The sequence below is a fragment of the Actinomadura violacea genome (assembly GCF_017573465.1).
In the GTDB taxonomy this organism is placed as follows: domain Bacteria; phylum Actinomycetota; class Actinomycetes; order Streptosporangiales; family Streptosporangiaceae; genus Spirillospora; species Spirillospora violacea.
In genome coordinates, this window is the sequence record NZ_JAGEPF010000021.1 from 168,362 (window position 1) to 223,360 (window position 54,999).

A 54,999-nucleotide genomic window follows, 5' to 3' on the forward strand; every position below is an offset into this window, starting at 1 on the left:
CGGTGGGCCGCCGCCGGGCACCCCGCCGTCAAGATCAAGGTGGGCCGGCCCTCGCTCGCCGAGGACGTCGCGCGGGTCGCCGCCGTCCGCGAGGTCGTCGGCCCGGACACCGCCCTGATGATCGACGCGAACCAGCGCTGGGACCTGCACCGCGCCCGGACCGCGCTGCGCGCGCTGGAGCGGTTCGACCCGTTCTGGATCGAGGAGCCGCTGCCCGCCGACGACGTCGCCGCCCACGTCGAGCTGCGGCGGAGCATCGGCACGCCGATCGCGGTGGGGGAGAACGTCGCTACCGCGCACGGATTCCGCGACCTGCTGACCGCCGGGGCCTGCGACGTCGTCCAGCCGAACGTCGTGCGGGTCGGCGGCATCACCCCGTTCCTGCGCATCGCCGACCTCGCCCGGGTCTTCGACGTGCCGGTGTACCCGCACCTGCTCACCGAGCTGTCCGGGCAGCTCGCGCTCGCGCTGCACCATCCCGCGATGGTGGAGCTGGTGGAGGACGCCTCGCTCACCGACCTCGGGCTCCTCGCCGATCCGCCCCCGGTGGAGATCGCCGGCGGCGAGCTGCGGGCGACCGGCGCCCCGACGAGGTGGACGCTGTGAGGCCGGTGCGGGTCGTCGTCGCCGGGGTCAACGGCTACGGGCGCCACCACCTGGCCAACGTCGGACGGCTCGCCGCGGCGGGCCGCGCCGAGCTGGCCGGGGTGTGCGACGTCCGGCCGCCGTCCGGGCTCGGCGTGCCGGTCTCCGCCGACCTGCCCGCGCTGGTCCGGGAGACCGGAGCGGAGATCGCAGTGATCGCGACCCCGATCCACACGCACGCGCCGCTGGCCGTCGCCGCGCTCGAAGCGGGCGCGCACGTGCTGCTGGAGAAGCCGCCCGCGCCGTCGGTCCCGGAGTTCGCCGCGATCTCCGCGGCGGTGGCCGCGACCGGGCTGGCCTGCCAGGTCGGCTTCCAGTCCCTCGGATCGGAGGCGATCCCGGCCGCCCGCGGCGTGCTCGGCGAGCCGGTCCGCGGCATCGGGGTCGCCGGGGCGTGGACCCGCCCGTTCGGCTACTACACCCGCTCGGCCTGGGCGGGCCGCCGCCGCCTGGACGGCGTCGACGTCATGGACGGCGCCCTCACCAACCCGTTCGCGCACGCGGTCGCGTCCGCGCTGGCCGTCGCCGGCGCGGACACGGCCGAGTCGATCGCCGGCATCGAGCTGGAGTTGTACCGCGCCAACGGCATCGAGTCCGACGACACCTCCAGCGCGCGGCTCACGCTCGCCGACGGGACGGTCATCGCGATCACCGTCTCGCTGTGCGCCGCCGGCCGGCGCACCGAGCCGTACCTGCACCTGCACGGCGCGACCCGCTCCGCGCGGCTCTTCTACACCCTCGACGAGATCGAGGCCGGCGGGGTCAGGACCGGCTACGACCGGACCGACCTGCTCGACAACCTCATCGCGCACGTCCGGGACGAGGCGGAGCTGCTGGTGCCGCTCGCCCGCACCGGCGGCTTCACCCGGCTGCTCGACGCGATCCGGCTCGCCCCCGAACCGCGGCCGGTCGAGGCGCGGTTCGTGCGGGCCGAACCGACCCGGCTGGTCCTGCCCGGGATCGAGGACCTGGCCGTGCGGGCGGCGGCCGAACTCGCGACGCTCTCCGAGCTGGGCTTCCCCGGCGGCCCCGGGCCGGTCTCGGCGCCGTGGCCGGAGACGGTGCTCCGGGCCGACGGGCGGGAGACGGCCGTCTACGCCGAGCGCGGCGACCTGCAGGCGTCCGACGCGCCGCGCCCGCACCTGCATCCCGTCCGGACGCTCGGCGGCACGGTCGTCACCGAGGTCCAGCCGGACGACCACGTCCACCACTTCGGGGCCGGAATCGCGATCTCCGACGTCGACGGGGCGAACTTCTGGGGCGGCTCCACCTATATCCGCGGTGAAGGCCCGAGGATGCTGCCGAACCACGGGCGCCAGCGGCGGCGCACGCTCCGGCCCATCGACGGCGGCTACGCCGAGGCCCTCGACTGGATCGGCCCGGACGGCACCGTCCTCGCAGGTGAGGAGCGCACCCTGACCGCGCGGACCGTGCCGGGGGGCTGGGCGCTGGACGTCGCGTTCACGCTGACGGGCCGGACCGGCCGGCCGCTCGTTCTGCAGAGTTCGGCGTGCAAGGGGCGGGCCGGCGCGGGCTACGGCGGGTTCTTCTGGCGCGCGCCCAAGGACTCGGCCGGCCTCGCCGTCTTCACCGGCGAGGCGTCGGGGGAGGAGGCCGTGCACGGCAGCGTCACCCCGTGGCTCGCGCTGACCTCGGACGTGTGGAGCCTGCTGTTCGTCCAGACCGCCGGGCTCGACCCGTGGTTCGTCCGCGTCGCCGAGTACCCGGGCGTCGGACCGGCCCTGGCCTGGGACGAGCCGCTGACCGTCCCCGGAAGCCTGCACCGCGCGGTCACCGTCGTCGTCGCCGACGGGCCGCTCACCCCCGAGCAGGCCCGCGACCTGGCCGAAGGGACCCCCGAATGAGGATCTTCCTCGCCGGCGACTCGACCGCCGCGGACTACCCGTCCGGCCAGGCGCCGCAGGCCGGATGGGGGCAGGCGCTCGCCCGGTTCCTGGACGTCCCGGTCGTCAACGCCGCCTATCCGGGCGCGAGCGCGCGCAGCTCGGTCGAACGGCTCGGCATGCACGATCGGATCATGTCCGAGATCGGCGCCGGCGACGTGCTGCTCATCTCCTTCGGTCACAACGACGGCAGGCACGACCAGGAGAAGTTCGGCGCTCCCTACGGCGCCTACACCGCCTACCTGCGCCGCTATGTGGGCGGTGCCCGGTCGCGCGAGGCGCGTCCGGTGCTGGTGACGCCCGTCGAGCGCCGCACCCGCGGCGGGTCGTCCACGCACGGCGAGTACCCGGCGGCGATGAAGGCGCTCGCCGCCGCGGATCGGATCCCGCTGATCGACCTTCAGGCGGCCAGTGTGCGCCGCTGGCGCGTCCTCGGACCGGACGCCACCAAGGAACTGTTCCTGTGGCTCGGCCCGCACCCCAACTACCCGCGCGGCAGCGCCGACGACACCCACTTCACCGCAGCGGGCGCGATCGAGGTCGCCCGGCTGCTGCTCGCCGAGGCCGGGCCGCTGCTGCCGCCCGCCGCCCGCATCCCGGGCGACCTGACCTGGAGGACGCCCATGCCCGTGACCAGCATCGATGCCCGCTCCGGCGAACACCGCGCCGAGTACGCGACGGCCACACCGCAGGAGGTCGGCGCCGTCTGCCGCCGCGCCGCCGACCTGCTGCCCGTCCTCGACGAGGCGGGGCCCCACGGCCGCGCCGCGCTGCTGGACGCGATGGCCGCCGCCCTCGACGCCCGCACGGACGAACTGGTCGCGGCAGCCGACGCCGAGACCGCCCTCGGCGGACCCCGGCTGACCGGCGAGGTGGCCCGCACCAGCGGGCAGCTCCGCCTGTTCGCCGAAGTGCTGCGCGAAGGGTCGTTTCTGGACGTCCGCATCGACGCCGCCGACCCGTCCGCCGTACCGCCCAGGCCGGACCTGCGGCGGATGAACGTGCCGCTCGGCGTCGTCGGCGTGTTCTCCGCGTCGAACTTCCCGTTCGCGTTCAGCGTCGGCGGCGGCGACACCGCCAGTGCCCTCGCGGCGGGCTGCACCGTGGTCGTCAAGGCGCACGAACTGCACCCGGAGACCTCGGTCCTGACGCTCGGCGCGCTCCGCGCGGGCGCCGCCGCGGCCGGATTCCCCGAGGACGTGGTCCAGCTCGTCCACGGACGCGACGCGGGCACCGCGCTCGTCCAGGACGGACGGGTGAAGGCGATCGGGTTCACCGGCTCGGTGCGGGGCGGCCGGTACCTGCACGACCTGGCGATGGCGCGTCCCGAGCCGATCCCGTTCTACGGCGAGCTGGGCAGCCTGAACCCGCTCGTCGTGACGCCCGGCGCGGCGAAGGCCCGGCCGGCGGAGATCGCCGAGGGCCTCGCCGCCTCCGCCACCCTCGGAGCGGGGCAGTTCTGCGTGAAGCCCGGCCTCGTCCTCGCGCCCGCCGGGTCCGGTCTCGCCGACGCGATGGCCGGCCATTTCAGCGGCCTCGCGCCCCAGACGCTCCTCGGCGACTCGATCCGCTCCGCCTTCACCGACGGCGCCGCCGAACGCGCGTCGATCCCGGGCCTGCGCACCGTCGCGACCGGACGCGCGGGCGGGGACCGCGAGGTCGCCGCCCGCCTCATGGCGGGCCCGGTCTCCCTGCTCGGCTCGTCCGAACTCCTGCTGGAGGAATGCTTCGGCCCCTTGACCGTCGTCCTGGAGTACACCGGCGAGGAGGAACTGGCCGAGGCCCTCGCCTCCGCCCCCGGCAGCCTCACGGTGACCCTGCACAGCGAACCCCACGAGGCCGGCCTCGCCGCGCGCCTTGCCGCGATCGCCCGCGACCGTGCGGGACGCCTCGTCTTCGACGCCTACCCCACGGGCGTCGCCGTCGGCTGGGCGCAGCAGCACGGCGGCCCCTACCCGGCCACCACCGCGCCCACCACGACCTCGGTCGGCACGGCCGCCATCGCCCGCTTCCTGCGCCCCGTCACCTACCAGAACTGCCCGCCGCCGCTCCTGCCGCCGGCCCTCCGCGACGACGGCCCGTGGCGGCTGCCCCGGCGGCTCGACGGCACCCTGGCACTCCCCGAAGCCCCGCCGCCCGCCGGCACCCGCTGAGCGTGACGGCCGACCGGCGCCATGCGGTGCTTCCGCATCAACGCTCGGTGCCGGCGCTCTGGCCGACGAGGCCGGCGGTGGTCTCGACGAGTTCGCGGGCGACGAGGCCGGCGTGGTCCGGTGTGATCTGGTGCTGTTCGACACGGCGTTCGAGGTCGGCCGCGACGGAGGTGACCAGCAGTTGCATCATGCGCAGGCGTTCGTGCCGCAGGGGTGAGGGCAGGTCGCCCATGTGCGCCTCGATGCGTCCCATGATCTGGGTGACGCCGCTGAGATGCTCTCGGCCGAACGGCTCGGCGGGGAGGTGTCCGGCCGCCACGTAGCGGCTGACGAAGCGGGCGTAGTGACTCCGCCCATGCCGTGCCTGCTCGATGAGGGGGTGGACGTACGCCCTGACGAGGCGGAGGAGTTCATCGCGGGGGTCTTCGGTTTCGATCTCGTCGAGCAGCTCCAGACGGCGGCGGTTCAGGGGAGCGAGACGGTGCTCGTAGAGCGCTTTGAGCAGCCCTTCCTTGTCGCCGAAGTGGTACTGCACGGCCGAGTTGTTGCGCTGGCCGGCCGCCGCGCCGATCTCACGGAGTGAGACGTCGGTGATGCCGCGCTCGGCGAACAGCCGCTCGGCGGCGATCAGGATTCTCATACGTGCATCGCTCTTGACGGTCACGCTCCCATGATAAGACACTGCGACTTAATTAAGTCACCTCGTCTTAAGGAGTGGGGATGGACGTGTCGCGTGTCCGGGAGACGATGGGGCCGCTGTTCGATGTGTGGTCCGAGCCCGCCGGCAGGGCGATCGAGGTGGCGCCCCGCGCGTGGTCGGTGTGCGCCGGCGTCGTCAACGTCGGGGTGATCGAGACGTCCGAGGGGCTCGTCCTGATCGACACCGGGATGCGCAACGAGGCCGACCGGCTTCGCGCCCTCGTCCGGGAGGTGACCTCCGCGCCGCTCGCCCTGGTCGTCTACACGCACGGGCACATCGACCACGCGTTCGGCCTCGGCCCCTGGCTGGCCGAGGGCGCGGCGCCGAGGATCGTCGCGCACCGCAACCTGGTCGAGCGTTTCCGCAGGTACGAACGCACCAGCGAACTGAATTCCGAGATCAATGCGCGGCAGTCGGGAGGACCCCGGACATGGTGGCCCGAGACCGCGGCCGACTTCCACCGGCCCGACACCGTGTACGACGACCGGCTGGCACTGCGGCTGGGCGGGGAGGAGATCCACCTGCGCCACGCCAAGGGCGAGACCGACGACTGCACCTGGGTGTGGCTTCCCGGGCGCGGCCTGCTGTGCCCGGGGGATCTGTGGGTGAGCGTGTGCCCGAACGCCGGCAACCCGCAGAAGGTGCAGCGCTACGCCGAGGACTGGGCGGACGCCGCCGAGGAGATGGCCGCGCTGGGCACCGCGGCCATGGTCCCCGGCCACGGCATGCCGGTCACGGGCGCCGACGCGATCCGCGAACGCTGGCTGGACCTCGCCGCACTGCTGAGGCACATCATCGACTACACGATCGACGCCCTCAACGCCGGCCGGACCCCGGAGGAGATCGTCCACGGGCTGCGGCTCCCGGCGGACCTGGCCGCCAAGCCTTACCTGCGGCCCTACCACGACCGGCCCGAGTTCATCGTCCGCAACCTGATCAGGCTGTACGGCGGCTGGTGGGACCGGCGGCCGGCCAACCTCCTGGCGGCGCCGGTCGCCGAGCAGGCCCGCGAGTTCGTGGCGCTGGCCGGCGGAGCCGGCCCCGTCGTCGACCGCGCCCGCGCCCTGGCCGGTGACGACCTCCCGCTGGCGTGCCATCTCGCCGAATGGGCGGCGCTGGCCGACCCCGGCGACGCCGGCGCCCACCGCTGCGTCGCCGACCTGTTCGCGATGCGCCTGGCGGCCGAGACCTCCTTCCAGGCTCGCGGGATCTATCGTGAGGCGGTCACGCGCGCCGAGCAGGCGCTGACGGCCGCGCGGCCTCGCCGGGGGGACGGCGGCGGTCCCGGCCGCGAGGACCTGCCGCGATGATCCGCCGGGAACGGAACGGGTACGCGGCGGACCGGCGGGGCGAGCCGCACTCGCGCGCCCGGCTGGTGGCGATCCTGGTGGTCCTCGTACTGATCACCGAGACAGCGCCGCTGGAACTGGCCCTCGTCTACCCGGCGATCCGGTCGATGTCGGCGACGTTCGGCCCCGACCACATCGACAAGGCCGTGACCCTGGTCAACCTCGCCGCCGTCGTGTCCATCCCGCTCATCGGCCGCCTCGCCGACGTGGTCGGCAAGAAACGCGTTCTGGTCGGCTGCTCGGTGGCGTTCGCCGCGGGCTCGCTGGTGTGCGCGACGGCGCCCTCCTTGCCCGTCCTACTGCTCGGCCGCATGCTGCAGGGCGTCGTGGGGGGCGTCCTGTCCGTCGCCTATTCACTCGTCCGGGACGTCTTCCCGGCCCGGTCCGTACCGCTCGCTCTGGGATTCGTCTCCACCGGAGTCGGAGTCAGCGGCATCGCCGCGCCGTTCCTGGGCGGTGCGCTGGTGGACGGTTTCGGCTTCCGAGGCGTGTTCTGGTTCCTGCTCGCGCTGGTGGTCCTGCTGCTCCCCGCCCTCATCGTGATCGTGCCCGAATCGCCGATGCGCCGCCCGCGCCGGTTGGACGCGGCGGGCGCGCTGCTGCTGGGCGCCGCCGCGGCCTGCCTGCTCGCCGGGATCGGGGTCGGCGCCCGCTCCGGGTGGCTGGCAGGCGGCACGCTCGGCTCGTTCGCCGCCGCCGGCGTCATGTTCGCCGCGTTCACCTGGCGGGAGCGCCGCACCGCGTCGCCCGCGGTGGACCTGTCCCTGCTCGCCTCGCCGGCGTTGCGCGCGACGCTGCTGTGCTCGGCCTGCGGCATGGCCGTGCTCGGCGCGATCGGCTACCTCGTCCCGCAGATGCTCCAGACCCCGCACGGCGCGGCGACCGCCTACGGTCAGGGCCTGACCGCACTGGCCGCCGCCGGCTGGGTCTTCCCGCAGGGGCTGGCCGCGATGGTCTTCGGCCCGGTCGGCGGGCTGCTCGCGCGCCGGCACGGGCCACGCCTGGTGCTGATCCCCGGCCTGGCGGCCTACGGGCTGGCCGCAACGGCCCTCAGCGCGCTCCCCGGGCACCGCTGGCAGTTCCTGCTGGTAGCCGCATGCGTCGGCATCGGGCAGGGGCTCTACTTCGCAGCGGTCTCCAACCTCGTCCTGGACGCCGTCCCAGCCGCGCACAGCGGCACCGGCACCGGTCTGCTGGCGGTCTGCGGTCAGCTCGGCGCCGCGCTCAGCGTCACCGTGCTGGGCGCCGTGCTCGCCGCGCACCGTCTGCCGGCCACCGTGCACCAGAGCGGCACCGTCCCTGGCATCGGGGGCGCCGCCGGCCGCAATGGCGCGGCCTCCTACACCGGTGACGGTGTCTCCATCGCCTTCCTGTTCGCCGCCGGCCTCTCGGTCGCGGGACTGGCCGTCGCGCTCACGATGAGCCATGGCCGCTCCGCCGCTCGCGGCGGTGCCGCGGCGCGCGGCACGATCGCGGGGCGGTAGAGGTCGGCCGGCTGGAGCTTCGTCAGCCAGACCCGCGCGAGGACGCCCGGATCGCGTGCCTGGCCTCGTCCAGCGGGGCGAGCAGGTACCGGGTGTGGTCGGACGTCCCGTGGCGGTGGTCGACCGGGCCCGGCCAGGCGGTCCTGGCGCGGCTGCGGATGTGCTCTTCGACGCCGTCGATGAGGTGCAGCATCTCGGCGAGGACGTCGTCGTCGGTGCGCCGGTACACGTCGCCGGAGGCGAGGTAGACGGGGGAGGTGTGGGCCATGATGGGCCGCTCCCAGACGTCCCGGTGGCGGGCGATGCCGTCGCCCGGGCCGTAGCACCGGGCGGCGACCCACGAGGATTCCTCGACACGCAGGTCGAAGTCGAGCGAGCCGGCCAGGACGGGCTCGTCCCAGCGCCGCGACTCGGCGACCGTGCCGTTGACCACGATCTCCAGGCGGTCGATGGGGAAGATCGAGCGGAACTCCGCCGCGCCGGGCAGGGTCCTGCCGCCGGTGCCGGTGAGCACCGCACCGGGCGGGGCCTCGCCGACCGACAGCCGCAGGTGCGGTCCGCTGGTGACGACGGTGTCGCCCGAGCGGACGGCCGCGCACCAGTCCCAGTAGTCCATCGCCGCCGGGTCCGGGACCCGGGCGTAGGTGCGGACGAGGCCGATCGGCACCTCGCTGCTCATCTTGTCGGTGCCGCCGACGAGGGTGAGGCGATATCCGGCGTTGAGATAGCGGTAGTACTGGGTGATGTTGTAGTCGTCGTAGGCGATCATTTCGACACCGTCGAGCCGTCCGGTGGCGATCAGGGCTGCGGCCTCGCCGTTGGGGACGGGGAAGTGCGCGAGCAGGACCGTCCCGCCCTGGGCGTGGCACTCGTCGGCCCAGTGGGCGAGGGTCGTCTCCAGGCCGCCGCCGAGGTCGGACTCCTCGGCGCCGCCGGTGCACCAGGGGCGGATCGGCTCGCGCAGGCCCAGCAGGTTGATGTGGCCCAGCATCGCCGTCCGGTTCTCCTGGCCGGTGTGGACGTGGGTCGCGCCGTCCGCGGAGGTGTGCGGGTGCCCGGTGAAGTCCTCGACGTTGGTGTGCAGGTGGCCCCACTGGCTCAGCAGGAGGTTGGTGACCCGCACGCCCTCGCCGCGCGCCTCGAGCTCGGCGCCGTGCGTCGAGACGAAGTGGACGTGGGTGTCCCCGGCGACGTAGCCGTCCGCCTCCGGGTCGTGGAAGCGTTCGAGGCGCAGTTCGAGCGTCCGCTGCCCCGGCCGGATCGTCAGTTCCTCGCGCAGCGGGACGTAGTCGAAGCCGTGCGCGGCCTCGACGACGACCCGCCCGTGCGGGAGCCACCCCTCGAACTCGCCGTCGACGTAGGCGTACGTCCGCTGGCCGAGGCGGACGTCGCCGCCGACGTCCAGGTTCCAGGTGTTGCCGTCGGAGTTGATGTGCGCGTGGTGCCCGTAGGGCGCGAGCGGGACGCCGTCGGGCGTGTGGAAGTGCAGGCGGCAGGTCAGCGGCTCGCCGGTCGCGGCGTCGACGACCGTCCCCTTGATCCAGGCGCGGCCCGGCTCGGTCAGCCGCCACTCGGTGCCGTCGCCGGTGGTGATCCGGCCCTGTTCGAGGAGGTCGCCCCAGGTGAAGCGGGCTTCGACGGTGCCGGCGACGTCGAGGGAGACGGTCGCGGACGGTGTCGCGGCGACCCGGACGTAGCCGGTGCGCTCGCTGGTCGCGCCTCCCCACGCCGGCGGGGTCGACAGGCTGGCGTCGTCGACCGTCCGGTAGGCGTAGGTGGCGGTGCCGCGGTCGACGGTCACCGCGACGTCGTCGTCCACCGATCCGCCGGCGAGCGAGAAGAGCAGCTCGCGGGAGACGGTCCGGCCGAACGGCTCCTCGTCGAGCCGGCTCAGCGTGATCGCGCCGATCAGGACGGCCGGGCCGGCGGATTCGATCTCGATGGCGGAAGCCCGGCGCCCCGGGTGCGGGTTGCGCCACGGCCACAGGTAGAAGCGGTAGGGCAGGACGTAAGGGGAGCGCGCCTGCGGGTCGTCGATGTCGACGTACCTGGCCCCGGCCGCGTCGTAGCGCCCGCAGGTGCGGTGCATGAGCCGGTGCTGCGCGTCGGGCAGCGCGAGGAAGGGCGTCTGCCCCCAGTCCAGCGGGAGGGGGCGGCCCTCCCACAGCCGCGGGGTGGGGCCGATCTCGAACCGCTGCCGCACCGGGACGCTCTCCGCGCCGCCGTCGGCGTACCGGAGGGTGTAGCGGGCGACGGTCTCGCCGACCGGGGCGCCTTCGAAGAGGCTCGGTTCCTCGATGGCGTGGGCGAAGAGGACCCAGTGGCAGTCCTCGTCCACGGGGATCACGGCCGGCGCGTCCTGCGCCACCCGGACGAGGGACGCCCCGTCGAGGTCGGTGCCGAAGCGGAAGGGCAGGCCGTAGAGGGTCCGCTCCCCGGCGAAGGAGGCGTCCACGTCGTCGAGCAGGGTCAGGGGGGCGTTCCAGGACGCCGCCAGGTCGAGGGCCCGGTAACCGCGCTGCCAGGTCATGCGGGCTCCACGGCGACCGTCTCGGCGGGCTCGTCGACGCCGGTCTCGGTGAGGACGGCGTAGCGTTCCGGGGCCCGCGAGCGCAGCGACAGCGCCGAGGCGATCCCGCCCGCGAACGCGAGCACGCCGAGGCCGAGCAGCACCGCGTTGGTCACCGTGCCCGCGCCGGTCAGCAGGGAGACGTTGGCGAGCGCGAGGACGAGGATCACGCAGAGGGCGAGGAAGCTGAGCCCGGGGGCGATCAGGGTGCGCCAGAGGCCCGCCTCGGGAGCGTTGCGCCGCAGGTAGGAGACCACGGCGAGGCAGCACAGAGCCCACAGGACGATGATCCCGAGGAAGCCGATCGCGCTGCCCCACAGCAGCAGCTGGAGGTAGGGGTCGAGGTCGAACGCCGCCCACAGCACCACGACGACGCCCGCCGCCACCGTCTGCGCCGCGCCGGCCGCGAGCGGGGCCTGCGTGCGCGGGTGCGTGCGTCCGAACGCCTTCGGCATGAGGCCCTCGCGGCCGAGCGCGAACAGGTACCGGTTCGCCGCGTTGTGCAAAGCCAGCAGCGCGGCGAAGGCGCTGGTGAGCAGCAGGACCTGCATGACGGCCGAGACGCCGTCCGGGGTGTACCGGTCGAACACCGCGATGACCAGCCCGGCGGTGTCCTCGCCGGCGGCCGCGGCGATGCCGTTCGCGCCGACGGCCTGCACGATCGTCCAGGTGATCAGCGCGTAGAAGACGGCGATGAAGCCGACCGCGATGTAGGTCGCGCGGCGCACGGTCCGGATCCCGCCGCGCGCCTCCTCGCTGAAGATCGCGGTGGACTCGAACCCCATGAACGCGCCGAACACCAGCGCGAACATCGCCGCGTTGGACGGCGTGAACACCGTCGCGGGGGAGAAGGACGTGAAGGACGTCTGGCCGGCGCCGCCCTTGGCGAGCACGCAGACCGCCATCACCACGAGCACCGCGATCTCGAGGACGAGCAGGATCCCGAGGATCCGGGCGCTGGTGTGGATGCCGCGGTAGCCGAGCCATGCCACCAGCACGACCGCGACCAGCGCGAAGACCCACCAGGGCAGCGACACGCCGGTGTACTTGTCGAAGGTGTCCGCGGCGTAGAGCCCGAGGGCCCCGTAGGTGCTGATCTGCAGGGTGTTGTAGGCGAGCAGGGCCAGCGTCGCCGCACCCGACCCGACCGGACGGCCCAGCCCGCGTGTGATCACGGCGTAGAACGCCCCGGCGTTGCGGACGTACCGGCTCATCGTCATGAACCCGACCGCGAACAGCGCCATCACGAGGCCCGCCACCAGGTAGGCGCCCGGGACGGCGGCGCCGCCCTTCAGGAAGTGCAAGGGCGCCACGGCGACGATCAGGGTCAGCGGCGCCAGCGCCGCCAGGACCGTGAAGACGAGGTCCTTCGTCCCCATCGCGTTCGCCGCAAGGCCGTTGCTGCCCGGGTGTTCGGTACCTGGGTGTGTCGACATGGTCATCCGCCTCCGGGAGTCCGCGGGAGCTCGCTGCGCCAACGCTAGGAAGCCCTCTCGCGCGACAGAAGTGGACGTTCAGCCCCATCCGGAGGTGCGGGTTGTGCGTATCGTCCCGGCCGGTTCAATGGATCTGGCTCCGCCATCGCAGCGCGAACCAGAGTTCCATGCGCACGTCCGGGTCGTTGAGGTCCAGGTCCAGCAGCCCGGTGATCCGGCGGATGCGGTGCCGCACGGTGTTGCGGTGCACGCCGAGGTCGGCGGCGGTGCGGTCCCAGTTGCCGTGGTGCGCCAGCCAGCTGCGCAGCGTGCCGGCCAGCAGGGCGGGGTCCGGGGACGGGGCCGCGTCGAGGCCCGCGAGGAGCCGATCGGCGTACCGGGACGCCTGCGGGGAGTCCAGCAGCGCCATGACTCCGTGGAGGCCGGCTCCCGCGACCACGGTCGCGCCGCCGACGCGGGCGGCGTCGAGCGCGGCGCCCGCCTCGCCCCAGGCGGGGTCGAGGTCCGCGGCGGGGTGGGGGCGGCTGATCCCCGCGGGCAGGCCCGCCTCGTCCAGCGCGTGCGGCAGCTCGTCCACCGCGTCCTCGGGGACGAGCGCGACGAACGAGGAGCCGTCCTGCGCGACGAAAGGGGTCCCGAGCAGCGCCGACAGCCGCTGGACGATCGTCTCCCGGGAGCCGGGCGGCGCGTCGAGGGGGCCGCGGACGATGCGCCACCGGACGTCCGCCGCCCGGTCGAGGGGTGCGGCGAGGTCGCGGGCGAGGGCGGGGAGCCGCAGCAGCCCGGCCACGACGGCGGTGCCGAGCGCCTCCGGCGAGCTCGCCTCCGAGGGGGCGGTGAAGAGCAGGGAGAGCGCCGACGCGGTGACGCCGACGAGGCCCCGGTCGGCGACGGTGAACGGGGCGCGCCGGGCGACGGCCATCGCGTAGCCGGTGGGGGCGGGGCCGAGGAGCCGCTGGACCTCGATGTTCTCCTCGGCGGTGGTGAGCGCCGCGCTCATCGGCGACCGGCTCCGGCAGGCCTGGTCGAGCGCCGCGCTCACCTCGGGGTCGTCGCGGACCGGCCCGGCGGTCCAGGTCCTGTCCCGGTTGCGGTCCACGACCCGGACCCAGCCGCCGAGCAGGTCGGCGGTCCGCTCCACCACGGCCCGCAGCGGGCCCGGGCCCGCCGCGGCCTTGATCAGTACCGCCTGGCCCTCCGAGAGGCGCTTCAGGCCGCGGGTCTCGGCGCGGACCAGTTCGGCGTGGTGGAGTTCGACCACGGAGGCGAACGGCACCCGGGCCGGGACCTCCAGGAGCACCATGCCGAACTCGTCGCACGCGGCGACGAGTTCGGGCGGCACGGCGTCGAAGACGGGCGTGACCCCGAACCCGAGGGCGACGACGCCGGTCTCGGCCAGCCGCCGCACGTAGTCGCGGCTGTCGGCGGGGCGGAAGCCGGTCCCGGCGAGCAGCAGCAGCTCCCCTCCCCGCAGGAACGGGGAGGGGTCGGGCAGCTCGCTCACGTGGACCCACCGGACCCACCGCTCGGACGGGTCGGCGGCGCCGAGCGGCCGCAGCCCGAGCCGGGTCAGGAAGAGCCGGAGAGGGAGCACGACGCCAAGGTAGCCGCAGTACGGCCATGACTACGCAAACGGATCATTCAGCGGGTGACGGCGACGAAAACCTTGCTCGTGGGCTCGATCGTCACCCAGTCGCCCGCGAAGCCCTGCGGGATGAAGAAGGCCTCGCCGGCGCCGAACTCGGCGCGGCCGCCGTCGAGGTCGGCGACGGCGACCCGGCCGCTGAGGATCACGCAGATCTCGTCGTAGGGCCACGGGGCGATCCGCACCGCGCCCGGTTCCCCGGTCCAGAACCCGCCCGTGTACTCCTTCGCGGGGCCGCCGTAGGCGAGGTATTCGGTCTCGCGCCACTGCGCGGAGAGCACCTCGTAGCTCTCGATGGGGGGGACGTTGGCCGTCCCGGTCTCCGGGGAGAGCCGGACGACGCCGGTGATGTCCATGATTCGCGTCGCCTCAGCCTTCCAGGTCGCGGGTGAGGAACCGGTCGAGCACGTTGCGGACGATGCGGTCGACGTAGGGGTCGCCGACGTGCAGCGCGTACGGCCATTCCGTCGAGCCGCCGTTGAAGACCTCGCCGCGCCCGCGCGTGAACGCCGCGATCATCCCGGCGCCGCGCATCTCGCCCTCGTTCACGTAGTCGGGCAGGTCGTCGCCGAGCTCGCGGTTGTAGGCGTAGACCTCCTCCTCGGGCCCGCCCATGGGCAGCAGGCCGCCGAACCGGTCCTCCTCGCCGCGGACCGCCGGGGTCAGCGCGAGGATCTCCAGCGTCTCGGGCGCACCGTCCTCGAACGTCGGGTACGGCAGGCCCCGGCGGAAGGTGTACTCGACCGAGTCCACCTCGAATGCGGCCAGGAAGGTCGGGGCCGCGCCGAGCTGGTCGCCGTAGTAGAGGTCGGTGCCCTCGAACGCCCAGTGGTGGGGCCGGTAGACGATGAACCCGCCCGACGACCGCGGGGTCGCGACCCCGTAGCGCGTGTAGACGCCGCCGAGCCCGTTGAGGCCGACGGTGGTCGCCCCGGGCCGTCCGACCGACTTGGCCTCCCACATCGTCGTGGCGGTCCGCGGCGAACGCTCGGTGTCGGGGTCGAGCGAGGGGAGGCGGTAGCAGTACTGCGTGGTCAGGTCGTCGCTGAGCCTGACCTGCCACTGGTAGTTCCCGCCGAACCGGGCCAGGCCCCCGCCGCCGTCGACGAACCGGTCGACGGCGTCGCGCATCTCCCAGCTCCAGTACTCGTCATGGCCCACCACGATCACGCAGCGGTAGCCGTCGAGCACCGTCTCGTCGACGTGCAGGTCGTGCTGGGTGAGGTAGTCCAGCTCGTAGCCGCGCTCCTCGGCCCACCGCACGAACAGCCGCTCGTAGGACGCCCAGAACGCGTCGCCGTGATGGCGGCTGTAGCCGTTCAGGCGGGCCCACTCGTAGGAGGCGTACCGGGGCGCGCCGTTCATCGGCAGCGTGAGGTGGTTCGCCTCGCGCGGCGCCCCCTCCGGCTTGCGGATCATGCCGCGCGCGATCGGGCGCTGCGTCGACGAGAGCGGGCAGCCCGCGTCGTCGCGCGGGTCGTCGCCCAGGCCGCGGTAGTGGTTGGCGCCGCCCCAGTCGTTGTAGGCCAGCATGGTCCCCGTCGTGAGGACGATCGCCGCCTTCGGGCGCCGTCCCGCCGGGGCCTTCACCACGAAGAAGTGCTCGCGCTCCCAGAGCTCGCCGTCGCTCAGCACCGCCCGGACGGTGACGATGTGGAAGCCGGGACGCCAATCGTCCGGGATCTCCAGCGTGAGGCCGGCCGGCCAGCCGCAGCCCTTCGCGTGGGCGTCGGCGGGCGCCTCGTGCCGCCCGGCGGTGACGCCGTCGCGCCGCCAGACCGTCTCCGGGCGGGCGCCGTCGCGGACGATCTCGACGGTGAACGACGGGACGCTCGCGCTCAGGTGGAACGCGACGGTCTCGCCGGGGAAGTAGGAGAACCGGTCGGTGTAGCACCAGACCTCCTCGGCGTCCGGGACGGCGTACGCCCGCTCCGACGGCCACGACCTCGGCGACCACGCGAAGGCCGGCTTCGTGGTGTGCACGTGTCTCACTCCTTCTTCAACGGGATTCGCCGGAACGGTCCAAGGCGAGCACGCTGAGCAGCTCGTACCCCACGTGAGCAGCGGCGATCCCGGTGATCTCGGCATGGTCGTAGGCCGGCGCGACCTCCACGATGTCGGCGCCGACGAGGTTCAGCCCGGCCAGCCCGCGCAGCGTGGCCAGCAGCTCCCGGCTGGTCAGCCCGCCCGCCTCCGGGGTGCCGGTGCCCGGCGCGTGGGCCGGGTCCAGCACGTCGATGTCGACCGACACGTACACCGGCCGGTCGCCCAGCCGGGCCCGCATCCGCTCCACCGCGTCGGCCGTCCCGCCGGTCTCGTAGTCGTCGGCGCGGACGATCTGGAACCCCAGCGCGTCATCGTCCACCAGGTCCTCCCGCGAGTACAGCGGACCGCGGATCCCGATGTGCATGCAGTGCTCGGGGTCCAGCAGGCCCTCCTCGCCGGCCCGGCGGAACGGCGTGCCGTGGGTGTAGGGGGCGCCGAAGTAGGTGTCCCAGGTGTCGAGGTGCGCGTCGAAGTGCAGCACCGCGATCGGGCCGTGGTCGCGGTGCAGCGACCGCAGCAGCGGCAGCGCGATGGTGTGGTCGCCGCCGATCGTCAGCAGCTTCGCCCCGTCCGCGCGCAGCTCGTCCGACCGGCGCTCGATGGTGGCGATCGCCTCCTCGATGTCGAACGGGTTCACCCCCATGTCGCCGGCGTCGGCGACCTGCTGGGCGTGGAACGGCTCGACGTCGAGCGGCGGATGGTAGGGCCTGAGCAGCTTCGACGACGCCCGGACGTGGCCCGGCCCGAATCGCGCCCCCGGGCGGTAGGAGACGCCGGTGTCGAACGGCACCCCCACGATCGCCACGTCGACGTGGTCGACCTGGTCGGCCCGCGGCAGCCGGGCGAAGGTGCCCGGATCGGCGTACCGGGGGATCTTCGTCGCGTCCACCGGGCCGGTCCTCGGTGCGTCGGTCATGGTCTCGCAGCCTCCAAGCGCGGGATCGGGGGGAAGGCTCACTCGGCGTCCTCGCCGAGCGCCGACAGGACGTGCTTGACCCGCGTGTACTCCTCGACGGAGTACAGCGAGAGGTCCTTGCCGTAGCCGGACTGCTTGACGCCGCCGTGCGGCATCTCGTGCACCGGCGGGAGATGGCAGTTCACGCCGACGTGGCCGGCGTCGACGGCGGCGGAGACGCGCAGCGCCCGGGCGTGGTCGCGCGTCCACACGCTGGAGGCCAGGCCGTACGGCGAGTCGTTGGCCTGCCTGATCGCGTCGGCCTCGCCGCGGAACGTCTGCACGGTGACCACGGGGCCGAAGATCTCGGTGCGGCTGAGCTCGTCCGCCGCGGTCACCCCGTCGACGACCGTCGGCAGGTAGAAGTAGCCGGGGCCGCCGGCCTCCCGGCCGCCGGCGAGCACCTTCGCGTGCGCCGGGGCCCGCGCGACCAGGCCCGCGACGTGGGCGAGCTGGGCCGGGTTGTTCAGCGGCGGGACGTCCAGGACGCGGTCCGCGGCGGGCTCGTCCCGCGACAGCCCGATCCGGCGGACCCGCTCGGCCAGCGCGGCGGCGAACGCGTCGTGCGCCTCCTCGGCGACGATCACCCGGGTGGCCGCGGTGCAGTCCTGCCCGGCGTTGAAGTAGCCGGCGAACGCGATCCCGTCGGCCGCGGCGTCCAGGTCGGCGTCGGCGAAGACCAGTACGGGCGCGTTGCCGCCGAGCTCCAGATGGGCGCGCTTGACCGTGTCCGCCGCCGACCGGGCGACGGCGCGGCCCGCCGCGGTGCTGCCGGTGATCGACACCATCGCCGGGACCGGGTGCGCGGCCAGCGCCGCACCCGTCTCCCGGTCGCCGCACACCACGTTGAACACCCCGGGCGGGAGGATGCCGGCGAAGAGCCCGGCCAGGAACACGGCGCTGGCGGGCGTGGTGTCGGACGGCTTGAGCACGATCGTGTTCCCCGCCGCCAGGGCGGGGCCGAACTTCCAGACCGCCATCATCGCCGGGTAGTTCCACGGCGCGATCGCCCCGACGACGCCGACCGGTTCCCGGCGGATGGACGAGGAGTGGCCGCGCACGTACTCCGCCGTCGCCTTCCCTTCGAGCATCCGGGCCGCGCCCGCGAAGAACCGGAGCTGGTCGACGATCGGGACGACCTCCTCCTGCATGGTCAGCGCGGGCGGCTTGCCCGTGTCCCGGCACTCGACCTCGACCAGCTCGTCCGCGTTGCGCTCGACGGCGTCCGCCATGCGCAGCAGGACGGCCATCCGCTCGCCGGGGGTCGTCCGCCGCCACCCGGCGAAGGCCGCCTCGGCCGCGCGGCAGGCCCGGTCGACGTCCGCGGCCCCCGACCTCGGCGCCGTCGCGTACACCTCGCCGTCCGACGGGTCGACGATCTCCATCGTGCGGCCGTCCGCCGCGGCGGCGAACTCGCCGCCGATGAAGTTCCGCAGTTCGACGCCGTCGCTCATCGCGTCTCCTCCCAGTCGGCGGCACTGTCGAAAGCGCCGGTCAGGGCGGCGCTCCGCGGTCATGCTAGGAACAGACCCCCGCCGTCCGCTCCGTGCAGACAGGCCCAACGGCGGGGCCCATCAGTGCAGTTCGGACAACGCCTCGCACCGCGATCGACCGGCGGCCGAGAAGCGCAACGCACGCCTGATCCGGGCCCTCTGCATCGCGTCCCCCACATGAAATGGGTGCTGGACCCGATATGGCCGGAGGTACCGATGGCCCCATGGTGGATTCAGGTACATCTCGGGATGTTCGGGTTGCCGAAGGGACTGACACCGCATGACGACGAGCGTGGACGACGGGGCCGCGGGCAGGCACGCGCTGGGTGACGCCGCGGCACGGGAGATGAAGCAGCGGCTGGAGGACGAGCGGCGCCGCCGCGCGTCGCAGCTCGGCGTGCTGGAGCAGTCGGTCGGGCAGGTCTCGGTGGAGCAGACCGAGGCGTCCGACTATGCCCGCATGGAGAACCTGCGGGAGAGCCTGACGGAGATCGGCAGCGCGCTGCAGCGGCTAGAGGACGGCACGTACGGCCGGTGCGAAGGGTGCGCCCAGCCGATCCCCGCCGGGCGGCTGGAGATCCTGCCCTACGTGCGGTTCTGCGTTAAGTGCCAGGGCAAGAAGAACCGCACCACTCGCTGAGGCGCCCGCTGAGGCGCCCGCGCCGGTCAGATGAGGCGCGCGGTGGTGCTGCCGGACGCCGTGGCCTGGATCTCGTCGAAGTGACCGGCCTCCTCGGCCACCCAGACGCGTCCGGCGAGGATCACCGGACGGACGTTCCGGACGCGTGCGGTCCGCCAGGACCGCCGCCGCCGGAACGCCAGCCTCGGCGGGACGTCCCCGGCGACCCCGTACGCCAGGGTGACCGTGCTGATCGCCGACGGTCCGAAGGGACGGGCGAGCCGGACGTGGTGCGAGCCGAGCAGCAGTTGCCTCGGCGCGGACCGCGCGAGCAGCAGATGGGCCATGGGGGAACCGCCGCCGGGGTCGACGACCAGGCGCGCCGGATCCCCGTCGCGCTGGTGGAGGCGGACCGTCCAGCCGGTGAGGGGCAGCGTCAACCTGCCCAGAAGGTCGCGGTTCGCCGGATCTTCGTTCGTGAGGTCATGGAACATCGTCACTCCAGGGTGCATATGCGGAAGCGGCCGGGCGCGATGCCGGCGCGCGGGTCGGGTCGTGCCGGCTCAGTGGACGCGCGGCGCGGCCGCCGCCCGTACCGCCGCGGGGGCCAGGCAGAGCCGGGCCAGGCCCCGGATGGTCGCCCGGGCCGGGTCGGGCGCGATCTGGACGGGCATGGCCAGCCGCGTCGTCAGCCACCCCGGCAGCGACGGCAGCAGCGCGCCGCCGCCGGTCAGCAGCAGCCCGCGCGCGCGGACCGGACCGCGCCGCCGGGCGGGCAGGTCCGCGAGCATCCGGCGCAGCTCGTCGGCCGACCGGTCCCGGACGGACTCCGGGATCCGCGGGCGCGCCCGGCCGGGCACGCGGTCCGGCAGGTACTGGACGGATCGCGCGTGCTCGACGCGCCCGTCCACGATCACGGCCATCTCGATGATCTCCGCGCCGATGTCCATCACCAGCTGCGCGAGCGGGTCGCCGATCGGCCGTCCCGCGCCCGCCACCGCGGCGAGCGGGGCGTCCGCGAGCCGCACCGGGCAGCCGGCCGCCGCGCGGACGGCGGCGACCGCCCGCTGCCGGTCCACGCCGCCGGCCGCGGCGGGGACCGCCAGCAGGACCTCCCGGGGCCGCGCCGCGCCGGTCGCCTCCAGCAGGGTCCGCCGGGCCAGGTGAGCGCATGCCCGGGAGTCCGCCACCATGCCGTGCCGGATCGGGCGCAGCCGAGGCGCGTCCCCTCCCGCCGCGAGGTGGTCGGCGTCCCCGCCGCGCGGGCGGGGCGGCCGGCGGCCGCCTGGGACCGGCAGGGACGCCGGCCGGTCGATGATCAGCTCCCGTGCGGGCACCCCGGCGCGGACGCGGCTGCTGCCCAGGTCCAGGGCGGCGCGCGGGCCGTGCGGCGAACCGGTGCCCGGGGCACCGGCGTCCCAGGGCGAACTGAGCGGCACGCTGATCACCTCGGTGGAGAGATCGGTACGACCGGCCCCGCCGGCCGGATCACCTTCCACCATCGGCGAGGCGCGCGGCACCCGCCATCGGGGGCGGCACCCATTTCCGTGCCGGGCGGCGTGTATCCCGGGCGCGGCCCGCCGTCCACGGCGCCCGGCCATGGGCGGCGCGGCCGATCGGCCCGCGCGCCCGGCCGGAGAGTGCGGCTACCGTGGGTAAGGCGCGCGGCGGAGGCACGCGGCAGGCGAGCGACCAGGTGGGCGGGGCGGGGGCAGTGCGGCTGTTCTGGCGGGTGTTCTGGCTGAACACCCTGGTGGGCGCGGTGGCCACCGTCCTGCTGATGGTCGGCCCCTGGACGGTGTCGGTGCCGATCCGGCTGACCGAGGCGCTCATCCTGGCGACCGGGCTCGCGGCGATGCTGGCTGCCAACGCCGTGCTGCTGTGGTGGGGCCTGGCCCCGCTGGGCCGGCTCGCCCCCCTGATGGCCACCGTCGACCTGCTGCGTCCCGGCCAGCGCCTGCCCGTCACCGGGAGCGGCGAGATCGCCGCGCTGATCGACACCTTCAACCAGATGCTGCGGCGCCTGGAGACCGAGCGCGGCACCAGCACGGCCCGCGCCCTGTCCGCCCAGGAGGACGAGCGCCGCCGCGTCGCCCGCGAGCTGCACGACGAGATCGGGCAGAGCCTGACCGCGCTGCTGCTCGACCTCAAGCGCGTCACCGACCAGGCCCCGCCGCAGGTGCGCGACGACCTGCGGAACGCTCAGGAGATGACCCGCGAGAGCCTCGACGAGGTGCGGCGCATAGCCCGCCGCCTGCGCCCGGACGTCCTCGAAGACCTGGGCTTGGCCAGCGCCCTCGCCGCGCTCGCCGCCCAGTTCGACACGCACACGACGCTGCGCGTGCGGCGGCAGGTGCAGCGCGGCCTGCCGCCGCTCGACCCGCAGGTCGAACTCGTCCTGTACCGGGTCGCGCAGGAGGCGCTGACCAACGCCGCCCGGCACTCGGGCGCCGCGAGCGTCGTCCTCGACCTGCGCGCCGACGGCGACGGCGGCGTCCTGCTGCGCGTCGAGGACGACGGCGGCGGGCTCGGCGGCGCCCCCGAGGGCGCCGGGATCCGCGGCATGCGCGAACGCGCCCTGCTGGCCGGCGGCACCCTCGACCTGCGCACCCGCCCGCGCGGCGGCACCCGCCTCGACCTGCGCGTCCCCACCGCCCAGGCGGAGGCGCCCGCCGGCGCGGAGCGGACCGCCGGCGCCGACCGGACCGCGGGGGAGCGGCCATGACACGCCCGACCCGGATCCTGCTCGCCGACGACCACGCGCTGGTCCGCCGCGGCGTCCGGCTCATCCTCGACGGCGAACCCGACCTGGAGGTCGTCGCCGAGGCCGGCGACGGCGCCGAGGCGATCGAGCTGCTGTCCGGCCCGGCCCCGGTCGCGGCGGACCTGGCGGTCCTCGACGTCGCGATGCCGCGGATGACCGGCCTGCAGGCCGCCCGCGAGCTCTCCCGCACCCGTCCCGAGCTGCGCATCCTCATCCTGACGATGCACGACAACGAGCAGTACCTGTTCGAGGCGCTGAAGGCGGGCGCGGCCGGCTACGTGCTCAAGTCGCTGGCGGACCGCGACCTGATCACCGCCTGCCGCGCCGCGATGCGCGGCGAGCCGTTCCTGTACCCGGGCGCCGTCACGACGCTGATCCGGACGTACCTCGACCAGGCCGGCGCCGGCCGGGACCCCGACACCGTCCTCACCCCGCGCGAAGAGGAGATCCTGAAGCTCGTCGCCGAGGGCCACTCGTCCAAGGAGATCGCCGCCACCCTCGTCATCAGCGTCAAGACCGTGGAACGGCACCGCGCCAACATCCTCGCGAAGCTCGGCCTGAAGGACCGCCTGGAACTCCTCCGCTACGCCATCCGCACCGGCCTGATCGAGCCCTGACCAGGGGGCGCTACTGGAGCGGGATGTCGATCCCGTGCTCGTCCTCGCGCCGGGGGCCGCGGATGCGCCTGTCCGCTTCGGCGATGGCGACGTCGTTGATGCTCGCCTCTCGGCGCCGCATGAGGCCGTGCTCGTCGAACTCCCAGAGTTCGTTGCCGTAGCTGCGCCACCACTGGCCTTCCGCGTCATGCCACTCGTACTGGAACCGGACGGCCATCCGGTTCTCGCGGAATCCCCAGAGGCTCTTGCGCAGCGCGTAGTCCAGTTCGCGCTCCCACTTGCGCGTCAGGAACGCGACGATCTCGTCGCGGCCGCTGATGAAGGTGTCCCGGTTCCGCCAGACCGAGTCCGGCGTGTAGGCCGACGCCACGTGCTGCGGATCGCGGGTGTTCCAGGCGTCCTCGGCCGCCTGGACCTTCCGCAGGGCCGTCTCCCGCGTGAACGGCGGGTAGGGCGGACGATCTTCTGCCATGACGGCCTCCTCAGGTTGAGAACGAGCGTTCTCTAGTGCTGATCCGCTACGCTAGAGAACCATCGTTCTCAATGTCAAGGAGGCGCGCGTGCCCGCTCCGATCACCGAGGAGCAGACCCGGTCGGACCGCGAGGCCCTGCTCGACGCGGCGGAGGGGCTCTTCTACGGGCGGGGGATCCAGGCCGTCGGGATGGACGACGTCCGCGCGGCCTCCGGCCTGCCGCTCAAGCGCATCTACCGGATCTTCGCCGCCAAGGAGGACCTCGTCGTCGCGATGCTCCGGCGGCGCGACGGGCGCTGGCGAGGAAGCCTGGCCGCCCACGTGGACCAGGTCCCCGATCCGCGCGACCGGGTCCTCGCGGTCTTCGACTGGCTCGCCGGGTGGTTCGCCGAGCCGGGCTTCCGCGGCTGCGCCTGGGTCAACGCCCACGGCGAGCTCGGCCCCTCGTCCCCGGCGGTGCTCGCCGAGGTCCGCGCGCACAAGCAGGCGTTCCACGACCAGATCGCCGCGTGGGTCCGGGCCGCCGGATCACCGGCCGTCGAGCCGGTCTTCCTGCTCGCCGAGGGAGCCATCGTGACCGCCGGCATCACCGGCGACCCCGCGCACGCCCACCACGCGCGCGCGGCCGCCGCGACGCTGCTCAGCGCCTCCGGCTGAACCCGCCGGTCGCCGCGGTAAGGGTGAACCGAGCGTCGTCCTGGCCTCCACGGCCGGAGCCGTGGCAGCCTTGGCAGCGGAGGGGGAGCCATGACGTCTGAGACGGACCCGCCGCCCGTGCGGCATCCCTTGTTCGCGCGGTTCTACGCGCGGATGAGCCCGCTGATGGAGCGCGGCATCAGCCGGTACCGGTCCAGGCTGCTGGACGGGTTGCACGGGCGGGTGCTGGAGGTCGGCGCGGGCGCCGGTGCCAACTTCGAGCACTATCCGGCCGAGGTCACCGAGGTCCTTGCGGTCGAACCCGAAGCGCATCTCCGGCACGTTGCCACCTCTGCAGCGAAGCAGGCGCCCGTGCCCGTCGAGGTCGTCGACGGCGTCGCCGGACGGCTCCCCGCGGATGACCGGTCCTGTGACGCCGCGGTGGCGTGCCTGGTGCTGTGCACCGTTCCGGACCCCGACGCGGCCCTCGCCGAACTCTTCCGGGTCCTGCGCCCAGGCGGCCAGCTGCGCTTTTTCGAGCACGTCCGCGCCGACACGGCCGCCCGCCGGCGGGTGCAGCGCGTCGCGGACGCCACCCTGTGGCCGCTCGTCAGCGGCGGCTGCCGCACCGGCCGCGACACGGCCGGGGCGATCGAGCGCGCCGGGTTCCTCATCGGCCGGATCGACAGGCTCGACCGCGCCGACACGGGGATGCCCCTCCCCGCCGCGCCCCAGATCCTCGGCAGCGCCACCCGCCCGGCCGGGCCCTGACCTTCAGCCGCCCGCGGGCCCCTCGCCGAGGAAGATCATCCGCACCGCCCGCTCCGCCGCGTGCCCGTCGTCCCACGGGCAGAACCGGGCGCGGAACGCGGCGCGGGCCTTGGCCGCCGTGTCGTTCCACGGCGCGCCGGTCCGGAACGCCTCGACCAGCTCGTCCTCGGTGCGGGCGACGACGCCGGGCGGTGCGGCGGTGATGTCGAAGTTGACGCCTCGGGTGAGCCGGTAGGTCTCCCAGTCGTTGGCGAGGACGACGATCGGACGGTCCTCCAGCACGGCATAGTCGAACATGATCGACGAGTAGTCGGTCAGCAGTGCGTCGGAGGCGATGCAGAGGTCCTCGACCGACGGATGACCGGAGACGTCCTTGACCCGCTCCCCGTCCCGGCCGCCGCCCGCCGGATAGTAGTAGTGGGGGCGGAGCAGCAGGACGTACTCGTCGCCGAGCTCGCGCGCGAACCGCTCGACGTCGAACATGGGCCGGTAGACGTCCCGGTACTCCCGATGCGTCGGCGCGTACAGGACGGCCTTCTTGCCCTCGGGTATACCGAGTTCGGCGCGCAACCGGCTGCGCTCGGTGGGCGTGGCCTCGGCGAGCCGGTCGTTGCGGGGATAGCCGATCTCGAGCATCTCGTAGCGGCAGGGGAACCCGCGCCGCCACGCCTCGCTGGACAGCGGGTTGGACGACAGCAGGAAGTCCCAGCGGTCCGCCCGGGCGATCTGCGCCTTGAAGTCCAGCCCCTTGGCGCCGACCGGGAACGCCATCTGGTCGAGCCCCATCTTCTTCAGCGGCGTGCCGTGCTGGGTCATCACGTGCACCTGCCCGGGGCGTTTGACGATGGCGTTGGGGAAGGTGACGTTGTTGACGAAGTACTTCGCCCTTGCCATCGACCGCAGGTAGCGCAGCGTGCCGGGCGCGACGTGGTCGACACCGTCCGGAACGGGACCGGCGGCTCCCGGTTTCACCACCCAGACGCCGTGCAGATGCGGCGCCATCGCCGCGGCCTTCTGGTAGATGGCGGCGGGATTGCAGGCGACGCCCCGGTACCAGTACGCGGCGTACACGACCAGGTTCTCGTCGATCGGCATGCGCAGTTGCACGCGGTAGTAGAGGCGGCCGAGCAGCCGCCGCGCCATGCGCCTGCCATGGCGCGCGAGCCGTACGGCAGTCCGCGGCAGCGCCCTGGCGCGCCGCCGGGCATCAATCAGGGTGACGGCCGCCCGGTACGGCCCGTAGGCGCCCCTTTCGAGCAAGCGGTACTTCACGGCCTTCAACCGTCCGCCGGGGACGGCGTGCCCGGCGGGCCGGCGGCGCCGGTAGAACTCCGCGAGGCGGCCGAAGAACTCGGCGCGGTCGGACGGGTAGATCCGGTCGTCCTTCTCCAGGATCATCAGCGCGTGCCCGATCACCCGGTCGAACATCAGGCCGCGGAACGGCTCGGTGCCGGGATGGGCGTCCATGAACGCGAAGACCCGCTCGTACTGGTCGAAGGCGTCGAAGTGGCGGCGGCTCGCGCTGCGGGTGATGCCGCCGGACCGGCGCTGCCGGTAGACGTAGCAGACCCGGTCCAGCAGGCTCAGCCGCTCCGCCGCCATCAGCAGCGGGAAGGTGACGTTGAGGTCCTCGTAGTACCCCGGGCTGAAGCGCTGGCCGAGTTCGAGCAGGTACTCGCGCCGTATCACCTTGTTCCAGGCGGCCATCATGATCCGCAGGACGTCCGGCCGCTCCGCGCAGCGGAAGGCGGCGGGCGCGGGCGGGTCCCGGAAGTGGCGGCCGCCGGCGTTCGGCACGCGCCGGCCGTCCCACAGTTCGCGCTCGTGGTCGACGACCAGCACGTCGGGACTGGTCTCCGCCAGCCGGTCGAGGATCGCGCGGACGGCCCCTTCCTCGGCGTGGTCGTCGCTGTCGAAGAACCAGACGTAGTCGCCCGCCGCCATGTCGAGCCCGAGGTTGCGGGCCTGCCCGAGCCCGACGTTGCGGTCCAGGTGGCGGACGCGGAGCCGGGGGTCTGCCGCGGCCATCTCGTCGAGGATCGCGCCGCAGTGGTCGGGGGAGCGGTCGTCCACGGCGATGACCTCGATGCCGGCGGCGGCCGGATCGAGGATCGACTCGAGGCACTGGCGTACGTAGGCCTCCACCTCGTAGACGGGCACGATGACGCTGAGGAGCGGGCGGTCGGGTCGGGCGGGCTGTTCGGATGGGGGCATCGCCGGTCCCTGTGAAGGCGGAGGTGTCGCCGGCCCTCCGGCCGGTCGAGGTCGGTCGGCGGCACAATCTACTACAGAGATAGTAGTTCGTCCTCGCTCCGCCCGCGCCGGACCCGCGCTAAGGGCCGGTGATACGGCGGACGGCCTCGGCATACCGGCGCACCGCCTCCGGCGAGAGCCGCCCGGCGGGAAGCTCCACCACGAACGCGCTGTCGCGCACGACGGTGTTCTCCCAGCGGGTCGCGCTCCCCGCAAAGTCGGGCAGGGCGCGCAGCGGGAGCCCCACGTCCGCGGCGAACCGCCGTTCGACCTCCTTCGGCCCCTCGGAGCCGTCGACCACGGCCAGGTGCTGGTGGAACCAGATCCCCACCGTGGGCCGGACCCGCCGGACCAGGCGCGCGGCGTGAACCGACTCCGGCTCCGACAGGGGCTTCGCACCGGAGTAGTGGACCGAGCCGGGGGCGTCGATCCGGCGCCAACCCGCCGGGAAGTTGCGATTGAGGTCGACGCCGCGGGCGTTGTCCCGCGTCCCGGCCGCCGTCCCGTCGGGGTTGAGCGAGCGGACCACCCACAGGTCCGCGTGCGCCGGTCCCGGACCGGCGGCCAGGGCGTCCGCCACCGCCGTCCCGGCCGGCTCGTCCCCGTGCACGCAGCCGACGACGAGCACCCGCCGCCCCGCACGCCGGTTCCCGAGCTCCACCGCGGAGATCGGACGCCCCTGGACCGATCGGCCCAGCGGCACCACCCGGCGTGCCTCGCTCGCGGCGACTTTCCCGCCGCGCACCGACGACCCGGCACCGCCGCACGTCGCCGCGAACACCACCACGGCACCGAGAAGCATCACGCCACGGCCGTACCGGCCCGTCCCTCGCATGATCCGCCCCCAAGGCATGCGCTTTCGACTGCTCTGGGAGGAAATGACCCCACCACCTTATGGATACACACAGTGACAAGTAGATACTTATCGTCACGGACGGCGGGCGGGTGGGCTCGTTAACCTTCGGCGCCCATGAGGACCGCGACCAGCATCACCGCGGTCTCGACCGCGCCGCGCCGCGTCTCAAGGGCATCGGTCGGCTCATCAGGGGAAACGCAGGTCGTGGACGGCGCCGGGATGCGCGAAGGCGAGCAGCCACGACCCCAGCGTGGCCCGGTTGAGCGCTCGCGCAGTGAGTACCGTCATGACTTCCAACATATCAGAACGGAATGATTCGTTCCGTACTTCGACGATCTTGCGGTCGTCCGGCACTCCCGAGTGTCAGTGGGTGTGGGGTGGGGTTTCGCTATGTGGGCCGGGGTCTGTGGCGCCTTGGGCGCGGAGCCAGTCGGCGACGTCGGTGGCGCCCGAGCGCAGGGCGGCGCCGAGCGGGGTCAGGTCGTCGTAGCCGACCCAGTGCGGGTCGGCGTCGTGTTCGAGGAGCAGCTGGGCGGTTCGCAGCTGCCCGCCGTGCGCCGCGGCCCAGAGCGCTTCGGTGATGTCCTCGCCGCCGGGTGCGGTGAGGCGCGCGGCGACCCGGTCGATCAGGCCGAGGGATGCCTCTTGCCACAGGCTGGTGGTGGCGCCGCGCTCGACCAGGCGGCGGGCGGCGTTCCATTGGGCGAACGCGCAGGCGTCGGCCAGCGGGGTGCCGCCGCCGATGACGGCCCCGTCGGCCTCGATGTGGGCACCGGCGTCCAGCAGGACGTCCAGCACTGGGACGTCGTCGGTGGAGGCGGCCCAATGCAGCGGCGTTTCGCGGTGCGGCCCGGCGAATCGGGCGTCCACCTTGGCGCCGGACTCGATCAGGACCGCGACGGTCCGCGGGCCGTCCGGGTAGTGTCCGGGCCAGTCGGTCGCCGCGTGCAGCAGTGTCCATGACGTTCCGCCGGGGGCGCCGAGCCGGGCCGTCGCCAGGCCGGGATGCGCGGCCAGGAGCCGCCGCAGTTCGCGGAGGTCGCCTTGCTGGATCGCCTCGGTGGCGGCACGGGCGACCGGGTCCTCTGCGTCGAGATACGCCATGCCTCATTCTCCCCGCAACCGGTCCTCGGCCGGTTGGTCGCCTTCTCAGTCGGGCACGGCCGGCGCCGGCCGTGAATTCAACGTGGTGAGGATGCGGGTGAGGGTGGCCAGGTCATCGGCATCCAGTACGGCGAGCGCCGGGGGTGGGGCGGTGAGGATCCTCCGGGCCGTCTCGGCCGCCTGCAGTCCGGCGTCGGTGAGGTGGACGAGCTTGCGGCGGTTGTCGTCGGGGTGCGGGTCCCGCCGGACGAGTCCGCGTCGCTGGAACTGGTTCACGGCGATGGTGGCGGCAGGGGGATCGACGTCGGCGGTCTCCGCGATCTCGCGCAGCGTCAGCGGGCCTTCGGTGAGTTTGATCAGGACCCCCGCCCTCTTGGGGCCGAGTTCCAGCTCGGCGCGAAGGACGCGACGGCGGTCCGCGCTGGTGACGAACGCTTGCATTTCCGTCCAGGCACGTGTCGCAAGGGCGGGCGCCCCGGACGAGGCGTCGTCGGCGGTGGTCTTGCCGGGGCCCGCCGGGCCGGGACTCGTCGGATCAGGGTTCATCGGGTCATCTCCAAAGCGTGCGTGCTGAGCCGCCGAGCGCTGCGTTCGGCGCGGGCTCGGGCCCAGCGCCCGGTCGAGACCAGGCCGAGCAGCGCGGTCGCGATCCCGCAGCCGGTCAGAACGGTCCAGGCGGTACGGCTCGACTCGATGAACCCGCCCGAGCCGCCCACGACCATCGAACCGCACACCGCCACACCGATGGCGCCGCCCGTCTGGCGGCATGTCGAGGCGATCGCTCCGGCGACCCCGGCCTGGTCGCGCGGCATCCCTGACAGTGCGGTGTGGGTCAGCGGGGTACCGACCAGGCCGAAGCCGGCACCGAACAGCAGGTAGGCGAGGACGAGGTACCAGGTCCCGGTCCCGTGGCCGGTCCCGGTGAGCAGGCCGGTTCCCGCCGCCAGCAGCAGCCCGGCCAGCACGAACGCCGGCCTGGAACCCCGGGCGGCCACGATGCGACCGGAGATCATCGCGCATGCCGCCAGCGCGGCCGCCATCGGGAAGATGAGCAGGCCCGCGTGCAGCGCGCTGCAGCCCCGGACGTCCTGCAGGTAGAGGGTGTTGAGGAACAGGAACCCGCCGAGGGCCGCCAAGGCGACCACCGAGATGATCGCTGCCCCCGAGAACGCGGGGCTGCTGAAGACCCGGACGTCCACCAGCGGCTCGGCACGTCGCGACTCGGCCACCGTCAACCCGGCCACCGCGACGGCGGCCAGGACGAACAGCGCGATGATGAACGGTGAACCCCAGCCGTGCCGGGGCCCTTCGATGACGGCGGCGGTGACCGGGCCGAGGAAGGCGACGACGAGCAGCTGGCCGAGAGGGTCGAACCGCTTGCCGTGCGCCGCCTTGGACTCGGGGACGAACCGCCGGGTCAGGGAGATGGCCACGGCACAGACCGGCACGTTGACCCAGAAGATGGACCGCCATCCCAGGCCGCCGACCAGCAGGCCGCCGAGCACCGGGCCGGCGGCCCCGCTCAGGCCCGCCACCGCTCCCCATGCGCCCACCGCGCGAGCGCGCTCCTTGGAGTCGGTGAAGGTGGCGGCGATGATCGACATCGCGACCGGGTTCAGCATCGAGCCGCCCACCGCCTGCAGCGCGCGGCCGGCGACCAGAACCTCCAGTGAGGGCGCGAGGCCGCAGATGAGGGAGCCGAGCGAGAAGAGCCCCAGCCCGGCCTGGAACGTCCGGCGCCGGCCGAACCGGTCCGCCAATGAGCCGGAGAACATCAGCAGGCACGCGATGACCAGCGTGTAGGAGTCGACCACCCATTGCAGGCCACTGATCGGCGCGTGCAGTGCCTTCTGGATCGATGGCAGCGCCACGTTGGCGATCGTCGTGTCCAGCCCCGCCACGACCACGCTCAAGAAGCAGGTCGAAAGCACGATCGTCCGTTCACGCGGCGACAGCACGCGGGAAGGCCCGACAGGACGGCTCACATTAGTTGTTTACTATAATTGTTGTGCCACAACAACTAAATTGCTCGCCCTGCGTGTCACAGGGGGACCGGCCGTCTCGTCTCGGGTCCGGCAACGGGTGCCGAGACGGACGCACCCCATCACGGCAAGGAGCGGGACATGAGCGAGCAGGCCGCACACCGAAAGGTCGCGCTGGTCACGGGCGCGAACAAGGGGATCGGGCGCGGAGTCGCCGCGCAGCTCGCCGCGGCGGGCATGACGGTCCTGATCGGCGCCAGGGACCCGCGGCGCGGCGAGGAGGCCGCCGCGGCGCTGCGCGAAGCGGACGGCGACGTGCACGCGGTCGCCCTGGACGTCACCGACGCGGCCTCCGTACGGGAGGCGGCGAGGTGGATCGAGGACCGCTTCGGCCGCCTCGACGTGCTGGTCAACAACGCCGGCATCAGCGGCTCCGGGCGCGTCTCGCCCGAGAACGCCCGCGACCAGATCCCGAGCACCGTCGACCTGGACATGGTCCGGAGGGTGTTCGAGACCAACGTGCTCGGGGTGATCGCGGTGACCAACGCCGTGCTGCCGCTGCTGCGGCGCTCGCCGGAGCCGCGCGTCGTCAACGTCAGCAGCCACGCCGCGTCGATGACGATCTTCAGCGACCCGGACGGCCCCATGACGGCGCTGCTGCCGTCGGCGGCGTACTCACCGTCCAAGAGCGCGCTGAACGCGCTGACCGTCCAGTACGCGAACGAGCTGCGCAAGGACGGCGTGCTCGTCAACGCAGTCGCGCCCGGTTTCGTCGCCACGGACAGCAACGACCACACCGGCGTCCTCACCGTGGAGCAGGGCGCGGCGGTCGTGGTCCGGCTCGCCACGCTCGGCGCGGACGGGCCGACCGCCGGCTTCTTCGGTGAGGAGGGCCCGATCCCCTGGTGACCGCGGGCGCGGCCCCGTCAGGCGCGGCGCGGTGACGGGGCCTCGCGCTCTCCGGCGAGGTAGCGCTCCTTGAGCAGGGACTTGTGGATCTTGCCGACCGGGGTCAGCGGCACTTCGGCGGTGATGACGAACTGGCGGGGCACCTTGTAGCCGGCCAGCCGATCCCGGCAGTAGGCGGTGAGCTCTTCGGCGGTGGGCGGCTCGCCGCCCTGCCTCGGCACCACGTAGAACCGCCCGACCTCGCCGAGGACCTCGTCGGGCACTCCGATCCCGGCGGCCAGCGCGACCTTGGGGTGCGCGGTCAGCAGGTTCTCGATCTCCACGGGATAGACGTTGAACCCGCCCTGGAGGTACATCTCCTTCTTGCGCCCGCGCAGGACCAGGTGCCCGTCCGGCTCCATCGTGACGACGTCGCCGGTGGTCAGCCAGCCGTCGCGGTGGAACACCTCGGCCGTCTGCTCCGGCATGTCCCAGTACCCGGCGGCCACGCAGGCCCCGCGGATCTGGAACTCGCCGGCCTCCCCGGGCGGGAGGGCCGCCCCGTCCGGTCCGGCCACCCGGGCCTCGAAATCCCCGATCACCTTGCCGAGCGTCCGCGAGACCGTCTCCGGAGAGTCCTCCAAAGGTGAGAGCACGCAGGCGCCCGACGACTCCGACAGGCCGTAGAGCCCATGCAGTGAAGCCTGCGGGAAGCCACGCCGAATCGCCTCGACCAGCGCGGGCTCCACATTCGATCCACCCGCCACGCAGGCCCGCACCGAGGACAGGTCACGGGAGGCGAACGTCTCGTGGCCGAGCATCAGCACGAACATCGTCGGGACCGCGCTCAGGAACGTGACCCGGTGCTGCTCGATGGCGCGCAGCGCCCCTTCCGGGCTGAACGCGGGCAGCAACGCCACCGAGGCACCGCTCACCAGTGCGGCCATGATGGTGCAGGTCATGCCGCCGACATGGTTGAAGGGAAGGTGCCCGAGCATGACATCGGCGTCGCCTGTCCCGAAGTGGGCGGCCTGCGCCGAAGCCGCGGCCAGGATGCCGCGGTGGGTGATGACCGCGCCCTTGGGACGCCCGGTCGTCCCCGAGGTGTAGAGGATCATCAAAGGGTCGTCGGGGGCCACGCTCCTGCGCGCTTCGGCCAGTGCGGACGGGGCGGGCGGTGCCGCCGTCAATTCGTCGAAAGAGCCGCTGCCCGCGAAGCCGTCGCCGAAGAAGACATGGTCGGTCACCCCGGGCGCCTGGTCCCGGAACCCTTCGAAGAAGGCGGCGAAGTCGAAGCCGCCCGCGGCGTCCACGCTGACGACGGTGCGGGCGCCGCTCTGGCCGAGCATGTACGACAGCTCGCTCTCGCGGTAGCGCACGTTCAGCGGGACGACGATGGCGCCGATCCGGGCCGCGGCGAAGAAGACGGCCAGCCACTGCGGCGTGTTCAAGCCCAGTAGCGCGATGCGGTCACCGTGCCCGACCCCGCGCGCCAGCAGTCCGGTCGCGACACGGTCGGTCAGCTCGTCGAAGGCCGCGAAAGTCAGGCTCTCATCGCCATCGTGCAAGAACGCCTTGTCCCTGGCCGCCGCGTTCTCCAGGACGGCCCCGACCGTCGTCGCCCGCATGACGCCCTCCCAGACCGGTGATCGTCGACCATCAAATGATCGGTCCATGCGCCGCCGGATGTCAGTTCTTGCGGCCGATTCCCCCATAGAACCAGGTCCGCTTGGCCTCCTCCGCGCTCACCGCGTGCTCGGGACGCCACAGCGGAGCCCAGACCAGGCCCGGTTCGGCCAGTTCGAAGTCGCCGAACAGGCCGGTCACCTGGGCGTGGGTGCGCGGCGTCCCCGGCGCCGAGGTCCGCCGGTACACCTCGACGACCCTGGCGACGACGTCGGGAATGCCGTCGGCCGAGGCATGGGTGAGCGCCAGGTGGCTGCCCGACGGCAGCGCGGCGCGCAACTCGGCCATGATGCCGGGCGGATCGTCCTCGTCGGAGATGAAGTGAAGGACCGCCACCAGCAGGAGCCCCACCGGCCGGTCGAAGTCCAGAAGCTTGATCTCCGGATGCTCCAGGACGTCCCGCGGGTCGCGCACATCGGCGTGGATCATCCTGGTGGTGTCCGAACCGGCGAGCAGCGCCCGCCCGTGCGCGACGACCTGCTTGTCGTAATCCACGTAGACGACCCGGGCGCGGGGATTGACCGCCTGCGCGATCTGGTGGACGTTCTGCTGGGTGGGCAGACCCGTGCCGATGTCGAGGAACTGGTCGATGCCCTGGGACGCCATGTAGCGCACCGCGCGCTGCAGGAACGACCTGTTTCCGTTGATGGTGGTCAGCAGCGTCGGGTCGGCTTCGATCGCTTCCTCCGCGCGGCGCCGATCCGCCTCGTAGTTGTCCTTCCCGCCGAGGTAGTAGTCGTACATCCGCGCGATGCTGGGCACACCCGGATCGAAGCCTCTGACGGCCTGGGGCCGTTCGCCCACCTTCTACTCCTCAACAGAGAGGGTGCTGATTTTGATCATTATGATGCCATGCGCGGCTTCGCGGAACCGGAAGACGATCTTGAGTGCGGCCCAGCCGGCTCTGGCATTGCCGCCGATCTCCACTGCACGGCACGCGGCGGTCAGGCGCCCGCCGTCGCAGGAGCGTGCAGGGCGCGGAGGACGGCCTGGTGGGTGACCCAGCCGACGAGGGCGGAGCGGTCGGTGTCGAGGACGGGCAGGCCGGTTCCGTCGGTGGTGGTGAGGTGGTGGAGGGCGTCGGCGAGGGGCATGTCGGAGGTGAGCGGAGCGGGCATCTCGGCCAGTGCGTCGATGGTCGCGGGGTGCTCGGCGTCGGTGCTGTGCGACTCGGGGTCGGCGAGGGCTTCGGCGGCGGCGCGGGCGGTGACGAGCCCCTGGTAGGCGCCCTGGTCGTCGACGATCGGCAGCGCGCCGTGGGCGGACAGGGCCAGGCGTCGCGACGCGGGGGCGATGGCCGACGTGGCGGGCAGGGGCTCGGGGACGGGCGCCATGACGGTGGCGACGCGGGCGGCCATCCGCGGGTCGACGGGCGGGGCGTCCAGATCGACGCCCCGGCGGCGCAGCTTGAGGGTGTAGATGGTGCTGGAGGTCAGGCGCCGGCTGATCAGGGCGGCGACGACGATGGCGGTCATCATCGGCAGGATGATCGAGTACTCGCCGGTGAGCTCGAAGAGGATGACGACGGCGGTGATCGGGGCGCGGGCGGAGCCGGCGAAGACCGCTCCCATGCCGACCAGGGCATAGGCGCCGGGTGAGGCGGTGAGGGACGGGGCGGCGTGGTGGGCGATGGCGCCGAAGGCGCTGCCGAGCATCGCGCCCATGAACAGGCTGGGGGCGAACACGCCGCCGGAGCCGCCGATGCCGATGGTCAGGCTGGTGGCGGCGATCTTCGCGACCAGCAGCAGGAGCAGGAAGGCGACGGCGTACCGGCCGTTGACGGCGTTCTGCAGGACGGGGTAGCCGACGCCGTACATCTGCGGGACGGCGAGCAGGAGGAGGCCGAGCAGCAGGCCGCCGGCGGCGGGACGGAGCCATTCGGGGCCGCGCCAGGCTCGGTCGCACACGTCCTCGATGAGGTAGAGGGCGCGGGTGAAGCCGACGCCGACCAGGGCGCCGAGCAGTCCGAGCAGCGCGAACAGGGCGTACTCGGCGGGGTGGGCGACCTCGAAGTGGGGCGGGGACATGAACGGGGCGGAGCCGAGCACGGCGCGGCCGATGACGCTCGCGGTGACGCTGGAGAGCACCACGACGCCGAACGACTCGACGGTGTAGTCGCGCAGGATGAGCTCCATGGCGAAGAAGACCCCGGCCATGGGCGCGTTGAAGGTCGCGGCGATGCCGCCGGCGGCACCGCAGGCGACCAGGATCCGCAGCCGGTTCTCGGTGAGCCGGGCGAGGCGGCCGAGCGTGGAGCCGAGCGCCGCGCCGATCTGCACGATGGGTCCCTCGCGGCCGACCGAGCCGCCCGATCCGATCGTCAGCGCGGACGCGAGGGACTTGACGATGGCGACCTGGGCGCCGATGCGGCCGCCGCGCTGGGCGACGGCGAACATGACCTCGGGGACCCCGTGCCCGCGGGCCTCGGGGGCGAAGCGGTGCACCAGCGGCCCGTAGACGAGCCCGGCGGCCACGGGGACGAGCAGGACGAAGAACGGGCCGAGCCAGGGCAGGTGCGGATTGCCGGCGTGCCCGGCGGAGGAGTAGTCGGCGTGGCCGGTGAACAGGTGGGTGAACGCGGTGATGAGTTCGCGGAAGACGACCGCGCCGAGCCCGGCTCCGCAGCCGACCAGCAGGGCCAGGGCGACCAGTCCGCCCTGGGTCTCCCGCAGCCTCCTGAGCGGCGACCGGCTGCCGGTGTCGACAGGTATCTCACCGCGTTCGGGTGCGTTGTCCACCGTTGAGTCGTCCCTCCTGTTCGTCCTATGACCGTTGCAGTATGCAACATTTTTGCCTTGCTGACATTCCTGGAAGGCCGGGCCCTTCTCCGGGGGTGGTCGGACGCGTTCGCCGAAGGCGGTGAGGGTTTGGCGCGGCCGTTCGAAAGGGGTAGAAACTTGGTCGTGATCGAGGGCGGTGCGGACGTCGAGCCAGGACCTGGCGATGTCGATGAGGTCACCTCGGCGATGCTGACCGCCTCGCGATTGCTGGTCGCGGTCTCGGCGCGGTCGCTGGCCGCCGTGGAGGACAAGGTGACCTTGCCGCAGTTCCGGCTGCTGGTGGTGCTGTCCTCGCAGGGGCCGGCCAAGCTGGTGACCCTTGCCGGACTGCTCGCCGTCAACCCCTCCACCGCCCTGCGCATGGTCGATCGGCTCGTCACCGCGGGGCTGGTCGACAGGCGGGCCAGTTCGGAGAGCGGCCGGGAGATCCGCATCGAGCTCACCGGGGCCGGTCGCGCCGTGGTGGACCAGGTCACCGCCCGGCGGCGGGCGGACATCGCCGACATCGTCTCCCGCATGCCGTCAGGTGAGCGTCGCGCCCTGGTCGCGGCCCTGCACGCCTTCGCCGAGGCCGGGGGAGAGCCGCCGGTCTCCGACGCCGTCCCGCTCGGCTGGGACTGAGGCCGCCCGCGGCGAACCCGGGGGCTCTTCGCCGTGTCCTTGGTAACCGGCGCGTATCGGTTCACGGTTCGACTGTTGCACTATGCAAAGGATTGTGGGGATGCTGGCAGCGTGCGCTCCGGGCCGACGCGTCCGTGCGCGGCAGGACGAGGGGGGACGGTTTGGCGCGAACGAGAGGTCGGCGGGCGCCGTACGGCTACCGCCGCATTCGCGATGCCCAGGGCCGGTACGTGACGCAACTGCCGGTGGAGCCGCAGGCCGGCGTCGTCCGCGAGATCATCAGCCGGGTCGCTCAAGGGCAGGCGATTCCGCAGGTGATCCGCGAGCTGGAAGGCCGCGGCGTACCGGCGCCGCGCGGAGGGCCCCGGTGGTCGTGGTCCGTGGTGAGCGACATCGTCCGCAATCCGGCCTACATCGGCAAACCCAACGTTGATGAGGACGAGCGGGTGGCATGGGCGCCGCTGGTGCCCGAGCAACTGTTCTTCGATGCCCAGCGAGCTCTCGAGGAGCCGGGAGGGTCTCCCTCGGGCGCCCCGGCGTTCGGGCTGCTGCTGTGCGCCCTCGGCCCCTGCTACGGGGTGTTCGCCAGTTGCCTTCAAGCGGTCAGTTGACGCGAAGCCGTCCCGCCGTTGGAGAGATCGCCGCAGGGAAGCAGTGGTGCCGCGGTGTCATCGTCCATCGGGTGAGTCGGCTGAGGCCGCACTGCTCGACGCCGATTGCGGATACCAGGAGCCCGGCGCGGGCGAGAACCGGTTGAGCATTACGGCCGCCGCAATGACGCACAGTACGAACCCCATCAGCAGCCAGGTGGGCGGCTCCTGTGATACCGCCGGCATGCCCTCGCCCCTCGCCGCCGGTTCGGCTCCATGGCTCTCGAGCAGCGCCGCCAGCCCGGGGTCGCCGGATCGCAACTCCCGTTCGATCCTTCGCAGGATGAGGCGTTCGCGTATGGACAGGCTCATGAGAGGAGTGTGCTCTCTCTCGGAGTGGCCGGGGCCCACGTGGCCGGGAACCTGGCCCGCCGGCTGTCCCCGGCGGACACCGAGATCACCGTGGTCAACGCCGCGCCGGACTTCGTCCAGCGGATGCGGCCGAACCAGCCGGCGGCCGGCCGGGACATCGAGGCCCCGCGGCTCTCCGACGTCTTCACGGGCACGGGGATCCGGCTGCGCCCGGCCCGAGTCACCGCAGTCGACCCCGAACGCCAGGTCGTCGCCGTGGCCGACTCCGACGGCGGCGGCGAGATCGACTACGACACGCTCGTGTACGCGCTCGGCAGCCACAGCGACGACCAGAGCGTCCCCGGCGTGGCCGAGCACGCCTTCGACGTCGCCACCAGGCCTTCGGCACTGCGCCTGCGCGAGCACCTGGACAACCTGGACGGCCGGGGCGGCGGCGGGAAGGTACTGGTCGTCGGCGACGGGTTGACCGGCATCGAGACCGCCACCGAGATCGCCGAAACCCGGACCGGCCTGTCGGTGGCACTCCTCGCCCGCGGCGAGCCGGGAGCCCGGCTCTCCGCCGGAGCCCGCGGCCAGCTGCGCCGGGCCTGCGACCGGCTGGGCATCACCGTTGTCGAGCACACCGGCGTCGAAGCCGTCGAGGCCATGCGGGCGCGGTGCGCCGACGGTACCTTCCTGCCCGCCGACGCGACCGTCTGGACGGCAGGGTTCGCGGTCAGCCCCATCGCCGCCGCCGGGCTGGAAGTCACCCAGAACGGTCGGATCGTCGTCGACCGCACGATGCGGTCGGTCTCGCATCCGAACATCTACGCCGTCGGCGACAGCGTCCACACCCTCGGCGACAACGGCCTGCCGCTGCCGATGAACTGCGGTTCGGCCGGCTACACCGCCCGGCAGGCCATCGAGGCGATCGTGGGACGCCTGACCGGCCGCGAGATCGCGAACCGCAGGCTGGGCTACTGGTACAACGCCATCAGCCTCGGACGCCACGACGGGATCCTGCAACTGGCCGACGGTGCAGGGCAGGCGAAGCCGCACTACATCTGAGCGGGGTGTCCGGTTCGTGTTGCCGCTAAGTGCCTGTCACGTTGATGTGCTTGCGGACGAACGGTGACAGCCGGGCGACGTCGTCGTCCAGCAGCGGGTAGCCGCCGGCGCGCAGGTGATTTAGAGCTCGGTCGATGTAGAAGCTGTTCCGCAGCGTGACGCAGTTGAGGACCAGGCCGAGCGCGCTGAGCACACTCGAACTGAAAGGCACGGTGACCGGTATGGAAGGCGATCAACCAGCACAGACCGAAGTGCCGCTGATCGGAGATGGTGTCACCCCCGACATCGTGCGAATCGGTGACAGGACCGCCCGCGCCGCCGCCGAAGCCGACCCGGTGTTCCGCCGCTTCTGGGACGAGGGCGACAAAGACCGGATGCCCCGAGCCGAAGTATGGCTGGTACACGAAGGCCCCACCCTCGCTGCCCGGCTCACCACGACCAGCCCAGACCCGCAGCCATTCGGACGGTTGCAATCTGACGTCACCAGAGCACTGCCGGATTCTGAAAGTGTCTGAACGGATTGGCGTCCAGATCTCGGGCGGGTGTTCAGGCGAGCAGGAGCACGGCGTAGCAGGCAATCCAATGTTCGCCCGCGTAGTGGCTACCGGTTACGTGGGTGACGGCGGCATCAGTGTGGCGTTGGGCCGCTTCAAGCATGGCGGGGCTGCGCGGGTCGGGGTCGCTCATACTCAAGGAGTTCCTGTTCGGTCATCTCGACCAAGGGCACGGCCGAGGCCGGGCGGCCGGGTGGCTATCTGATGCCGGCTCAGTGATAGCGGTGCGAGAGTTGCGGGGCTCTGCCACGATCGTGTGCGCGGGTGATGACGCCTTACGTGGATCGGGGAGCCATGCCGGCGGATGCCGAGGTGCGGCAGCACGAGTGGTGGATCGATCCTCGGGAGTACGCGCGGCATGAGGCTCGCCGTGGCCGCCGGTTCGCATTCGTGGAGCTCGTCCCGGCCTGTACCGCGCTCGTGGTGATCGACATGGTGCGGTTCTTCGTGTCCGACAACCCGTACTGCCGTGGCATCGTGCCGAACATCGGCCGCATCGCCGATGCCCTTCGGGCAGCGGGCGGTACGGTCGCCTGGGTCCTTCCGGCAGCCGGTGAGAGGACGCCGGTGCTGGATGAGTTCTACGGCCCGGAAACAGCCGAGGCATACCGCGCGTCCGGCGGGACGGGGCCGCTGCCCGAGCGGCTGTGGCCGGAACTGGTGGTCCGGCCCGGTGATGTGCTGGTGGAGAAGACCGCTCACAGCGCATTCTTTCCCGGCCGTTGTGCCCTTCCGGGTCTGCTGGAAGAGCGCGGAATCGACACCGTTCTGATCAGCGGAACCGTCACCAATGTGTGCTGCGAGTCCTCCGCTCGCGACGCCGCCACCCTCGGACTGCGGGTCATCATGGTCGCGGATGCCAACGCGGCACCACGCGACCAGGACCACAACGCCACGCTGCACACCATCTACCGCTCCTTCGGCGACGTGCGCTCGACGTCCGACGTGCTCAAGATGATCCAGGCCCCCGACGCTGTGGAAACCGCTGCTCGTGACCGATGAGGCAGGCCAGGCGGGGTGACACCGCGTGATGTGCTTCGCGTCCAACACATCAGCTAGGAACGGTGGCTTCGAGAACCGACTCCGCTGGAAAGGTTACCTGCCCCCAGTGTCTCGGCACGGCATCGGCGCTGGCGCTGGACGTGTGGGTGGGCCCCGCGGCGCCGGAAAACGCCACGGTGGCGATAACAGCCCAGGTTGCGACGGTTGCCGACCTGCGTGATGAGATAATCACGGTTGATGCTTCCTTCGTTGGAGCATCTGACCTTGCGTCTCTCGCAAGCTCTCTATTCCCCTTACCGTGGGCTTCACCTCGTCACATTCGGCTGACCTCGAGCCATTCATGGTGACGAACGTGTATAAATCAGGCAGAAAAGCACTTGTTGCTGCTCGGGACCCACGTCCGCCAAGGCCACTTTCGGCGACGAGTCCCCGTCCCAGCCCGATGAACTCGGCTGTTCTAAGACGGTCTGCGCTCGGGGTCAGGGTGTTTGCAGGGCGTCGAGTGCTTCGGACATGGACGTGGCGAAGGACGTCCCGGGCGGGAGCCCTTCCGGGTCCCATCCGGGACCGCCGACCACCACCCGCAGCGGAGAGCGTGGGGCGGGCAGGTCGGCGAGCCAGGACGCGTCCCCGGTCTCGGCGGTCTGCGACCAGACGAACACCGTGTGAGCCCCGGCCCGGCGGATCGCGGCGGCCAGAGCCGGCACCGGCACGCGCGCCCCCAGCATGAGCCTCGGGGCGCCGGCCTCCGTCAGCGCGGCCGCCAGCGCGAGGATCGGCAGGCTGTGCTGCTCGTCCGGGGCGCACGCCAGCAGCACGGGGTCGCGGCCCTGCCGGCCCGGGCCCACGGCCATGGGCGGCGACGCCGTGACCAGGCAGCGCGACACCACCGCCGACAGCAGGTGCTCCACCTCCACATAGCTGCCGGTGGCCGCGTGCTTGCGCCCGATTCCGATCAGCACCGGCACCAGGACCTGGTCCCATGCCGCCGCGATGCCCTCCTGCCGCAGGGCGGAGCGCACCGCGTCGGTCATCGCGAGCTCGTCCATCGCCAACGCCGCCCGCGCCAGCCCGTCGACCTGCGCGGCCCGTGCGGCGTCGCGGCCGGCGGCCGGAGCGTCCAGGGGTATGTCGTCGGTCTCGTGGTCGCGCGGTGCCGGGGGCTCGCCGGACGGCGCGTCCAGGGCGGCTTCGGCGGCCTCGGCGGGTGGTGTCCCCTCGAGGATCAGCTGCTGCATCTGCCGGAGCCGGGCGAGGTCGCCGGAGGTGTAGCGGTTGTGGCCGGCGGGGTCGCGCCCGGTTGGGCCCATGCCGTACCGGCGATCCCATGTGTGCAGGGTGGAGGCCGTCACGCCCAGCCGGCCCGCCACCGCGTCCGCTCCGAGCCCGGCCTCTTCCTCCGCCGCCTCCCCCATGCTCACCCAATACCCTCGTCCGGCGGGTCCATTAACGGCTTCACCAGGGCTTTCATTCACCATCCGAGGACGGCACGCACGCCGGCTGTCGGAGTGGCCTGCCGAGACCCTGACCGAGAAGATGCTCGACCGCCGCCCCGCCATGGCGTGAGCGGGGTCAGCGTGCACGGTTCCTCCGGCGCAAGCGCCGACTGAAGAACTAGGCACAGCGCGACGGGCCGACGGATGGTGTTCCATCGGATCTTGTCGGCCGGGTGGGTGCATGGTGAGCGGAGCGCCGATGCATATGTGCGGTCCGGCGCACCGAACCGCAAGTGTAAGGAGCCGGGCTGCGGGAAGTCGCGCAGCGGATCTGGCAGCTACATCCGGCTAGGCCCGTTCCTTGGATCAGATGCGGAGCCGGGTAAATAGGACGGCGATGTCGGTTCGCGCCGACTCCACGATCATGCGGGCGCACCAGCACGCGGACGCGACCGGCGGCTGCCAGCGGATGGTCTAGCTCGGGCCGGGCATGGTCGGGTCGATGCGGCGGCTCAGCCGAGTTTCGGGGTGGCGCGGTCGATGATCGGGGCGAGGTCGAGGCCGGCGGGCAGGGTGCCGAAGGCGGCGCCCCAGTCGCCCGCGAGGCGCGATGCGCAGAAGGCGTCGGCGACGGCCGGGTGGCCGTGCCTGACCAGCAGGGATCCTTGCAGGACGAGGGCCATCCGCTCGACGATGCGGCGCGCGCGGACCTGGACCGTGTCGAGGTCCAGCAGGGACGCCTCGACGTCGGCGACGGCGGCGTCCAGGTGCGGGTCCGCCCCGGCGGCCGCGCGGACCTCGGCGAAGAACGCCTCGACGGTCTGCGGCTCCTTGGCCATCGCCCGAAGCACGTCCAGCGCCGCGACGTTGCCGGAGCCCTCCCAGAGTCTGCGGAGGCGTAGATCTTAAGGTAAAATCGCAGGTATGCATATCTCTTAATCAAGCTCAGTGATGGTGGGTGCGAGGCTGTGTCAGGCAGTCCGCTAGCCGGTTCGCTAACTCGTTCTCCGGTTGAGAGGAGGAGTCGATGCGACAGCCGTACGTAGTCAGGAAGGCCGGCAAGCGCACCGGGGCGACCCGGTACACGAGGATGTACTACGACGCGACCAGGACGCCCCGGTCGGCCGGCACCTACAACGACGAACCGGAGGCACTGACCGCCGCCGGCCAAGAGCAGGACAAGCCTGCGAGCGGCGTCCTTGGGGAGATGACGCTGGCGCAGAGACGCGCGCTGACGTTCGAGGAGTTCTAGTCGATCTTCCAGCGGCATCACCGGGTCGAGCCGAACACGATGCAGACCTACTTCGGGACCTGGATCAACCACGTCCGCCCGTACCTGAAGGCCGCTCGGGTGGCGATATTCGACTCGGCTCGCGCCATCCAGTACTTCACCTGGCTGGCGGAGGCGGAACGGACGGTGAACACGCGACGGGCCTGCAGGACGGTCCTCTCGGCGATGATCGGTCTGTCGATCCGGCTGGGCTACCGCTGCGACAACCCCGTCCGGGGACTGAACGTCGGAAAACAGGCCGCGCACAAGGACATCAAAGTCATCAACGAGACGGTGTTCTGGGAGTTGTGCGACAAGCTGCCGCTGCCGACACAGCGACTGTTGCCGAGTACATCATCTCCACCGGAGTCCGCTTCTGCGAAGCGATCTCTTTCCAAGAGGAAGACCTGGACTACGACACCGGCATGCTGAAGGTGTGCCGGTCGACCGTCGAGGTGGCCAAGCAGTTCCACCCGACCGCGGGCCGGTTCGTGACCCGCCCCTACACCAAGAACGGCGAACACCGCCGATTCAAAATCGGCAGGCCGTTGGTGGAGAAGATCCGCGCCCACGTTCGAGAACACGACCTGAAAACCGGTGACCTGATCTTTCCGGTGCGGCTGTTCAAGCCGTAGACGGCGTGGGTCAACCTCCCACGCTGCACCCCAGAGGAGAGGCAGGCCGCAGCGAGGACCATCTTCATCTCACCGGTCACCGGTGGGTGGGTCACCCACACCAAGGTCAGTACTTACCGCAAGCACGGATGCAGGTGCCGGCCGTGCGTGCAGGCATACCGTGACTATCGGTCGGCGTATCGGGTGCAGGCCATGGCCCGCAAAGGCAAGGTTGCTCGCCAGCGGGTCCGCCGGGACGGCAACGACTACCTGGCGTCCAGTGAGTGGAGCACCCTGTGGATCCCGGCCCGCAGGGCCGTCGGCGTCGACATGACCCCGTACCAGTTGCGGCACTCCCACGCCTCTCTCCTGCTGGCGCATGGTGTCCCGCTGCCAGACGTTCAGGCCCGGCTGGGCCACAACGATCTGACCTCCACCACCCACCACGTATGGGCACTAGCTGAGGAAAGTGAGGCCGCGGCGACCACGATGAATGTGCTGCTGGGCTATGAGGTCAAGCAGCCGGACCCGCAGGAGGCGATGCTCGCGCGCATGGAGGCCATGATGAACCGCATGCAAGCCATGATCGACCCTCCTCTCGCCCGCCGGATCGCAGCCGAAAGCCCCACGTCCCGCCCAGGCCTACACCTGGTCACCGACACCCTCACCGCCATGCAAATCCCAACCGGCAACTAACAGCAGTACTTGGCGATCCCCCTCAGCCTGAGATAGGCGCGGGGCCGCCATCGAGCCAGCGGCCACGCACCTGGTCAGAACGCATCCCCGCAGGCGCGGGGCCGACCGTTCGATCGCGTGGCCGAGATCCCACCACTGGGGACCATCCCCGCGCGGGGATGGTCCGACAGTGATCAACGTGCCGAGCGGTCAGCAGACGTCGGCCCCGCGCCCGCGGGGATGGTCCCGGACACGTGGTTGTGGTGGCGCGGCGGGGAGTTGCGAGGTGGCTGGAAGCCACACCGGCTGGTTGCCCATACGGGTGGCGACTTGTGCGGGGAGAGCGAGCCTTCACCTGGAGGAGAGCACTAACTTAGTCCATGAGTAAGACGCGCCTGCGCAGCAGCTCATGGTCGGCTCGGCCGTGCATCTGCCTCTTGATCATCTTGATGCGATTGACGTTGCCCTCCACGGGCCCTGAGCTGAGGGTGAGCCAGGCTTTGACAGCGTCCCAGTCGCGGCGCAGGCCTGCGGCGAAGCCGCGCAGCTCGCGGACGGGGCCGGCTACGGCGCGGTCCGCCCAGTCGTCGAGGTTCTTGCCGCCGGTTTTGGCGAGGCCGTGGCGGCGGCCTGGGTGGCGGTTCAGGACGAGGTGCTGATGCCCGCCGCCCAGACGGCACCGATTACCAGCAACATGACGATCATGGAGGTGGCGATCCAGGCCATCGCACCCCCGCTGGCTTTCGTGGTCGGGTCCTCGACCCACCGGTGGTAATCGCGGGTGATCTGACGTCGAACCGGGGCGAGCATCACCGGGAACATGATCATGAGTGTCGTGTACAGGTAGAGGTTCTCGGCCAGCGTGTGGCTTTGGGCGAGACCTCGCACGCCGACCCCGACGATGCCGATGACCGGGAGCCAGAACTGCTTCTTGCGGTACTTCGGTACCTGGATGATCCACTGCATCGCGGCGAGATTGACCAGAGTGGCGCCCACCGCGATCAGCGTCCATGCGCCGGTGGTCAGCGACAAGAACACAGGAAGCCCCCTTCGAGCCTGAACCCCATGAGTCTCAACACTCATGGGGTTCAGGCCAGCGTATGTCGACGAGCAGTGGCCCCTGATCAATGACCCTCCGCCGGGCTGCGCAGGGCGGTGCTGTGCTCTGGCTCCGCAGCACTGCATCAGGCATCCCATGCCAGGCACCGCCCGGGGCGCGCACGTCCTGAACACCGATGTTTCACCGACGTCATCAAATCCGGCACCCTTCGGAGGGCACGCGCTAACCCGGGGGCGGGCAACGGCTCGGGACGACCTTGGACGGGTGTGGACGTGCGGGGATCACGGGTTGCGGGTGACGGCTTCTGGCTGCGGTGGTGGCCCTCTGCTGCAAGGCCGTGGTGGAGGAGTGGCAGGGCGCCGGGACGAACCAGGAGGTCGTCAGGGTGCTTGGTCCGGCAGCAGGTTCTTGTAACGGGTGGAGCGGACCAGCGCCAAGACGGCCTTGGTCCGGGCTTCCGGCGCTGCGTAGTCGGGGTGGGCGCGCAGTAGTTCTCCTACGTCGCGGAGCTGTTCTAGAGCGGCGGCTGCGGTGACGGTCTGGGCGTCGTGTTTGGCGCCGGTGGGGTGGGTGGCTAGGACGGGGCCGGTGGAAGCGATCCGTCCCTTGTCGATGGCGTAGGTGATTCGTTTGTCGCATCGGCATGGCGCGGGGGCGTCCAGGAGCCCGCAGCGGTCCTGCAGTGCTCGGCGGACTTGGCGGCGGGCGCGCTCCAGGCGTTTGCGGTAGGCCGGTGGCGAGATGGCGAGGACCCATGCGGCTTCGTCCCCCGGCAGGCCGAGGATCTCGCCGACGACGTAGGCGGCTCGGCCGGCGCCGTCCAGGCACTGGAGCAGCGCCTGGGTGCACAACAGCCGGATCTCCTCGGCGAGGAGCCCGCTGTCGGGGCCGGTGTAGGCGGGAGTCTGCAGGCCGTTGAGCAGGTCCTGGCGGTAGGTGCCGAACGTCGGCATCTCCGCGGGTCGCCGTCGGAGGTTGAGCAGATGGTTCATGGCGATCCGGTAAGCCCAGGTGACCAGTGATGCCTCGCCGCGGAACATGGACAGGCGGGTCATGATGCGGATGAGGATCTCCTGCGTGGCGTCCTCGGCGTCGGCGACGCGCCCGGTCATGCGCAGCGCCAGCCGGTAGACGGGGTCCTGAACGTGGGCCAGCACCTCTGCGAGCGCGTCCTGATCTCCCTCGACCGCCCTGGCGACCAGGCCGAGGACGTCGTCTCTCGGGGTTCGATCGTCGTCCGATGTCATCCGATCTCCTCCTTGAGCCAGCGCGCGACCGCCTGTCCGATCGCGTCGGGGACCTGCTCGGGAGCGTGGTGTCCCGCCTCACCGACCTGTTCGATGCGCAGCGCGCTCATGTTCTCCCTGGCCCAGGCGATGATCTCGGACGAGGCGAGCCCCTGGGCCGGGTCGACGGTCATCAGCAGCTTCGGCACCTCCGGGGACCGTCCCATCCACGTCCCGTACGCGACCATTCTGTCCACCACGTCCGCCGGCTCGCCGTCCAGCGGGAGCTCCCGCGCCCATTGCAGCATGGGAAGGCGCGAGGCCGCGTCGGGGTAGGGAGCCCGGTAGGCGTCCAGGTCCTGCTCGCTGATCCCGGGCACCAGGCGGCGCAGGTTCCGCTCGATGAACAGGTTGTCGTCCAAGACCATCCGCTCGCCGACGCCGGATGTGCGGAACGCCCGGAACATCTCGGCGGCCTGCGGCACCATCTGCGCCCACCGCATCGGCCGCAGGAACGTCTCGATCAGCGCGATTCCGGCCACCCGGCCGTCTCCGTGCCGGGCGGCCCAGTCCTGGGCGAGCGCGCCGCCCCAGTCGTGGCCGACCAGGACCACCTCACCGTCGCCCACGACCTTCTCCATCCAGGCGTCCAGGTAGCGGGCGTGGTCGGCGAATCGGTAGCCGATGTCGGACTTGCCGGACGCACCCATTCCGATCAGGTCCGGCGCCAGGCACCGCGCCTGGTCGCTGACGTGCGGGAGGACATTGCGCCACAGGTGGGAGGAGGTGGGGTTACCGTGCAGGAAGACCACGAGCGGGCCCGACTCGCCGGCGCTGCGGTGCGCCATCCACGAGCCCAGCACCTCGGTCTTCTCCATGGCGTTCATGGGCGACATCGTCGGCTCCTTCGTCGGTTGGTGATGCAGACGAAGGATTGGACACAAGGTCGCTGCCCCGTGTGACAGGAGGAGGCGAAGATTCTTCTGCCCTGTGCCTGTGGCGGCCTGGCCGCCGCCTGTAGGCGGGCGCAGGCGCCCTGTTCGTCCGGTCCTGCCGCGCCGGTTCGCTCGGCCCGCAGAACGCCCCGCCGGAGACGAGGGCATGCCGGACGAATTCGACGAACGCAACGGCGCGGCAGGTAACCGAGCTGCAAGCCGGTGATCGGTGCGATGCTGCGAGCATGACACGCGGCGAGGAGCGGGGAGAGCCGTCCCGCGGCGACTACGCGTCGATGGCCCGCGCGGCCCTTGTGCTGTACGGCGACGGTCTCACCGCTCCCGAGGTTCTGCGCACTTGTTATGGCGTCGAATTGCCTGAGGAGTTCTTCGTCGTTGCCGAAGCGGATCCCTACGAGCTCGATCTCAGCGTGGACCTCACCGGCCAGCCGTGGGATCTGGCCGTCCCGCCAGGTCAGGACGGTCCCGGCCCGATGGGGGATAGCGAGCGGGCGATCCTCGCCCTCGACCCGGATCTGCTCCCGCTGGTGCGCCTCCTCGACTATGAGGTCGTCCCGAACGGGACGTTTGGCTGCTACCGGCTGACCGAACTCGCGGCGGGCCGCACGACTGTCTTCCGCGTGCGTGTTTCCGACGGGCACTGCGGCGAAGCCGTCCGCTGCGCCGATTCCCTGCTCGACCTGCTGCATGCGGGTTGAGGTCCGGGGCGTAGACCGGCAGGTAGAACACCGTCAGCCAATCGGCGTGGGCATCGATGAACGCCCGCATCGCCGTGGAGTGGTGGATGCCCAGGTTGTCCCAGATCAGCACGATTTTCCCGTCAGGTAGTTGCTGGTGGGCGCCCTGCAGCATGCTCTTGTCCTCGTTCAGGGTGAAGGCGGCGCGTTCGCCTTTGCTGCGGCGGTACAGGTGCAGCCGGTAGATCAGCCGGGACCGCTCGCCGGCCCGGTAGCAGACCAGCCCGACCACCGATACCGGGCTACCGTGCTCGCCGCCGTGCACTTTCACCTGCGGCCGGTGTCCACGCCGGCTCCAGGTCCGTCCTTTGGGCGGCCTGAGCCCCTGGCCGGTCTCGTCTTCGAAACAGATCCAGGCGCCCAGGTCCGCCGCGGTGCTTCCACCTGCGGCCACACCTCCCGCTTCCAAGCCGCAATGGCCCGCTCGTCGCGTTCGATCGCGCGGCGGCCGGGCACCTGCACCGACCAGCCGTTACGGCGCAACAGCAGCGACACTCCGGGCACGGTGTAGTCGATGGCGAACAACTTGCTGATGAGCCCGGCCACCCGGCCCAGTGTCCACCGCTGGTCATCGACATAACCGTGCGCGGCCGGACCACGGTTCAGTTCCGCCTCCAGCAGCGCGAACTGCGCATCATCCAGCCGCGGCCGCCCATGCGGTCCCTTTGGACGCATGCGCCTCAGTCCCTCCCACGCGCCAGGCTTGGCGCCACTTCTCCACCTGCCGCAGCCCGACCCGCAACTCGGCGGCGACCCATGCGTTCGGACGGCCCTCGGCGAACCACTGCGCGGCATGCATCCGCACCCGTTCACGTCTGTGCTGACCGGCAGCGGTCGACCCGCCACCCTTGGGGTATCTGCCCATGCCACCGGCATACGCCCACCCCACTCGCAGGTCCACTCACCCAACCGCCATGACCTATTAACGCTGGTTAGGCCGGAGCTGTGGGCCCGGCTCTCACGGCGCGTCAAGGCGCTTGAGCGCTCTCTTGGCCTGGCTTCGGACATTTATATCGGGGCTGTTCAACGCCGCTTCGATCTGTGGACGGGCCGGACGGAAGCGGATTCTGCCGAGTCCCTGCACGGCGAAAGGTGCCACCGCCGGGTCGTTGAGCAGTTCCCGCAGAATGGCGGGCACTCGGTCGTCTTTCGTTTTGGCGAGCCCGGGGTTCACAAGCGACGCTCGCGCTTCGCCGTAGGACCTGTTCCTGGCGAGTTCGATGAGATCGTTGGCCATCGAAGGATCAGCGAACTGCCCGAGCGCCTGCCCGATCGCCACCCGAAGATCTTTCCGCCTTCGGGAGGCGACCTCGGGAAACTGCGGATCCTCCACATGGGGCGGGTCGCGGAAAAGTTGGAGGAAGATCGGGCGAGCCTGCTTCTTCGCGAAGCCGAACGACAGCGCTCGCACGATGTCGTCGGCGAGCGGATAGTACGTGACCTTCGGCAGCCACTCCACGAGGACTGGGATGGCTGCCCGGTAGTCGATGCGGCGCCGGGACACTACACTCCCTTGGTCGTCCAGGGTGAAGACGACCCGTTCGTAGAGGTCTCCGACGCTCTCGAGCTGGTGCCCCATCTTCCCCAGATCGGGAACCAGCGGTCCGATATCGGCGAGTAGCTCGCGGGCGGCCGCCATGTACAGCCGCCGCGCCTCCACGACCCTGGGGTTCTTCGCCGCCTCGGCTTCCAGCGCGTCGAGAACGCCGGGGGCGTTGAGGATCCGTTCGACCGTCTGCTTGTGGGTCTCGCGGGCGGATCCTTGTTCTCGCGGACTCACCGGCCAACCCTTCTCTGCGGGAACACCAGCTTATAAATCTAGACGATGATCTCAAAGATCTTGACCTCGGGGTAGGCGTCATGAATGAACCACGACATTCTCTCGCTGAGTTTGGTCCCCCCGTTCGCCCGGACGAAGATGTGGAGCTCCTTGCCCTGTTGTCTCGCCAGCTCCAGATAGTCCTCCAGTTGGGTCTCCAGGCGGCGACCGCCGAGCCAGGCGACGTTCTTTGATTCGCCGATGATCGTCGGGGTCACGAAGTCCGGGATACGGTCCCGACCGTTGACGGTATATTTAGTGGTGTTTTTGGCGGCACCGCCCATGTGGCTGCTGACAGCTGCCTCGCCCGCTTTCCCGATGTTGCAGTACTTGGCGCCACCGGAGTTGTGGACGAGGACGGCGATGCCGCCGGCGAGGACATAGAAGGTGTGGTAGCCGCGAACGGTGAGGTTGTAGACCTTCCGTTCTGCTGTCCAGGGGTGAGTAGCGGTGACGGTGACGTAGTGTCCGTCAGGGCGCCGCACCTGGTCGCCCGGCCGTAGTTCTCTGGCATCGCGCCAGTGGCCCGGTTCGTTGACCCAGAACGGGTGTGTGCTCGTGGCCTGGACGGTCCCGGTCAGGCCGAGCGCCCCGGGCAGGCCGTCGTTCCCTACGGTGACGCTGGTGAGAGACTTGCGGCCGCTGCCGGTGATCAGCGCGGTCACTGGCTGAGGTCCTGTGCGCCCTGTTGCCGGATCGGTGGACTGGACCTGATCTCCGACATCGACTGCTTCGATGGGTTTGCCCGTACCGTCGGCCATCAGGACCTTGGTTCCGGCGGTGAAGCTGTTGGGGCCGCAGGGGTTCCGTAGATAGCCCAGGATCTCGTCGATGATCTTCCGCGAGCGCCGCAGGACGTCCCGTGCGGCGCGCACCGTGCTCTGGAAGCCTCGTACGCCTTCGGCGATCCGCCAGATCGTCTTGCCGAGCCGGGGAAGCTTGCCGCCGAGGGCCAGCAGCTTGAGCGGTCCCAGGGCGTTGAGGGCGGTGAACAGGCATCCGGCGATGTCGCCCTTGGTGAAGCATGCTTCCGCGTCGGTCCAGCCGATCACGTCGAGCAGGAATTGGCCGCCCAGTGAGACGACGAGGTCCATGACGCTGCGGTTGGCGTTGGTGTTGGCCTCGCGGTATGGGGCGACGAGGGCCTCGTTCTCGGCATTGAGAACGTCTTCGTCGCTGCGAATATCGCTGTAGTCGATGTCGGGGTCGACACCCTCGCCGACGGGCAGGCCTGCGCTGTAGTCGTTCCTGCGTTGTGTTTCCTCTTCGCGTCTCTTCTGTTCGGCGATGCGGGCGGCGTCGGCGGCGGCGCGGGCTGCGGCGGCTGCGTCCTTTCCGGCTTGGATCGCGTCGGCCCGGGCTTGCATGGCTGCCCGGTAGGCCTCGTCGGCGTAGCCGCGGGCCCGGTCGGCGGCGACTGCGGCGCGGGCGGCGGATTTGGCGGCCGATCGGGCGGCTGCGCTGGCACGGTCGGCTGCGGCGGCTGCGGACTTGGCCGACTGCGCGGCGCGGGCGGCTGCGGTGTCGGCGTCTGCTGCGGAGGCGCGGGCGTCGGCGGCGTAGCCGGCGGCTTGCGCGGCGAACGCCTTGGCCTTTTTGGATTGGGCGTCGGCTTCGGCGGCCGCTCCGCGGGCCGTGGCGGCGACCGCCGCGTGGGAACTCGAACCCGCAACCTACGGATTAAAAGCGGAACCGCCGAGCCGACAACGAGCCGATATGGACGGTTGTCGATCTTGCGCCACCTCTTGGTCACCCCATCTGCGCTGCACGGATGGAGCCTTCTTCCCCGTCGGGAAAGCTCCTTCTTCAACTACCGGATGCGGACTTGGAGGTATCGGCGCAGAGCTTCCCGTCCTCCCGGAACGAAGAGCGGTTGATCTACGATCTCGCACAGTTCGGCTTCAGTCAGCCAGCCCTGCCAGGCGATCTCGCCCGGGTCCGGAGTCAGGGGCTCTGTCACGACAGCCTCATGCACCCGAGCCACACGGGGTTAATCCCGTTTTGGCAAAGAATTGAACATGTAACGCACGGGGACGCGAACACCCAGCTCTTCGGACTGAAGCGTGCCGGGTTCGGTGGAGGCTTTATGGGCTGACCCCAGCTGCCGGTCGGGGCTGGTGTTGGCTGACCCCAGCTGCCGGTCGGGGCTGGTGTTGAGCGTAGTAGTTGGCTTCGTGTTCGGCAGGTGGGATGACGCCGATCGCGCTATGGATGCGCTGGTGGTTGAACCGGTCGCCCCATTCGGCTGTGGCGAGTTCGACGTACGGCGGGGCCCTCGAAAGGCTGTTGCGGCTTGATCAGCTCTGGCTTGAACAGGCCGATCTGAGACTCCACGAGGGCGTTATCCAGGGCGTCGCCGACGGTGTTGATCGATGCGTCCCGGCCTCGGGGAGCCGAGCGGTGACCGCGAACGAGGTGTATTGGGTGGCTTCAGCCAGTCGTCGCAACACCGGCTTGTTGGAGTGATAGTAGGTGATCGTTGAGGGCTTCGGCGGGTGTTTTTCAGCCGAGGGTCTTACGGGGGCAGGCGTTCAGAGTTGCCGCGACTGCCGCGATGTCGTCGGCGCTCCAGCGGGACGAGCCTGTGCCTTTCAAAAGTATTGGCGGAGTAGGCCGTTGATGCTTCTATGTCAAGCCGCGAGCTGGTGGCGTGTGTTCTGCTGGTCCCAGGCTGCTTGGTCGATGGTCATTGCTCGGTGGATGACGTCGACGAGACGGTGTTGCAGCCTGCGTTGGGCGCCGCGTTCGCCCTTGGCGGGCTCGTGGCGGGCCAGAAGTTGCTGCGCGGCCCGACGACAGCAAGTACTCCGTCGATGGATTCGACGGATGGCGCAGGGCGCGCCGCGCAACGTCAACGTCCAGTTCTCGGGTCAGGTCGCCACGGTCATCACCGAGACCCGGTAGCGGCCGACGGAGCAGCGGGCTCGTGCCGGGAGGGCCGGAGTCGGCACTCGGATCCGGCCTGTACCTCGGCTTCAGGGCACGAGGGTTCTGCGGCCGGCCTACTCGAGGTTTGCGAGTGGGTGGCCCGCTTGGGCGCACTTGCGCTTGAGTACAGCCTCGGGTGCGGCGGTCGTCGCTTCCAGTGACCGGAACTGGGCGAAGGAGGTGAAGGCGGCTTCCTGCTTGGCCGATTCCGCGAGCTTGTTCAGCGCCGCCTTCATGTCCGGGTCCGTCACCTTGGAGGCCGTGTCCGCGAAGGTGTTGCCGGTGCTCGTGAAGAGCGGTTTCAAGTCCGCCAGGACGGCGCGCACTGTGGCGGTGTCTCCGATGGCCTCGGCCCTGACGCCCTTGGTGATCACGGTTTGAGCGTCCGAGCCGAGGGTGGTGTAGATGCCGTCGACCGTCTCGCAGGCCGTCGCCATGGCGAACGTGATCTGCGGCGCCGCGCTCGTGGCCGGGGCCGGGGACGATGTGCTCCGGGCTTCCGTGCCTGTGGAGCCACCGCAACCGGTTACGGCGAGGAGGGTCCCGGCCGCCAGGGCGCCGGGGAGGATGTGGCGTCGCATGTCGGTCCCTCCGTGACTGAGTCCCGGCCGCCTTGCAGGGCGGCCGGATCCATGAGGAGCGCCACCCTCTTGAGAGGACGGCGCTCGCCGGACTGTAGGGGAATCAATGTGGCGGATCAACCGCCGGCGGCCCCCGGCCGAGGGCGTGACCTGATCGCCGACCCGCCCTCCCCGCGGGGAGGGCGGGTCGCGGACGCGGGTTCTAGTCGGCGCGCAGGAGGTTGGTGGTGAGGGTGTTGAGTTCGATCGCGCCGTCCTCGCCGACGACGACGGTGCCGCCGATGTTGGCGAGCCGGCCGTTCAGCACGCAGTTGGGTTCGAACGCGAACGCCATGCCCGGGGCAAGCGGCAGGTCGCTGCCGATGGTGGGCACCTCGATGATCAGCCCGTAGTCCGCCGCCTCGGGCAGTTCGCGCATCCCGCTGCCGAAGCCGCAGACGGTGCCGTAGGGGTCGAGGCCGTGCACCAGCGGGTGCACGTTCCAGCCGCCCGCGTCCTCCATGGGCTGCTTCATCGCCGTGACGACCTGGCCGAAGGTGGCGCCGGGCCGCAGCGCGGCGATGCCCGCGTCATAGGAGGCGCGGGCGGCCTTGGCGGCCGCCTCGGTGTCCGGATGCACCTCGCCGACCGCGATCGCGACCTGGTGCTGGGACTCGCGCATCCCGTACGAGCAGAAGACCTCGGCCTGGATCACGTCGCCGTCCTCGATGGTCCGCGGCGCCTGCGGGCGGTAGGACCATACCGGCGGTCCCCAGCACGCGTAGCCGGGGCCGGACTGGAGCAGCATGCCCGGCGCGGCCGCTCCCAGCCTGAATCCGGCTGCCATGCCGGCGGCGTACACGTCGGCTTCGGTCACGCCCGGTCGGGTCGCGTCCAGCATGGCCTGCGCCATCGCCTCGCCGATGCCCGCCGAGTGGCGCAGCACGGCCAGCTCCTCGTCCGACTGGGTGAGCGTGCGCAGCAGGAAGCTCAGCCACACCGGTTTGAACGTCGCGTCCGGAAGCTGCTCCAGGACCGCCGACCACAGCCCGTACGGCATGATCGGGTTGAAGTGGAACGGTGGGTACGGCTCCAGACCGATCACGCCGATCGCCGCCCGCTCCAGGCCGTGTTCCTTGAGCACCTCGACCAGGCCGGGCGCGTGCTTGGCCACGCGCATGTTGCGCGGCTCCGTCCAGCATGCCTCGCTGCGGCGCCGGGCCTCGATGTGGTCGGCGATGTGCATCGGCGACCACACCAGCGAGATCGGGTCGGCGTCCCGCGGGAACACCACGATGGCGCCGGGCCGCTCGTTGGTGAAGTAGACGTCCGGCGCGAACGGTGCGGGTCCGCTCGACTCGTGTTCGCCGTACACGACGAGCGCCTCGACGCCCTCGGCGTCCATCAGCTCGCGGGCCAGCGCCCAGCGCCGGTCGCGTTCCGCTGTCGAGTAGACGGGGGCCTGTGCGGTCATCGCGTTCTCCTTGCGTCGTTTCTGCTGCCGGTTGGACGCTATTGAGGGGACGGCGCGGAGGAATCGGACGAATGACTGGTGTCCGGATGACGCGGATACGTATGGCTTGAGTATGTTCGTCCCATGATCATCGGTCGTGATGCCGAGCAGGCCGTCCTCGACGGGCTGCTCGACGAGGCCCGCGCGGGACGCAGCGGCACCCTCGTCCTGCGCGGCCAGCCGGGAATCGGGAAGTCCGCACTGCTCGAGC

The 54,999-nt window shown here is 71.6% G+C and carries 56 protein-coding genes and 2 pseudogenes (2 of these 58 only partly in view); 22 read left to right on the forward strand and 36 right to left on the reverse strand.

The annotated features are described in order from the left end of the window. The 3 genes in view from J4709_RS32745 to J4709_RS32755 are tightly spaced (each overlapping or abutting the next) and all read left to right on the forward strand, a layout consistent with a single transcriptional unit that may run on beyond the window. Positions 1-606, forward strand: partial view of a mandelate racemase/muconate lactonizing enzyme family protein gene (locus tag J4709_RS32745; protein WP_208246527.1) — the 3' portion only. 438 nt of this gene lie to the left of the window's left edge; 606 of the gene's 1,044 nt are visible here — the last part of the coding sequence; its start codon lies off the left edge, out of view; the stop codon is at positions 604-606. Further along, positions 603-2,510, forward strand: coding sequence for a DUF6807 family protein (locus tag J4709_RS32750; RefSeq protein WP_307801741.1), 1,908 nt, complete (start codon positions 603-605; stop codon positions 2,508-2,510). The genes J4709_RS32745 and J4709_RS32750 overlap by 4 nt, the downstream gene beginning before the upstream one ends. After that, entirely contained in the window at positions 2,507-4,702 is a 2,196-nt protein-coding gene (locus J4709_RS32755; protein WP_208246531.1) for an aldehyde dehydrogenase family protein, read from the forward strand. Before J4709_RS32750 ends, J4709_RS32755 begins: the two co-directional genes overlap by 4 nt. Positions 4,703-4,739: 37 nt before the next feature. Here J4709_RS32755 and J4709_RS32760 read toward each other — a convergent pair whose 3' ends face one another. Continuing rightward, complete coding sequence (locus J4709_RS32760) at positions 4,740-5,366, reverse strand: TetR/AcrR family transcriptional regulator (protein WP_208246534.1); 627 nt, start codon at positions 5,364-5,366, stop codon at positions 4,740-4,742. Between the two features lie 56 nt (positions 5,367-5,422). Here J4709_RS32760 and J4709_RS32765 point away from each other — a divergent pair, with 56 nt between their 5' ends. Both J4709_RS32765 and J4709_RS32770 read left to right on the forward strand, forming a co-directional pair. Continuing rightward, the gene (locus tag J4709_RS32765; RefSeq protein WP_208246536.1) at positions 5,423-6,712 is read left to right on the forward strand and encodes an alkyl sulfatase dimerization domain-containing protein; all 1,290 of its coding nucleotides are present in this window, start codon (positions 5,423-5,425) and stop codon (positions 6,710-6,712) included. Further along, on the forward strand, positions 6,709-8,235 hold the full coding sequence (locus tag J4709_RS32770) for an MFS transporter (protein WP_208246538.1): 1,527 nt from the start codon (positions 6,709-6,711) through the stop codon (positions 8,233-8,235). The genes J4709_RS32765 and J4709_RS32770 overlap by 4 nt, the downstream gene beginning before the upstream one ends. Positions 8,236-8,257: 22 nt before the next feature. On the opposite strand, the gene J4709_RS32775 is transcribed toward J4709_RS32770, so the two are convergent. From J4709_RS32775 to J4709_RS32805, 7 genes are all read right to left on the reverse strand, one after another. Continuing rightward, positions 8,258-10,765 carry a CehA/McbA family metallohydrolase gene (locus J4709_RS32775; protein ID WP_208246540.1) on the reverse strand — a complete coding sequence of 836 codons (2,508 nt, stop codon included), beginning with the start codon at positions 10,763-10,765 and terminating at the stop codon, positions 8,258-8,260. Further along, the gene (locus J4709_RS32780; RefSeq protein ID WP_208246542.1) at positions 10,762-12,240 is read right to left on the reverse strand and encodes an APC family permease; all 1,479 of its coding nucleotides are present in this window, start codon (positions 12,238-12,240) and stop codon (positions 10,762-10,764) included. The genes J4709_RS32775 and J4709_RS32780 overlap by 4 nt, the downstream gene beginning before the upstream one ends. A 124-nt stretch (positions 12,241-12,364) precedes the next feature. Continuing rightward, entirely contained in the window at positions 12,365-13,834 is a 1,470-nt protein-coding gene (locus J4709_RS55030; RefSeq protein ID WP_208246544.1) for a PucR family transcriptional regulator, read from the reverse strand. A gap of 47 nt (positions 13,835-13,881) precedes the next feature. Beyond that, positions 13,882-14,241, reverse strand: a complete 360-nt coding sequence (locus J4709_RS32790; RefSeq protein WP_208246547.1) for a cupin domain-containing protein — start codon at positions 14,239-14,241, stop codon at positions 13,882-13,884. 13 nt (positions 14,242-14,254) lie between these two features. Then, positions 14,255-15,868, reverse strand: coding sequence for a N,N-dimethylformamidase beta subunit family domain-containing protein (locus J4709_RS32795; protein ID WP_208246549.1), 1,614 nt, complete (start codon positions 15,866-15,868; stop codon positions 14,255-14,257). Between the two features lie 16 nt (positions 15,869-15,884). Further along, on the reverse strand, positions 15,885-16,847 hold the full coding sequence (speB, locus tag J4709_RS32800) for an agmatinase (protein WP_208246551.1): 963 nt from the start codon (positions 16,845-16,847) through the stop codon (positions 15,885-15,887). Between the two features lie 38 nt (positions 16,848-16,885). Then, complete coding sequence (locus tag J4709_RS32805) at positions 16,886-18,340, reverse strand: aminobutyraldehyde dehydrogenase (protein ID WP_208246553.1); 1,455 nt, start codon at positions 18,338-18,340, stop codon at positions 16,886-16,888. 319 nt (positions 18,341-18,659) lie between these two features. Between J4709_RS32805 and J4709_RS32810 the strand changes: the two genes are divergently transcribed. Further along, the gene (locus J4709_RS32810; protein ID WP_208246555.1) at positions 18,660-19,019 is read left to right on the forward strand and encodes a TraR/DksA family transcriptional regulator; all 360 of its coding nucleotides are present in this window, start codon (positions 18,660-18,662) and stop codon (positions 19,017-19,019) included. A gap of 26 nt (positions 19,020-19,045) precedes the next feature. Here J4709_RS32810 and J4709_RS32815 read toward each other — a convergent pair whose 3' ends face one another. Together J4709_RS32815 and J4709_RS32820 are read right to left on the reverse strand one after the other, a co-directional pair. After that, on the reverse strand, positions 19,046-19,498 hold the full coding sequence (locus J4709_RS32815; protein ID WP_208246557.1) for a hypothetical protein: 453 nt from the start codon (positions 19,496-19,498) through the stop codon (positions 19,046-19,048). Between the two features lie 63 nt (positions 19,499-19,561). Further along, positions 19,562-20,437: a rod shape-determining protein gene (locus J4709_RS32820; RefSeq protein WP_208246559.1), complete on the reverse strand. Its 876-nt coding sequence runs from the start codon at positions 20,435-20,437 to the stop codon at positions 19,562-19,564. 212 nt (positions 20,438-20,649) lie between these two features. On the opposite strand from J4709_RS32820, the gene J4709_RS32825 reads away from it, so the two are divergent. Continuing rightward, positions 20,650-21,723 carry a histidine kinase gene (locus J4709_RS32825; RefSeq protein WP_307801743.1) on the forward strand — a complete coding sequence of 358 codons (1,074 nt, stop codon included), beginning with the start codon at positions 20,650-20,652 and terminating at the stop codon, positions 21,721-21,723. Next, positions 21,720-22,379 carry a response regulator gene (locus tag J4709_RS32830; protein ID WP_208246561.1) on the forward strand — a complete coding sequence of 220 codons (660 nt, stop codon included), beginning with the start codon at positions 21,720-21,722 and terminating at the stop codon, positions 22,377-22,379. The genes J4709_RS32825 and J4709_RS32830 overlap by 4 nt, the downstream gene beginning before the upstream one ends. 10 nt (positions 22,380-22,389) lie before the next feature. Here J4709_RS32830 and J4709_RS32835 read toward each other — a convergent pair whose 3' ends face one another. Next, positions 22,390-22,851: a nuclear transport factor 2 family protein gene (locus tag J4709_RS32835; protein WP_208246563.1), complete on the reverse strand. Its 462-nt coding sequence runs from the start codon at positions 22,849-22,851 to the stop codon at positions 22,390-22,392. Between the two features lie 88 nt (positions 22,852-22,939). Here J4709_RS32835 and J4709_RS32840 point away from each other — a divergent pair, with 88 nt between their 5' ends. Continuing rightward, positions 22,940-23,509: a TetR/AcrR family transcriptional regulator gene (locus J4709_RS32840; protein WP_208246565.1), complete on the forward strand. Its 570-nt coding sequence runs from the start codon at positions 22,940-22,942 to the stop codon at positions 23,507-23,509. A gap of 90 nt (positions 23,510-23,599) precedes the next feature. Then, positions 23,600-24,259 carry a class I SAM-dependent methyltransferase gene (locus J4709_RS32845; RefSeq protein WP_208246567.1) on the forward strand — a complete coding sequence of 220 codons (660 nt, stop codon included), beginning with the start codon at positions 23,600-23,602 and terminating at the stop codon, positions 24,257-24,259. Between the two features lie 3 nt (positions 24,260-24,262). Here the strand turns inward: J4709_RS32845 and J4709_RS32850 are convergent, their stop codons facing one another. From J4709_RS32850 to J4709_RS32870, 5 genes are all read right to left on the reverse strand, one after another. After that, on the reverse strand, positions 24,263-26,473 hold the full coding sequence (locus tag J4709_RS32850) for a bifunctional glycosyltransferase/CDP-glycerol:glycerophosphate glycerophosphotransferase (RefSeq protein ID WP_208246569.1): 2,211 nt from the start codon (positions 26,471-26,473) through the stop codon (positions 24,263-24,265). Positions 26,474-26,591: 118 nt separating this feature from the next. Then, positions 26,592-27,314, reverse strand: coding sequence for a M14 family zinc carboxypeptidase (locus J4709_RS32855; RefSeq protein ID WP_232384407.1), 723 nt, complete (start codon positions 27,312-27,314; stop codon positions 26,592-26,594). A gap of 417 nt (positions 27,315-27,731) precedes the next feature. Next, a complete protein-coding gene (locus J4709_RS32860; RefSeq protein ID WP_208246572.1) occupies positions 27,732-28,472 on the reverse strand; it encodes an ankyrin repeat domain-containing protein in 741 nt (246 codons plus the stop codon). A 45-nt stretch (positions 28,473-28,517) separates the two neighbouring features. After that, positions 28,518-29,018, reverse strand: coding sequence for a MarR family winged helix-turn-helix transcriptional regulator (locus tag J4709_RS32865; protein WP_208246574.1), 501 nt, complete (start codon positions 29,016-29,018; stop codon positions 28,518-28,520). Further along, on the reverse strand, positions 29,015-30,457 hold the full coding sequence (locus J4709_RS32870) for an MFS transporter (RefSeq protein ID WP_307801745.1): 1,443 nt from the start codon (positions 30,455-30,457) through the stop codon (positions 29,015-29,017). The genes J4709_RS32865 and J4709_RS32870 overlap by 4 nt, the downstream gene beginning before the upstream one ends. A gap of 138 nt (positions 30,458-30,595) precedes the next feature. Here J4709_RS32870 and J4709_RS32875 point away from each other — a divergent pair, with 138 nt between their 5' ends. Beyond that, on the forward strand, positions 30,596-31,363 hold the full coding sequence (locus J4709_RS32875) for an SDR family NAD(P)-dependent oxidoreductase (RefSeq protein WP_208246576.1): 768 nt from the start codon (positions 30,596-30,598) through the stop codon (positions 31,361-31,363). A 17-nt stretch (positions 31,364-31,380) separates the two neighbouring features. On the opposite strand, the gene J4709_RS32880 is transcribed toward J4709_RS32875, so the two are convergent. The 3 genes from J4709_RS32880 to J4709_RS32890 form a co-directional block, all read right to left on the reverse strand. Continuing rightward, a complete protein-coding gene (locus J4709_RS32880; RefSeq protein WP_208246578.1) occupies positions 31,381-32,970 on the reverse strand; it encodes a class I adenylate-forming enzyme family protein in 1,590 nt (529 codons plus the stop codon). Positions 32,971-33,031: 61 nt separating this feature from the next. Next, the gene (locus J4709_RS32885) at positions 33,032-33,832 is read right to left on the reverse strand and encodes an SAM-dependent methyltransferase (RefSeq protein ID WP_307801746.1); all 801 of its coding nucleotides are present in this window, start codon (positions 33,830-33,832) and stop codon (positions 33,032-33,034) included. 140 nt (positions 33,833-33,972) lie between these two features. Then, positions 33,973-35,766, reverse strand: a complete 1,794-nt coding sequence (locus tag J4709_RS32890) for a chloride channel protein (RefSeq protein ID WP_208246580.1) — start codon at positions 35,764-35,766, stop codon at positions 33,973-33,975. A gap of 27 nt (positions 35,767-35,793) precedes the next feature. Between J4709_RS32890 and J4709_RS32895 the strand changes: the two genes are divergently transcribed. Together J4709_RS32895 and J4709_RS32900 are read left to right on the forward strand one after the other, a co-directional pair. Then, positions 35,794-36,429, forward strand: a complete 636-nt coding sequence (locus tag J4709_RS32895) for a MarR family winged helix-turn-helix transcriptional regulator (protein ID WP_232384371.1) — start codon at positions 35,794-35,796, stop codon at positions 36,427-36,429. Between the two features lie 230 nt (positions 36,430-36,659). After that, on the forward strand, positions 36,660-37,040 hold the full coding sequence (locus J4709_RS32900) for a recombinase family protein (protein ID WP_208246581.1): 381 nt from the start codon (positions 36,660-36,662) through the stop codon (positions 37,038-37,040). Positions 37,041-37,097: 57 nt separating this feature from the next. Here J4709_RS32900 and J4709_RS32905 read toward each other — a convergent pair whose 3' ends face one another. Then, entirely contained in the window at positions 37,098-37,391 is a 294-nt protein-coding gene (locus J4709_RS32905; protein ID WP_208246582.1) for a DUF3040 domain-containing protein, read from the reverse strand. Between the two features lie 9 nt (positions 37,392-37,400). On the opposite strand from J4709_RS32905, the gene J4709_RS32910 reads away from it, so the two are divergent. After that, on the forward strand, positions 37,401-38,438 hold the full coding sequence (locus J4709_RS32910) for an NAD(P)/FAD-dependent oxidoreductase (RefSeq protein WP_307801748.1): 1,038 nt from the start codon (positions 37,401-37,403) through the stop codon (positions 38,436-38,438). Between the two features lie 25 nt (positions 38,439-38,463). Here the strand turns inward: J4709_RS32910 and J4709_RS32915 are convergent, their stop codons facing one another. Further along, positions 38,464-38,631: a Tn3 family transposase gene (locus J4709_RS32915; protein WP_208246584.1), complete on the reverse strand. Its 168-nt coding sequence runs from the start codon at positions 38,629-38,631 to the stop codon at positions 38,464-38,466. A gap of 28 nt (positions 38,632-38,659) precedes the next feature. Here J4709_RS32915 and J4709_RS32920 point away from each other — a divergent pair, with 28 nt between their 5' ends. After that, positions 38,660-38,953, forward strand: coding sequence for a hypothetical protein (locus tag J4709_RS32920; RefSeq protein WP_208246585.1), 294 nt, complete (start codon positions 38,660-38,662; stop codon positions 38,951-38,953). Between the two features lie 31 nt (positions 38,954-38,984). Here the strand turns inward: J4709_RS32920 and J4709_RS32925 are convergent, their stop codons facing one another. Continuing rightward, entirely contained in the window at positions 38,985-39,125 is a 141-nt protein-coding gene (locus tag J4709_RS32925) for a DUF2891 family protein (protein ID WP_208246586.1), read from the reverse strand. Between the two features lie 134 nt (positions 39,126-39,259). On the opposite strand from J4709_RS32925, the gene J4709_RS32930 reads away from it, so the two are divergent. Next, positions 39,260-39,994 carry a cysteine hydrolase family protein gene (locus tag J4709_RS32930; protein ID WP_232384412.1) on the forward strand — a complete coding sequence of 245 codons (735 nt, stop codon included), beginning with the start codon at positions 39,260-39,262 and terminating at the stop codon, positions 39,992-39,994. A 479-nt stretch (positions 39,995-40,473) separates the two neighbouring features. On the opposite strand, the gene J4709_RS32935 is transcribed toward J4709_RS32930, so the two are convergent. Next, the gene (locus J4709_RS32935; RefSeq protein WP_232384413.1) at positions 40,474-41,409 is read right to left on the reverse strand and encodes a MerR family transcriptional regulator; all 936 of its coding nucleotides are present in this window, start codon (positions 41,407-41,409) and stop codon (positions 40,474-40,476) included. A gap of 533 nt (positions 41,410-41,942) precedes the next feature. Then, positions 41,943-42,269 (reverse strand): hypothetical protein, encoded by a 327-nt coding sequence (locus J4709_RS32940; RefSeq protein WP_307801749.1) that lies wholly within the window; start codon positions 42,267-42,269, stop codon positions 41,943-41,945. A 188-nt stretch (positions 42,270-42,457) separates the two neighbouring features. On the opposite strand from J4709_RS32940, the gene J4709_RS32945 reads away from it, so the two are divergent. From J4709_RS32945 to J4709_RS32960, 4 genes are all read left to right on the forward strand, one after another. Next, positions 42,458-42,682, forward strand: a complete 225-nt coding sequence (locus J4709_RS32945; RefSeq protein WP_208246590.1) for a hypothetical protein — start codon at positions 42,458-42,460, stop codon at positions 42,680-42,682. Positions 42,683-42,721: 39 nt separating this feature from the next. Then, on the forward strand, positions 42,722-43,132 hold the full coding sequence (locus tag J4709_RS32950; RefSeq protein WP_208246592.1) for a hypothetical protein: 411 nt from the start codon (positions 42,722-42,724) through the stop codon (positions 43,130-43,132). Next, positions 43,126-43,335 carry a hypothetical protein gene (locus J4709_RS32955; protein WP_208246594.1) on the forward strand — a complete coding sequence of 70 codons (210 nt, stop codon included), beginning with the start codon at positions 43,126-43,128 and terminating at the stop codon, positions 43,333-43,335. Before J4709_RS32950 ends, J4709_RS32955 begins: the two co-directional genes overlap by 7 nt. A 147-nt stretch (positions 43,336-43,482) precedes the next feature. Further along, positions 43,483-44,010 carry a tyrosine-type recombinase/integrase gene (locus tag J4709_RS32960; protein WP_208246596.1) on the forward strand — a complete coding sequence of 176 codons (528 nt, stop codon included), beginning with the start codon at positions 43,483-43,485 and terminating at the stop codon, positions 44,008-44,010. A gap of 352 nt (positions 44,011-44,362) precedes the next feature. Here J4709_RS32960 and J4709_RS53820 read toward each other — a convergent pair whose 3' ends face one another. The 4 genes from J4709_RS53820 to J4709_RS32980 form a co-directional block, all read right to left on the reverse strand. After that, positions 44,363-44,710, reverse strand: a complete 348-nt coding sequence (locus tag J4709_RS53820; protein WP_232384415.1) for a transposase — start codon at positions 44,708-44,710, stop codon at positions 44,363-44,365. Then, on the reverse strand, positions 44,632-45,027 hold the full coding sequence (locus J4709_RS32970; RefSeq protein WP_208246676.1) for a hypothetical protein: 396 nt from the start codon (positions 45,025-45,027) through the stop codon (positions 44,632-44,634). The genes J4709_RS53820 and J4709_RS32970 overlap by 79 nt, the downstream gene beginning before the upstream one ends. 402 nt (positions 45,028-45,429) lie before the next feature. Continuing rightward, a complete protein-coding gene (locus J4709_RS32975) occupies positions 45,430-46,296 on the reverse strand; it encodes an RNA polymerase sigma factor (protein WP_208246598.1) in 867 nt (288 codons plus the stop codon). After that, a complete protein-coding gene (locus J4709_RS32980) occupies positions 46,293-47,171 on the reverse strand; it encodes a haloalkane dehalogenase (RefSeq protein WP_232384372.1) in 879 nt (292 codons plus the stop codon). Before J4709_RS32980 ends, J4709_RS32975 begins: the two co-directional genes overlap by 4 nt. 284 nt (positions 47,172-47,455) lie before the next feature. On the opposite strand from J4709_RS32980, the gene J4709_RS53825 reads away from it, so the two are divergent. Next, the gene (locus tag J4709_RS53825) at positions 47,456-47,929 is read left to right on the forward strand and encodes a hypothetical protein (protein WP_232384419.1); all 474 of its coding nucleotides are present in this window, start codon (positions 47,456-47,458) and stop codon (positions 47,927-47,929) included. A 52-nt stretch (positions 47,930-47,981) separates the two neighbouring features. On the opposite strand, the pseudogene J4709_RS53830 reads toward J4709_RS53825, so the two are convergent. The 8 genes and pseudogenes from J4709_RS53830 to J4709_RS33010 all read right to left on the reverse strand — a co-directional run. After that, a pseudogene (locus tag J4709_RS53830) lies at positions 47,982-48,332 on the reverse strand (transposase); the annotation flags it as partial. Further along, the gene (locus tag J4709_RS53835; RefSeq protein ID WP_232384373.1) at positions 48,236-48,643 is read right to left on the reverse strand and encodes a winged helix-turn-helix domain-containing protein; all 408 of its coding nucleotides are present in this window, start codon (positions 48,641-48,643) and stop codon (positions 48,236-48,238) included. The pseudogene J4709_RS53830 and the gene J4709_RS53835, both read right to left, overlap by 97 nt. Continuing rightward, positions 48,603-48,833, reverse strand: a complete 231-nt coding sequence (locus J4709_RS53840; RefSeq protein ID WP_307801750.1) for a helix-turn-helix domain-containing protein — start codon at positions 48,831-48,833, stop codon at positions 48,603-48,605. The genes J4709_RS53835 and J4709_RS53840 overlap by 41 nt, the downstream gene beginning before the upstream one ends. A gap of 93 nt (positions 48,834-48,926) precedes the next feature. Next, on the reverse strand, positions 48,927-49,748 hold the full coding sequence (locus tag J4709_RS32995) for a HEAT repeat domain-containing protein (RefSeq protein ID WP_208246601.1): 822 nt from the start codon (positions 49,746-49,748) through the stop codon (positions 48,927-48,929). A 38-nt stretch (positions 49,749-49,786) separates the two neighbouring features. Next, on the reverse strand, positions 49,787-51,154 hold the full coding sequence (locus J4709_RS33000; protein WP_208246603.1) for a polymorphic toxin-type HINT domain-containing protein: 1,368 nt from the start codon (positions 51,152-51,154) through the stop codon (positions 49,787-49,789). Between the two features lie 1,063 nt (positions 51,155-52,217). Then, a pseudogene (locus J4709_RS53845) lies at positions 52,218-52,417 on the reverse strand (IS30 family transposase); the annotation flags it as partial. A gap of 372 nt (positions 52,418-52,789) precedes the next feature. Further along, complete coding sequence (locus J4709_RS33005; protein ID WP_208246605.1) at positions 52,790-53,296, reverse strand: hypothetical protein; 507 nt, start codon at positions 53,294-53,296, stop codon at positions 52,790-52,792. Between the two features lie 202 nt (positions 53,297-53,498). Next, positions 53,499-54,749: a M24 family metallopeptidase gene (locus J4709_RS33010; RefSeq protein ID WP_208246607.1), complete on the reverse strand. Its 1,251-nt coding sequence runs from the start codon at positions 54,747-54,749 to the stop codon at positions 53,499-53,501. A 123-nt stretch (positions 54,750-54,872) separates the two neighbouring features. Here J4709_RS33010 and J4709_RS33015 point away from each other — a divergent pair, with 123 nt between their 5' ends. Further along, positions 54,873-54,999: the 5' portion of an AAA family ATPase gene (locus tag J4709_RS33015; RefSeq protein ID WP_208246609.1), read on the forward strand. It continues 2,594 nt past the right edge of the window; 127 of the gene's 2,721 nt are visible here — the first part of the coding sequence; it begins with the start codon at positions 54,873-54,875; the stop codon falls past the right edge of the window.

What these genes read in the sequence shown, in the direction of transcription:
- J4709_RS32755 (WP_208246531.1), top strand. Translation starts at nt 2,507, where the DNA reads ATGAGGATCTTCCTCGCCGGCGACTCGACCGCCGCGGACTACCCGTCC.
- J4709_RS32765 (WP_208246536.1), top strand. Translation starts at nt 5,423, where the DNA reads ATGGACGTGTCGCGTGTCCGGGAGACGATGGGGCCGCTGTTCGATGTG.
- J4709_RS32770 (WP_208246538.1), top strand. Translation starts at nt 6,709, where the DNA reads ATGATCCGCCGGGAACGGAACGGGTACGCGGCGGACCGGCGGGGCGAG.
- J4709_RS32775 (WP_208246540.1), bottom strand. Translation starts at nt 10,765, where the DNA reads ATGACCTGGCAGCGCGGTTACCGGGCCCTCGACCTGGCGGCGTCCTGG.
- J4709_RS32780 (WP_208246542.1), bottom strand. Translation starts at nt 12,240, where the DNA reads ATGTCGACACACCCAGGTACCGAACACCCGGGCAGCAACGGCCTTGCG.
- J4709_RS32790 (WP_208246547.1), bottom strand. Translation starts at nt 14,241, where the DNA reads ATGGACATCACCGGCGTCGTCCGGCTCTCCCCGGAGACCGGGACGGCC.
- speB (WP_208246551.1), bottom strand. Translation starts at nt 16,847, where the DNA reads ATGACCGACGCACCGAGGACCGGCCCGGTGGACGCGACGAAGATCCCC.
- J4709_RS32805 (WP_208246553.1), bottom strand. Translation starts at nt 18,340, where the DNA reads ATGAGCGACGGCGTCGAACTGCGGAACTTCATCGGCGGCGAGTTCGCC.
- J4709_RS32810 (WP_208246555.1), top strand. Translation starts at nt 18,660, where the DNA reads ATGACGACGAGCGTGGACGACGGGGCCGCGGGCAGGCACGCGCTGGGT.
- J4709_RS32830 (WP_208246561.1), top strand. Translation starts at nt 21,720, where the DNA reads ATGACACGCCCGACCCGGATCCTGCTCGCCGACGACCACGCGCTGGTC.
- J4709_RS32835 (WP_208246563.1), bottom strand. Translation starts at nt 22,851, where the DNA reads ATGGCAGAAGATCGTCCGCCCTACCCGCCGTTCACGCGGGAGACGGCC.
- J4709_RS32845 (WP_208246567.1), top strand. Translation starts at nt 23,600, where the DNA reads ATGACGTCTGAGACGGACCCGCCGCCCGTGCGGCATCCCTTGTTCGCG.
- J4709_RS32850 (WP_208246569.1), bottom strand. Translation starts at nt 26,473, where the DNA reads ATGCCCCCATCCGAACAGCCCGCCCGACCCGACCGCCCGCTCCTCAGC.
- J4709_RS32855 (WP_232384407.1), bottom strand. Translation starts at nt 27,314, where the DNA reads ATGCTTCTCGGTGCCGTGGTGGTGTTCGCGGCGACGTGCGGCGGTGCC.
- J4709_RS32860 (WP_208246572.1), bottom strand. Translation starts at nt 28,472, where the DNA reads ATGGCGTATCTCGACGCAGAGGACCCGGTCGCCCGTGCCGCCACCGAG.
- J4709_RS32865 (WP_208246574.1), bottom strand. Translation starts at nt 29,018, where the DNA reads ATGAACCCTGATCCGACGAGTCCCGGCCCGGCGGGCCCCGGCAAGACC.
- J4709_RS32875 (WP_208246576.1), top strand. Translation starts at nt 30,596, where the DNA reads ATGAGCGAGCAGGCCGCACACCGAAAGGTCGCGCTGGTCACGGGCGCG.
- J4709_RS32880 (WP_208246578.1), bottom strand. Translation starts at nt 32,970, where the DNA reads ATGCGGGCGACGACGGTCGGGGCCGTCCTGGAGAACGCGGCGGCCAGG.
- J4709_RS32895 (WP_232384371.1), top strand. Translation starts at nt 35,794, where the DNA reads ATGACCGTTGCAGTATGCAACATTTTTGCCTTGCTGACATTCCTGGAA.
- J4709_RS32905 (WP_208246582.1), bottom strand. Translation starts at nt 37,391, where the DNA reads ATGAGCCTGTCCATACGCGAACGCCTCATCCTGCGAAGGATCGAACGG.
- J4709_RS32920 (WP_208246585.1), top strand. Translation starts at nt 38,660, where the DNA reads ATGGAAGGCGATCAACCAGCACAGACCGAAGTGCCGCTGATCGGAGAT.
- J4709_RS32925 (WP_208246586.1), bottom strand. Translation starts at nt 39,125, where the DNA reads ATGAGCGACCCCGACCCGCGCAGCCCCGCCATGCTTGAAGCGGCCCAA.
- J4709_RS32930 (WP_232384412.1), top strand. Translation starts at nt 39,260, where the DNA reads ATGACGCCTTACGTGGATCGGGGAGCCATGCCGGCGGATGCCGAGGTG.
- J4709_RS32935 (WP_232384413.1), bottom strand. Translation starts at nt 41,409, where the DNA reads ATGGGGGAGGCGGCGGAGGAAGAGGCCGGGCTCGGAGCGGACGCGGTG.
- J4709_RS32940 (WP_307801749.1), bottom strand. Translation starts at nt 42,269, where the DNA reads ATGGCCAAGGAGCCGCAGACCGTCGAGGCGTTCTTCGCCGAGGTCCGC.
- J4709_RS32945 (WP_208246590.1), top strand. Translation starts at nt 42,458, where the DNA reads ATGCGACAGCCGTACGTAGTCAGGAAGGCCGGCAAGCGCACCGGGGCG.
- J4709_RS32950 (WP_208246592.1), top strand. Translation starts at nt 42,722, where the DNA reads ATGCAGACCTACTTCGGGACCTGGATCAACCACGTCCGCCCGTACCTG.
- J4709_RS32955 (WP_208246594.1), top strand. Translation starts at nt 43,126, where the DNA reads ATGCTGAAGGTGTGCCGGTCGACCGTCGAGGTGGCCAAGCAGTTCCAC.
- J4709_RS32975 (WP_208246598.1), bottom strand. Translation starts at nt 46,296, where the DNA reads ATGACATCGGACGACGATCGAACCCCGAGAGACGACGTCCTCGGCCTG.
- J4709_RS32980 (WP_232384372.1), bottom strand. Translation starts at nt 47,171, where the DNA reads ATGTCGCCCATGAACGCCATGGAGAAGACCGAGGTGCTGGGCTCGTGG.
- J4709_RS53825 (WP_232384419.1), top strand. Translation starts at nt 47,456, where the DNA reads ATGACACGCGGCGAGGAGCGGGGAGAGCCGTCCCGCGGCGACTACGCG.
- J4709_RS53835 (WP_232384373.1), bottom strand. Translation starts at nt 48,643, where the DNA reads ATGCGTCCAAAGGGACCGCATGGGCGGCCGCGGCTGGATGATGCGCAG.
- J4709_RS53840 (WP_307801750.1), bottom strand. Translation starts at nt 48,833, where the DNA reads ATGGGCAGATACCCCAAGGGTGGCGGGTCGACCGCTGCCGGTCAGCAC.
- J4709_RS33000 (WP_208246603.1), bottom strand. Translation starts at nt 51,154, where the DNA reads ATGCAAGCCCGGGCCGACGCGATCCAAGCCGGAAAGGACGCAGCCGCC.
- J4709_RS33005 (WP_208246605.1), bottom strand. Translation starts at nt 53,296, where the DNA reads ATGCGACGCCACATCCTCCCCGGCGCCCTGGCGGCCGGGACCCTCCTC.
- J4709_RS33010 (WP_208246607.1), bottom strand. Translation starts at nt 54,749, where the DNA reads ATGACCGCACAGGCCCCCGTCTACTCGACAGCGGAACGCGACCGGCGC.